The following is a 57671-nucleotide window of genomic DNA, read 5'->3' as shown; positions in this document are numbered from 1 at the left end:
GCTCGAACGGCCGTTAGAATGGGCGGCTTGTCTCTACCCCAAGACTTGCCAGCCTCCCGGCCGGCCCGAGGAATGCTCATGGATTTCCGCTTTACCGACGACCAACTGTCGATCCAGTCCATCGCCCGTGACTTCGCCCAGAAGCGCATCGCCCCTGTCGCCGCCGAACACGACGCGAAGGGCGAGTTCCCGCTGGAGAACATCCAGGAAATGGGTCAGCTGGGCCTGATGGGCATCGAAGTGCCCGAGGAGTACGGCGGTGCGGGCATGGACCCGGTGGCCTACGTGCTGGCCATGGTCGAGATCGCCGCGGCCGATGCCGCCACGTCGACGATCATGTCGGTCAACAATTCGCTGTTCTGCAACGGCATCCTGAAGAACGGCACCGAAGAGCAGAAGCAGAAGTACGTTCGTGCGATTGCCTCGGGCGAGGCCATCGGCGCCTATGCGCTCACCGAGCCGCAGTCCGGCTCCGATGCTTCGAACATGCACACGCGTGCCGTGAAGAACGACGCGGGTGACTGGGTGATCAACGGCAAGAAGAGCTGGATCACGTCCGGCCCGGTTGCCCGCTATATCGTCCTGTTCGCGGTCACCACGCCGGGGATGGGCGCGCGCGGGGTGTCGGCCTTCATCATCGACACGAAGCGTCCGGGCTTCCTGGCCGGCAAGACCGAGCCGAAGCTCGGCATCCGCGCCTCGGCCACCTGCGAAATCGAATTCCACGACTACGTGTGCCCGGCGGACGACATGCTCGGCGCCGAAGGCAAGGGCTTCGGCATCGCCATGGGCGTGCTGGACGCTGGCCGCATCGGCATCGCGTCTCAGGCGATCGGGCTCGCCCGCGCCGCGTACGAAGCGACGCTGACCTGGTCGCGCGATCGCAAGGCCTTTGGCCACCCGATCGGCACGTTCCAGATGACCCAGTCCAAGATCGCCGATATGAAGTGCAAGCTGGACTCGGCCCTGCTGCTGACCCTGCGCGCCGCGTGGGTGAAGGGCCAGGTCGAAAAGACCGGCGGTCGTTTCGGTACCGAAGCTTCGATGGCCAAGCTGGTCGCCTCGGAAGCGGCGATGTGGATCACCCACCAGGCGGTGCAGATCCACGGTGGCATGGGTTACTCGAAGGAAATGCCGCTGGAGCGTTACTTCCGCGATGCGAAGATCACTGAGATCTATGAGGGGACGAGCGAGATCCAGCGACTGGTGATTGCGCGTGCGGAGACGGGGTTGCGCTGAGGCGCAGTTCTTTTCCCTGGATCTTTGAATACGAAAACCCCGGCATTGCCGGGGTTTTTTTTGGGCTAAGCGGTAGCGAAGGCGAGTTCACGGGCTTCCGGCATGAGTGCTTCGAGGCTGGGACCGTCACCCGTTATCAGCGTCAGCGCATAGGGCGCCATTTCGGGCATGTCGCTCAAGTTGATGCAGTTATCTTCCATGGCGGCAACCCTTGCGATCAATGCCGGGAGCAACCGCTCAATGTGGTCGAAGGGGCCGCCGGCGAGCTCACGTTCCCGGGCTTCAGCCATCAGGCGTCCGAGGAAATGGCCACCAGGTCCAAGCCTCATCCAGAGGGCGTCCGGAGGGGTTTCGGGGATGTCGCTGTAATCGATGGGGCGGTCTTCGAGCGCGGCAAGCTCGGCGATCTGCTCGGCCGTCGGTTGAGCATCAGGTTCGAGCGTGCACGTGACGATTGGTCCAGTATCCAAGGGATTCATTATGGTTGGCCTTTCGGGCTGAGATGAGGCGGATGTTCTGGCCACGCCAGGTGAAAACAACAAACAGTAAACTGCCAGCGCCCAAGGCGACGATACGAATACGCTCTTCGACACAGTGGTCGGGGCGCGGCATTTCGACATAGTGAGGGTCGTTGAAGATGAGGCGGGCCGTTTCGAAGGAGACGCCGTGTTTCGATAGGTTTGAACGTGCTTTCGCGGCATGCCACTCGAAGTTCAGGGTCATGACTGACCCCGCACGAACATGGAACTACGTTCAACGGGTGGTTGGGAATGGAAGGATTCTGAGTTTTCGTCCATGGAGAGATCCGTGTTTCCGGATCACCAAGGGTTGATTCAGTCGCTCCTGCGTTCTGTCGGGTGGGAGAGGGGAGTGAGGTGGGTGGTTTCTTTCGGTGTGTGCGACGAGTTGGGGCGGAGAGCATCGCCGATGAATCGGCTCCTACATGGAACATAAAAAAAGCCCGGCTTTCGCCGGGCTTTTTCGTTCGCGATGTTGCTTCTCTTACGTGCCGCGATGCGGTTCCGAATCGAAGGCTCTTACATCGCCCACATTCGGTGCATGCGGCTGGAGGTTGGTCGGGCCACCGTCGTGCGGGCCGTGACCATCACCACCGCCGTGCGGATCGTTGTCGTCGTCGTGACCGACGTGCGGCATCGTCTTGGAGACTTCGTCCAGCTTGTCGCCCAGCATGCGGCGGACGCTGACGTAGAACACCGGGATCAGCAGCAGGCCGAGGAAGGTGGCGAAGAGCATGCCGCCGATGACGCCCGTGCCGATCGCGTGGCGGGAGTTCGCACCCGCGCCGGTCGAGATCGCCAGCGGGAACACGCCGAGGATGAAGGCCAGCGAGGTCATCAGGATGGGGCGGAGTCGCAGGCGGGATGCCTCGACCACGCCTTCGCGAAGCGTCTTGCCTTCCTGCTGCTTCTCCACCGCGAACTCGACGATCAGGATGGCGTTCTTCGCCGCCAGGCCGATCACCGTGATCATGCCGATCTTGAAGTAGATGTCGTTCGGCAGGCCGCGGAGCATCGAGAAGACGACGGTACCGAGGATGCCCAGCGGCACCACCAGCAGCACGGCAACCGGGATCGACCAGCTTTCGTACAGGGCGGCAAGGCAGAGGAACACGATGACGATGGACAGTGCCAGCAACATCGTCGACGAGTTACCGGAGAGGATTTCCTGGTACGACTGACCTGTCCAGTCGTAACCGAAGCCCTTCGGCAGCTTGTCGTTGACGATGCCTTCGACGACACCCATGGCCTGGCCGGTGGAGTAACCCGGCGCTTCGTTACCGACGATTTCCACCGCCGAGTAGCCGTTGTAACGGTTGAGCGTCGGTGCCGCCATCGTCCACTTCGAGTGGACCACGGTGGACAGCGGGATCATCGAGCTGTCGGTCGCCGTGGATGCACTGGCCACCGAACTGCCCGTGGTGCTCGACGTGCTGCTGGACGAGGCCGAGGCCAGCGTGCTGGGCGTGAAGATGTGGGCGAACGCGTCCGTACCCATGCGGTAGGGGGCGTCGGCCTGCAGCATCACGCGCTTCACGCGGCCACCGTACTGGAAGTCGTTGATGTACACCGGAGCCAGCGTGAGCTGGATCGCGGTATAGATATCGCTGACATTCAGGCCCATGGTCTGTGCCTGGGTGCGATCCACGCTCAGCTGCAGCAGCGGTGCGTCTTCCAGGGTGTTCGGACGAATACCGACCAGGGCCTTGTTCTGCGCCGAGGCGCCGAGCAGGGCATTGCGGGCCTGGGTCAGTTCGTCACGCGACTGGCCGGCACGCGCCTGCAGGTACATGTCGATACCGCCGAACTGCGACAGGCCGCGGATCGTGGGCAGGTTGACCACGAAGATCGTGGCGTTGCGCACGGCCTGCATCTTGCCGTTCATCTGCTGGATGATCTGGGTGGCCGTGAGGTCACGGGTATCCCAGTCCTTCAGCTTGATGAAGTTCATGCCGACGTTTTCACCCGAGCCCACGAAGCTGAAGCCGGAGATCTGGAACACGCCGGCGACCGAGGGGTCTTTCAGGATGATGGCACGCATGTCCGTCATCACTTTTTCGGTGCGGGCGATGCTCGAACCGGGCGGCAGCTGCACGATGGCCAGCGCGTAGCCCTGGTCTTCGTCGGGGACGAAGCTGGTCGGCAACCTGGCGAACAGGAAACCGCAGAGCACGGCGATCAGCACGAACACGATCATCCAGCGCGGGGCATGACGAATCGCGCTGCCGATGTGACCGGAATAGGTGTGCTGGACCTTGTCGAACACCTGGTTGAACTTGCGGTAGACGATGTTCTTCCGCTCGCCGTGGGTCGGCTTGAGGATCGTCGCGCAAAGGGCCGGCGTGAACGACAGGGCGAGGAAGGCCGAGAAGCCCATCGACACCGCGATCGTCAGTGCGAACTGCTTGTAGATGATGCCCGAGGCACCCGGCTGCAGGGCCGAGGGCACGAACACCGCCGCCAGCACCACGGTGATGGCCACGATGGCGCCGGTGATCTGGCCCATGGCCTTGCGCGTGGCGGCGGCAGGCGGCAAGCCTTCCTCCGACATGATGCGTTCGACGTTCTCGATCACCACGATCGCGTCATCGACCACGATACCGATGGCCAGCACCATGCCGAACAGGGTGAGCTGGTTGACGGTGAAGCCGAGCGGCGACAGACCGAGGAAGGTGCCGAGCAAGGCCACCGGGATGACCAGGGTCGGGATGATCGTGGCGCGGAAGTTCTGAAGGAACAGCAGCATCACCAGGAAGACGAGGATGATCGCCTCGACCAGGGTATGCACCACTTCCGTGATGGAGATCGTCACGAACTGGGTCGTGTCGTACGGAGCGAACCAGGTGACACCGTCCGGGAAGCTCTTGGCCAGGTCGGTCATCTTGGCGCGTACGGCGTTGGCGACGTCCAGCGCGTTCGCGCCGGGCAGCAGCTGCACACCGAAGGAACCGGTGGGCGTGCCACTCCACTGGGCATTGAAGCCGTAGGTCTGGGGGCCGAGTTCGACGCGCGCGACATCTTTCAGGCGAACGACGGTGCCGTCGTTGTTCGCGCGGATGATGATGTTCGAGAACTCTTCCGGCGTGGTGAAGCGGCCTTCCGCCGACACCGTGGCGCTGAAGCCCTGCCCGTTGACGGCCGGATCCGTACCGATCGAGCCGGCGGCGAACTGGACGTTCTGCGTGCTGAGCGCGTTACTGAGCGCGGTCGCCGAGAGGCCGTAGCCACGCAGCTTGTCCGGATTCAGCCAGACGCGCATGCCGTACTCGGAACCCAGCTGACGCGTGCTGCCCACGCCCGGGATACGGGCGACCTGGTCGAGCACCTGCGAGGAGACGATGTCGGTCAGGCGGTTGCCGTCGATGGCCGGATTGGACGAGATCAACGCCACGAACATCAGGAAGTCGGGGTTGGACTTGGCCACCACGACGCCCTGCTGGGTGACTTCCGAAGGCAGGCGAGGCGTCGCGAGCGACACCTTGTTCTGCACCTGGACCTGGGCGATGTCCGGATCGGTACCGGTCTCGAACGTCAGCGTGACGGTTGCTGTGCCGCTGGAGCTGGAGGCGGAGCTGAAATAGAGCAGGTGATCGATACCGGTCAGCTGCTGCTCGATCACCTGGGTCACGGTCTTTTCGGTCGTGTCCGCGCTCGCACCCGGGTAGGTCGCCGTGACGACGACCTGCGGCGGTGCGATGTTCGGATACGACTCGATACCCATGTTCAACAGGGAGATCGTGCCGCAAAGGCTGATCAGGATCGCCACGACCCACGCGAAAATGGGGCGGTCGATGAAGAAAGTCGGCATGACGAAACTCCGTTACTGCTTGCCGGCGGGGGCGGCCGAAGAGGCTGCCTTTGCCGGAGCGGGGGCGCCAGGGGCACCGGCGTCCTGCGTGGCCTTTGCCGGGGATGCGTTCACCGGGCCGTTTTCCTTCGCTTTGGCGAGGCCGTCGATGATGATCTTGTCGCCCGGCTTCAGGCCGCCGGTGACGATCCAGTTCGCACCGTTGATGCGGTCGGTGACGATCGGGCGACGGACGGCCGCGGACTGCACGGTCTTCTCCTCACCCGTCTGCGGATCCTTGGTCTTGCCTTCGCCGACGACGAGCACATAGGCGCTGCCCGGGTCGCGCAGCACGGCGGCCTGGGGCACCAGGTACACGTTGTGCAGGTTGCCCAGGTTGGCCTTGACCGTCACGAACTGGCCCGGCAGCAGGCGAATGTCGGGATTGGCGAGCTGCGCGCGCAGGTTCACCGTACCCGTTTGCGGGTTCACCGTGGCCGAGGAGAAGTCGAGCATGCCCTTCTCGTTGTAGTCGGAGCCATCCGGCAGCTGGATGCTGACCGTGGACTTGTCGGTGGCCGAGAGCGTGGCGTCGCCCGACGCGGCGGCGCGGCGCATGGTGTCGAGATCGGACACCGACATGCTGAAGTTCACGTAGACCTGGTCGATCTGGTCGACCTGGGTCAGCAGGGTGGTGTCACCCTGGCCGACGAGCGCGCCTTCGGTCACCTGCTGCTGGCCGGCACGGCCATCGATCGGCGAGACGACGTCGGTGAAGCCCAGGTTGATCCGGGCCGACTGGACGTTGGCTTCGGCCTGCTTGACGGCGGCGTCGGCCGTACGCTGGGCGGCCTCGGCGGTGTCCAGGTCCTGCCGTGACACGTAGTTCTTGCCGATCAGGCCGCGATTGCGGTCGGCCGTGGCCTTGTTGTTGGCTGCCGTCGCGCGCGCCGAGGCGAGCAGGGCGAGCTGCGAGTTGAGCTCGGCCGTAAGCGGCTGCGGGTCGATCTGGAAGAGCTTCTGCCCCGCCTTCACGTCCGTGCCTTCCGCGTAGACGCGCTTGAGCAGGATGCCGGGCACGCGGGCACGTACATCGGCCGTGCGCAGGGCGGAGATGCGTCCGACCTGATCCTGGATCAGGGGAACGGTCTGCGGCTGGGCGTCAATGACGCCTACCGGGGCCGGTGGTGGCGCCGGCGGTGCTTCCTGCTTGTGGCAGGCGGCGAGTGCCGCGGCGAGACCGATGGCCAGCAGGGGTGTGCGCAGGGGCAGGGGATTCATGAGAACTCCGTTCCTTTTCCAAGTTTCTTGTTCGTGAGTGCCGACGCATCCGGAAGGATGTCGTACGCATGCATAAATACAGTTACCGCGTGTCGCGCCCAGTCGTCCTGTGCCTTTCGTCCCCTCGCGTGCATGCCGAAGAGGCGACGGTCCCCTTCGAGCCCGTGAAGCATGGACAGGAAGAGCTCCGCGGCGACCTCGGGGTCCTCGCGGCGCATCATTCCGTCGTCCATGGCCTCGGCCATGCAACCAGCCAGCCGGGTCGCCACGGTGTCGATCGCGGTCCGGAAGAACGTGCGCGCCGCGGCCGGAAACCGCGGTGCTTCCGCGATCAGCATCCGGCCCAGCGCCACGTGCGCCTGGTCCATCACGTAGGTCTGGTGCGCCCTGGCCAGTGCGATGAGCGTGGTACTCAGGCCGCGACTTTCCGGGGTGAGGGTGGCATGCAGGGGTAAGACAAGTTGTTCGACGGCGGCGTGGAACAGGGTGTCCTTGTTTTCAAAGTGCGCATACACAGTTTGCTTGGACACGCCCGCCTCGCGTGCCACGGCACCCATGCTGACGCGATAACCGTCACGCAGGAATAACGCACAAGCTGCCTGGAGCACCCGTTGCTGACGATCGGAAGTCGGCCGGGGATCCAGGTTCGTCATTTTGTATACCTGCTGGACTATACCGTCCAGTTTAGAATCTCCCTCGGACCAGCGTCAACGGGCATGGGCAACATTCGCGTGCGAATTGTTGCGTTGCACTCGCGGCCGGGTGGGGAGCATGCACGCTTCACCTCGTGAGAGGTTGCGCAATATGTCGCGCCGCACTGAAAAACTGGCAACGAGCGGTGCGCGTTGGTGTGGCTACATGCCATGTGTGAGAGCTATGCTTTGACGGTTTTCCTCTCTCTCCCCACATCGATATCCGCCCATGAATGCGATTCGCGCCGCAGCAGACGGCCAGTTTCACGCCGTTGTTTTCGATGAACTGAAGAAGATCGGCTACCCCGCAGAGCGCCTCAACGAGGCGCGCTTTTTTATCGAAGCCTTTTTCGAGCGCATCGCGCCGGCCGATTACGCGCTGCACGCGCCCGATCGCTGGGCCGCGCTGATCGCCGACCTGCTCACGTTTGCCCGTGAGCGCCAGGCGGGCAAAGCCAAGGTCCGCGTCTACAACCCAGGCGTGTCCGGCAGCCGTGCCGTGATCGAGGTCGTCACCGACGACATGCCCTTCCTGGTGGACACCGTCTCGATGGTGGCCGCCGCCCATGCCGACATCCAGGTGATCATCCACCCGGTCGTGCCGGTGGTCCGGTCCGCCGCTGGCGTGCTGGAGACGATGGGCACGGGCGAACACACCGAATCGGTCATGCGCTTCGAGATCGATCGTCTGGACGACACCGAGCTGGATACGGTCAAGGCCAATCTCGAAACGGCCCTCTCGGACGTGCGCGAGACCGTGGACGACTGGCGCGCCATGCGGGCCAAGATGAACGAAGTGGCGGACGATCTCGGCAAGCGCTCCCTGCCTTACACGGCGGACGAAGTGCGTGAAGCCACCGATTTCCTCCGCTGGGTCGCGGATGACCACTTCACCTTCATGGGTTACCGCGAATACGAAGTGGCGCACGGCGAAGGCGACGACGTCCTGCGCACGGTCGAAGGCTCGGGCCTCGGCATCCTGCGCGCCGCGGAGCGTTCGCTCGCGCCGCGCTCGCTGCGTACCCTGGTTGCCAGCGAGCTGCCACGCTCGGGCTCTACCGACGCCATCATCCTGACCAAGACCAATGCCCGCTCGCCGATCCATCGCGCGGGCTACATGGATTACATCGGTGTCCTGAAGTTCGACGAGAAGGGCCGCCCGGTTGCCGAGCAGCGCTTCCTCGGTCTGTTCTCGTCCAACGCGTACATGGCCCATCCGCAGCATGTGCCCCTGGTTCGCGACAAGTGCGAGGCGGTGATGACCCGCTCCGGCCTGAAGCGCGATTCGCATTCGGGCAAGGCGCTGCGTCACATCCTCGACACGCTGCCGCGCGACGAGCTCTTCCAGTGCAGCACCGACGAGCTCTACGCCCTGGCCATCGGCCTGCTCGAGCTCGCCCAGCGCACGCGCACGCGCCTGTTCATTCGCCGTGACAGCTACGGCCGCTTCTTCTCCTGCCTGGTCTTCATTCCGCGCGACCGTTTCAACACGGCCGTGCGCGAGCGCGTGGAAGGCGTGCTGCGTGAAGCCTTCCATGGCGAGCACGTGGATTCCGCGGTGTTGATGGGTGAGGCCGCGCTGGTTCGCCTGCACGTCGTGGTGCGTCCCCGCATCGGCGACCACCCGGTCTACGATGCCGCAATCATGGAAGCGCAGATCGCCTCCATCGCGCGCAACTGGAACGACGAACTGCGCGATCGCCTGATCGAAATCGCCGGCGAGCAGCAGGGCATCATCCTGGCCAACCGCTACGGCAAGGCGCTCCCCGCCGGTTACGTGGATGAAGTGGCGCCACATGTGGCCGCCGCCGACGTGCGCGCGCTGGCCGGCCTCGATGGTCCCGACGCGATCAGCATGTCGTTCTACCATCCGCAGAACCGTCCGGAAGAACTCCGCTTCAAGGTCTATCGCTCCGGCTCGGACATCGCCCTGTCCGAAGTGCTGCCGCAGCTGGAGAACCTTGGATTGCGCGTGCTCACCGAGCACATGTACGAAGTGAAGGTCGCTGACAGTGCGCTGTTCATCCAGGACTTCGAAGTCCAGCCGGTCGACCGTCTCGCCTTCGACGTCGAGCAGGTCGGTTCGATCTTCGAGGATGCCTTCGAGCAGATCTGGCGTGGCAATGCCGAAAACGACGGCTTCAACCGCCTCGTCCTCGGTGCCAAGCTCGGCTGGCGCCAGGTGGCCATCCTGCGCAGCTACACCAAGTACCTGCTGCAGACCGGTGTCGCCTTCTCGCAGGCGTACATGGAAGACGCGCTCAACCATTACCCGGCCATCGCCGGCCTCATCGTCGAGCTGTTCAACGCACGCTTCGATCCACGTCGCGAAAACCTGGACACGGCCGAGCGCGAACGTGCCGAAAGCCTGCTCTCGCACGAGATGCACGCGCTCATCGGTCCGGAAACGCTGGCGGCGCAGCCGGGTCTCATCGGTAACCTCGTCTCCTCGCTCGGCCGTCCGCGCGCCGAGCAGGCGGCCGCCGTGGAGGAAGCCCTCAACGCGCTGCTGGATAACGTTTCCAGCCTCGACGAAGACCGCATCCTGCGCAGCTTCATCGCGCTGATCCACGCGACCCTGCGTACCAACTTCTTCCAGCTGTGGGACGGTGCGTATCGTCCGTATCTCAGCTTCAAGTTCGATTCGCACCAGGTGCCCGAGCTGGCCAAGCCGGTGCCGTTCCGCGAAATCTTCGTCTACGCCCCACGCGTGGAAGGCATCCACCTGCGCTTCGGTTCCGTCGCGCGTGGCGGCCTGCGCTGGTCCGATCGCCGCGAAGACTTCCGTACGGAAGTCCTCGGTCTGGTCAAGGCGCAGATGGTGAAGAACACGGTCATTGTGCCGGTCGGTTCCAAGGGCGGCTTCTTCGTGAAGCGTCCGCCGGTGGGCGGCGATCGCGATGCGCAGCTGGCCGAGGGTATCGCCTGCTACCGCATGTTCATCAACGGCCTGCTCGACATCACCGACAACCTCGTCGAGGGCAAGGTGGTGCCGCCGCACGACGTGATCCGTCACGACAACGACGACCCGTACCTGGTGGTCGCCGCGGACAAGGGCACGGCCACGTTCTCCGATATCGCCAATGCGATCTCGACGGAGCACGGATTCTGGCTCGACGACGCCTTCGCTTCCGGCGGCTCCAACGGCTACGACCACAAGGGCATGGGCATCACGGCCAAGGGCGCGTGGGAATCGGTCAAGCGGCACTTCCGCGCCATGGGTCGCGATTGCCAGACCGAAGACTTCACCGTGGTCGGCGTCGGTGACATGTCGGGCGACGTGTTCGGCAACGGCATGCTGCTGTCTGAGAAGATCCGCTTGTTCGCCGCGTTCGATCACCGTCACATCTTCCTCGATCCGAATCCGGATTCGGCGAAGTCCTTCGTCGAGCGCCAGCGCATGTTCGCCCTGCCGCGTTCCTCGTGGGACGATTACGACAAGTCGCTGATTTCGGCCGGCGGCGGCGTTTATCCGCGCAGCGCGAAGTCGGTTCCGGTGTCGCCGGAGATCAAGGCCGTGCTGGGCATCCGCAGCGAGGCGACGCACATGGCGCCGACCGATCTGCTCTCGGCGATCCTGAAGGCTCCGGTAGACCTGCTCTGGAACGGCGGCATCGGTACCTACGTCAAGGCCACGAGCGAGACGCATGCCGATGTCGGCGATCGCGCCAACAACGCCTTGCGTGTGAATGGCAACGAGCTGCGCTGCAAGGTGGTGGGCGAGGGCGGCAACCTGGGCATGACCCAGAAGGGTCGCATCGAGGCCGGCCAGGCCGGCGTGCTGCTCAACACCGACTTCATCGACAACTCCGCTGGCGTGGACACCTCCGATCACGAGGTGAACATCAAGATCCTGCTCAACGACGCCGTGCAGCGTGGCGAGCTGACCTTCGAAGGCCGCAACAAGCAGCTCGCCGAGATGACCGACGAAGTCGGCCGCCTCGTGCTGTGGGACAACTATCGGCAGAACCAGGCCATCACCGTGATGGAGCACCAGTCGGTGCGGCGCCTGGGTTCGATGGCGCATTTCATCAGCACGCTGGAAGCCGAAGGCATGCTCGACCGCGCCGTCGAGTCGCTGCCTTCCGCGGCTGAGCTCAGCGAGCGCAAGCTCCGCGGCCAGGGCCTGACGCGTCCGGAACTGTCCGTGTTGCTCTCGTACGACAAGATCCGCCTGTTCCAGCAATTGCTGGATTCGGATGTGCCGGAAGATCCGTACCTCTCGCGCGAGCTGGTGCGTTACTTCCCCGTGCCGTTGCACGAGAAGTACGCCGAGCACATGCAGCGCCATCGCCTGAAGCGCGAGATCATCGCTACCGCGGTGACCAACTCGACGATCAACCGCATGGGCGCCACCTTCATGATGCGCATGCAGGAAGACACGGGCCACGGCCCGGCGTCCATCGCCAAGGCGTATACGGCGGCGCGCGAGATCCTCGATGCCCGCGAGCTGTGGGCCGAGATCGAAGCGCTCGACGGCACGGTGGCCGAGAACACCCAGATCGACGCGATCCTGCAGATCTGGTCGTTGCTGCGCCACCTGACCCGCTGGCTGCTCAATCGCCCGGGCGGCACGCTGGATATCGCTGCCAATGTCGACCGCTACGCCAGTGAAGTCACGGTGCTGCGCCAGGCTTTGCCGGATGCCCTCACCGATACCGGTCGTGGCGATTTCGCCTCCAGCCAGGAAAAGTGGGAAGGTCTGGGTGTGCCCGAGTCGCTCGCTGTCCGCCTCGCACGGGTCTCGGTATTGCGCGCGGCGCTCGACATGGTCGAAGTGTCGAAGCAGAGCGGCAAGGACATCGCTACGGTCGCGAAGGTGTTCTACGAGCTGGCCGAAGCCCTCGACCTCGAGTGGCTGCGTGACCAGATCGAAGCGCTCAACGTGGAAGGTGCATGGCACGCGCAGGCCCGCGGTTCGCTGCTGGACGAGCTCAACGCCCAGCATCGTGCCCTGGCCCTGCAGGTGATCTCGGTCGCCGGCGATCGTACCGATGTCAGCCCGGTCCAGGCCTGGCTGCAGCGCGACGACGCCACGCTCAAGTACACCCGCGCCATGCTTGCGGAAATCCTCACCCAGAACGCGGACTACCCGATCGCCTCGGTCGCCGTCCGTCGCCTGGCCCAGCTGGCGCAGATCCCGGTCTGATCCGCCTGGCACCGAAGCGGCTCCCACGCTCAGTGTGGGAGCCGCTTCAGCGGCGATGGGTGCTAGCGCACCCGTTGCACCCTAGCCGCCGTCCATCCCGAAGGACTAAGCTCCCCGCTGGTCCTTCAAGCCGACATCCATGCGCCTAGCCTTTGTCGCCAGCGAAACCGACGTCGCCCAACGTGCGCGCACCGCCCTGGTGAAGCGTTACGGCAGTGTGGAACCCGGAGACGCCGAGATCATCGTGTCACTCGGCGGCGACGGCTTCATGCTGCGCACGCTGCATACCTATCGAACGCTCGGCGTGCCGTTTTACGGCATGAAGCTCGGCCGCCTCGGTTTTCTCATGAATCAGCACGAGCTCGACGCGCTGGCCGAGCGCATCGAACGCGCCCACCCGGCCGTCCTGCATCCGCTGGAGATGCATAGCACCTGCTGCGACGGTGCCGAGCACCGCGCCCTGGCATTCAACGAAGTGGCCATGCTGCGCCAGAGCAACCAGGCCGCGCACATGCGCGTCAGCCTCAATGGCGAGGTCAAGCTCGACGAGCTGGTCTGCGACGGCATCCTGGTCAGCACGCCGGCCGGGTCCACGGCCTACAACCTCTCGGCCCATGGCCCCATCCTCCCGCTCGATGCGAACGTGCTGGCGCTGACGCCGATCAGTCCGTTCCGCCCGCGCCGCTGGCGCGGCGCCATCCTCCCGCACGCCACGCGGGTGGGCTTCGAGACCAAGGACCCGAACAAGCGGCCGATCAGCGCCACGGCCGACTTCCACGAGGTCCGCGACGTACGCAAGGTCGAGGTGAAGCAATCCCGCCGCAACGCGGTTCGCCTGCTCTTCGATCCCGAGCACAACCTCCAGCAACGCATCCTGGACGAGCAGTTCGCCCTATGAACGCCCCCGACAATACGTCCGCCACCCCCACCGCCCACGCCGACGCCTCGGTAAACGACAACCGCCTGGTCGTCGCGATCTCGTCGCGCGCGCTATTCAACATGGAAGACGGTCACGAGCTTTTTGAACGCGACGGCCTCGATGCCTACCGCGCGTACCAGATCGAGCGCGAAAACGAACTGCTGACGCCGGGCGTGGCCTTCCCGCTGGTGCAGAAACTGCTTGGCCTCAACGCGCTGTCCGGTGACGTTCCGCCCGTTGAAGTCATCCTGCTGTCACGCAACTCGGGCGACACGGGGCTGCGTATCTTCAACGCGATCCAGCATTACAAACTGAACATCTCACGCGCGGCCTTCACCAGCGGTGCGCCCACGTCGGATTACATCGCGCCATTCCGGGCGGACCTGTTCCTTTCCGCGAATGCCGAGGATGTGGGTCGCGCACTTCGCGCCGGCGTCGCCGCGGCAACGATCCTGCCTTCGACCGCGCCACAACGGTCCAGCGAACAGTTGCGCATCGCCTTCGACGGGGATGCCGTCATTTTTGGCGACGAAGGCGAGCGTGTGTCGAAAGAGCAAGGCCTCGACGCGTTCCATCGCAGCGAGTCCGAACTCTGGGCGGAGCCTCTCTCGGGCGGTCCGTTCCGAGGGTTCCTGTCGGCCTTGCACCGCCTGCAGGCGGCCTTCCCGGCGGAGACGTCTCCCATCCGTACGGCCCTGGTGACTGCGCGCTCGGCGCCCGCCCATAAGCGGGTCATCCTCACGCTTCGCCGCTGGGGCGTCCGAATCGACGAGGCACTGTTCCTCGGTGGCCGGGACAAAGGGCCGTTCCTGGACGCCTTCGGCGCCGACATTTTCTTCGATGATTCCCCGGCCAATGTGGAGTCGGCGAGGAAGCATGTAGCGACGGGACATGTACCGCACGGGGTTTCCAACAGCTAGCGTCGTTGTGATATCCTCTCGTTGACGCTACAGCCGGTGGTCTTTGGCCAGCGTCGCCTGCCACTCAGTGGTTCCGCCCGGCGCGGAGGCAACAGGTCCCGGACTACGAAGCCCCGCTTGCGGGGCTTTCGTTTTTTTACGGAGGCGGTTTCGGCTTCGTCCCCCTCAGTATGTGGCCGATCAGCGCTTTGAACCCGATGCTTCCACGAGCTGGCGAGGACTTGCCCACGTCTAGTTCGTATGCACTTTGGATAACGACCAGGATGGCGTGACCACCTTGGCGGTTCCATCGTTTCACATTGAAGAACACGCCGTAGCGCACGGGTATGCCTTCGGCCGGCTGTATGTCCAGAGTGACGAAATTCTCGTTGCGAGCGAACGCACAACGACGGTGTTCGAGCGTTCTCGCAATGTCGGGCAGACAGTGTGAAAGCGCATACCGCCGTCGATCGAACGAGCGCGCCTCTCGATCGTCTTCATACCGGTCGTACGGGCAGCAGTCCTCTCCCGTGCGTCGGGTGAAGCAATGCATCCCGAAGCCCACGTGGATGGCGATGTTCGTCACAGGTCGGAGCCCCTGAGCCGGTAGTGTCAGCCCGTATCGAAACGGATGAAGGTGGTGGAGCGGGTATGTTTGGCCGACTTTGTCTTTATGCGGCTTCCATCGCATGAGACCGGCATTCCAGTGGACACCCAAGCGAGCTTCCTGCAAATCAGCATGACAATCTCAGATGGTTTCAGCTGACTGAGGAAGAATCATGAGAAAAGCGACCGGTTGTAGGCCCGCTGCTGGGCCCTAGACGATATTCGTCCACCGCCACCAGTCGGTCTTCTTCTCTTCGCGCACGAAGGTGAACAAGCCAGCCCCCAGGATCAACACGATGCCGACCAGCATCGGCCAGTCCAGATGGTCGTGGAAGATGAGGTAGCCGAACAGGATGGCCCAGAGCATCTGGCTGTACTGCGTCGGCGCCACGCGCGCCGCGGGAGCGTTCTGGGTGGCCAGCATCAGCAACACCGCGCCGGCGGCGGCGAGCAGGCCGTAGCCGAGCACCAGGAACCACTGGTGGGCGTTCGGCCAGACAAAGTGCGGCAGCATCATGATGAAGCCGGCCAGCATCGGGCCGACCACGCCTGCACCGTACAAGGTGATGCGCTTTTCCGTGGCGCCGGCCATGCGCAGCGCGATGATCGACAAGGCCCCGGTGATCCCGCAGATGATCGCGGCCACGTGCCCGGTGCCGAGATGGCGGAATCCGGGACGCAGCACCACCAGCACGCCGAGGAAGCCCACGACCACCGCCGACCAGCGCCGCCAGCCCACGTGTTCGCGCAGGAAGATGACCGACAGGATGGTGACGAAGATCGGCAGCAGGAAGATCAGCGAGAACGCCTCTGCCATCGGCAGGGCGGTAAAGGCCATCACGGCGGTGATATTGCCGATGGCCCCGGCCATGGCGCGCAACAGCCACAGGCCCGGCATTTTCGACATCACGATCTCGCTCCAGCGGTCGCCGGGCTTCTTCAGGAACGGGAAGGCCGCCATGGCCAGCACCGCTCCGAAGAACACTGCCTCGTACGGCGGCAGGGAGCCCTCGAGGGACTTCACGAAGGCATCGCTCCACGCGTAGGCCGCGTAGCAGGCAAAGCCGAGAAGGACGCCTTTGAACATGACGGAGATCCGGAAGGCGGGGGCGCCCCATTATGCAAACGTTTGCATCCGAGTGCCCGGGTCCCGGTCACGGCGTTGGGCCGGGGTTTCGGTTCCAGAGTCATCCGGCGCGCCTCGCACGGCCTGCCGAGCCGCCTGATGTTGCGGGACGCCATGACCGCGACCGGGCCCGGAGCTACAATCGTGGGCTTTCCAGTAGCCGACTTACGAGTATCCGCATGGCTCAGCGCCTCGATCCCCTCGATCTCTACGACGTCCGTTCCCTGCTCACCGACGAGGAGCGGATGGTCCAGGACACCGTCGGCCGCTTCGTCGACGAGAAGGTGCTGCCGATGATCGGCGATGCCTTCGACCAGGCACGTTTCCCGGCCGAGTTGGTTCCCGAGATCGCCGCGCTGGGTCTGCTTGGCGCCACGCTGCCCGAGGAATACGGCTGCGCCGGCATGAATGCCGTCAGCTATGGCCTGATCTGCCAGGAACTGGAGCGCGGCGATTCCGGCCTGCGCAGCTTCGCTTCCGTGCAGAGCTCGCTGTGCATGTACCCGATCTTCGCCTATGGCTCGGAAGAGCAGAAGCGTGAGTACCTGCCGCGCATGGCCGCCGGCGAGGTGATCGGTTGCTTCGGCCTGACCGAACCGCACGGTGGTTCCGATCCCGCGAACATGAAAACCGTGGCGCGCAAGGATGGCGGCGACTGGGTGATCAATGGCGCCAAGATGTGGATCACCAACGGCAACCTCGCGCACATCGCCATCGTCTGGGCGCAGACCGATGACGGTATCCAGGGCTTCGTCGTGCCCACCGATACCAAGGGCTTCGCGGCACAGGTCGTGCACAAGAAGATGAGCCTGCGCGCGTCGGTCACCTCGGGGCTGTTCTTCGACGAGGTTCGCGTGCCCGATAGCGCCCGTCTGCCGAACGTAAAGGGTCTCAAGGGCCCGCTCGGCTGCCTCAACCAGGCGCGCTACGGCATCACCTGGGGTCCGATCGGCGCCGCGCAGGCCTGCCTGAAAGAAGTGCTCGATTACTCGGAGCAGCGCATCCTGTTCGGCCGTCCGCTGGCGGCCAACCAGGCCGTGCAGATCCGCCTGGCCGACATGGCCCGTCGTATCACCACGGCGCAGCTGCTCTCGTTGCAGCTCGGTCGCCTGAAGGACGCCGGTCGCCTGCAGCCGACCCAGGTGTCGCTGGCCAAGTGGAACAACGTGCGCATGGCGCTGGACATCGCACGCGACTGCCGCGACATCCTCGGCGGCGCCGGCATCACCACCGAACACTCGGCGATTCGCCACGCACTGAACCTCGAATCGGTCATTACCTACGAAGGCACGGAGACCGTGCATCAGTTGGTCGTCGGCCGCGAACTCACCGGCATCAACGCGTTCTGAGACGGAACCTCCCATGCTCACCGTGTACGGCCTGCGCTCGTCGGGCAACTGTTACAAGCTGCAACTGCTGCTGGAACTGACGGGCACGCCGTACCGCTGGGTGGATACGGACAGCGCCAACGGCGCGACGCGCACGCCCGAATTCCTCGCCCTGAACCCGAACGGCAAGGTGCCGTTGCTGGTGCTCGAGGATGGGCGTCGCCTTGCCGAATCGAATGCCATCCTGTGCTTTCTCGCCGAAGGCACGCCGTATCTGCCGACCGATCCCTGGGAGCGTGCACGCACGCTGCAGTGGATGTTCTTCGAACAGTACAGCCATGAGCCGTATGTCGCCGTCGCGCGTTTTGTCTGCCGGTGGTTGCCGGCGGATCACGCTCGCCGCACTGAACTTCCTGGCCTGTTGGAGCGGGGCGCGAAAGCCCTCGACGTGATGGAAGATCATCTCGGCCGCGAGGCGTTCTTCAGCGGCGGGCGTTTTGGCGTGGCCGATATCGCCTTGTTCGCCTATACCGATTGCGCTGCCGACGGCGGCTTCGACATGACCCGCTGGCCCTGCATTGTCGCGTGGCTGGCTCGCGTGCGTGCACAGCCGCGCTTTTCCGCGATGGTCGCCTGATCCCCCCTTTTCGAGTTCTTCGCCATGTCCGTCCCGCATCCCATTCCCGCCCGTCACAAGGGCTTCAATCGCGCCGAGATCGTCGACCAGAACTTCGTCGAGTTCGTGCAGTTCTGGCAGGGTGATGTCAGCCGCGCGCCGGGCGACGACGAGGCGGTGCTGCCGGGCAGCGCATTGGACGCACGTGGCTTCCGCGAGTTGCTCGAATCGCAGTTGATCAGCCGTCATCTCGATCTGATGGCGCGCGTGCTGCGCGTGCAGAACAAGGTCTTCTACACGATCGGTTCGTCGGGTCACGAAGGCAATGCGATGGTGGCGCGCCTGACGCGTCACACCGATCCCGCCTTCCTGCACTACCGTAGCGGCGGCTTCATGGCCGAGCGCTTCCGCAAGCTGCCGGGCATGGATCCGGTGATGGACTCCGCGCTCTCGTTCGCCGCCAGTAAGGACGATCCGGCCTCCGGTGGCCGCCACAAGGTGTGGGGCAGTAAGCCGTTGTGGGTGCTACCGCAGACGTCGACGATTGCCTCGCACCTGCCCAAGGCGCTCGGCACGGCCGTGGCCATCGAGCAGGCGCGTCGCATCGCGCACACCTTGCCGATTCCCGACGACTCGATCGCGATCTGCTCCTTCGGTGACGCGTCGTCCAACCACGCCACCGCGCAGACGGCGTTCAACGCGGCGGCCTGGACGGCGTATCAGAAACTGCCCGCGCCCGTGCTCTTCGTCTGCGAAGACAATGGCATCGGCATCTCGGTGAAGACCCCCGGCGGCTGGGTGGCGAACAACTTCCGCCATCGCCCGGATCTCGATTACTTCTACGCGGACGGTCTCGATCTCGCCGGTGGCTACGCCGATGTGCAGAAAGCGGTGGAGCATTGCCGCCGCACGCGCCGGCCGACCTTCCTGCACCTGGGCACGACACGCGTCATGGGTCACGCCGGTACCGACTTCGAGATCGAATGGCGTTCGATCGAGGAACTCGTGGCTCTGGAAGCCACCGATCCTCTGCTGCGCAGCGCGGCCATCGCACTGGCCTCCGGTCTGTACGATCGCGACAGCCTGCTCAATCTCTACAACGACACGCGCAAGCGCTGTTTCGAGGCCGCCGAGGAAGCCGACCGGCGTCCCCGCATCACCACGCTTGCCGATGTCATGGCACCGCTGGCTCCCTATACGCCGGCCGCCGTTCGTGCCGAGGCCGAACGTCCGGCGAATGCTGTCGAGCGCGAGCGCGTCTTTGGTGGCGCCGACAAGCTTCCGGAAAAGCAGCCGCCGCGTCATCTGGCCATCCAGATCGGCCAGGCGCTGCACGACCTGATGGCGAAGTATCCGGAGAGCCTGCTGTTCGGTGAGGACGTTGCGCAGAAGGGCGGCGTGTACACGGTGACGAAGGGCCTGCACAAGGCATTCCGCAATGCGCGCGTGTTCAATACCCTGCTCGACGAAACGATGATCCTCGGTCTCGCCCAGGGTTACGCCAACATGGGCATGTTGCCGCTGCCCGAGATCCAGTACCTGGCGTACTTCCACAACGCTTGCGACCAGATTCGCGGCGAGGCGGCGTCGCTGCAGTTCTTCTCCAACGATCAGTACCGCAACCCCATGCTCATGCGCGTCGCCTCGCTTGGCTACCAGCGCGGGTTCGGTGGTCACTTCCACAACGACAATTCCATTGCCGCGCTGCGCGACATTCCCGGTCTTGTCGTCGGCTGCCCTAGCCGTGGCGATGACGCGGCCACCATGCTGCGTACGCTGTCGGCACTGGCGAAGGTGGATGGACGTGTCACGGCGTTCTTCGAGCCGATCGCGCTGTACATGACCAAGGATCTGTACGAGCCGGGCGATGGGCAATGGCAGTTCGCGTATCCCGTCGAGGGCGAGGCCATGCCGCTGGGCGAGGGGCGGGTCTACAACGAAGCGGCCGATGACCTCGTCATTTTCACCTTCGGTAACGGCGTGCCGATGAGCTTGCGCGCCGCGCGACGCATCGAGGCCGCCCAGGGCTGGAAGGTCCGCGTCGTCGACCTGCGCTGGCTGGTTCCGCTCAACGACGGCTTCATCGCGGCGCAGGCGGCCGGGGCCAGGCGCATCATGGTCGTCGACGAGGGCCGGAAGAGTGCGGGCGTCGGCGAGGGCGTGATCACGGCGATCGTCGAGGGTGGGCTGGGGCATCTGCCGCTGCGGCGTGTCGTCGGCGCCGATACCTTTACCCCGTTGGCAGGCGCAGCTTTCCTGGTACTGCCGGGCGATGACGACATCGTCGAAGCCGCCGCCGCGCTCGTGTAGGAGCCGATTCTGTGGGAGCCGATTCATCGGCGAATAGGAAATGTGGGAGCCGATTCATCGGCGAAAAGCCAACAGGGCGGTGACGCCGCAGCCCCCATCGCCGATGAATCGGCTCCTACAGAGAAATAGGGTTATCGCAGCTTGGTCTCGGTCCGCCGGACCAGCGCCGGTCCGGCGGGGCCTGAGCAGACGACCTGGTTGCGTCCGCTCAGCTTTGCCGCGTACATCGCCGAATCCGCGCGCTCGGTGAGGGACTGCACGGTATCCGCCGCCGAGCGCATCGCGACGCCGATCGACACCGTGAGCAGGTCGTCGGCTTGCGCCTGACCCGTGTGGACGTCCAGACGATGCACCCGGCGGCAAAGACGTGTGGCGACCTGCACGGCGTTTTCCTTATCGACACCTTGCAACAAGGCGATGAACTCTTCGCCGCCGAAGCGTCCAAGCAGGTCGGTCGGGCGCAGCTCGTCGCGTAATGCCGCCGCTACCGCGACCAGGGCACGATCGCCGGTGGCATGGCCGTAGCAATCGTTGAGCGATTTGAAGTGGTCGAGATCGAGAAAGAGCAGGGCGATAGGACGCGACATGCCTTGCTCGAGCACCTGCAAGGCGGCCTCCGTCCACGCGCGACGGTTGAGCACGCCGGTGAGGGGGTCGCTATCGGCAAGCTGGCGAGCCCGGTCGCGGTCGTGCCGAATCGTCAGGGCCCGGTCCGACAAGCCAATAGACAAGACGACCGCCTCGAACGCGCCTACGCCGATCGCGGCATCGGGAAGCCATGGCGCCCCGGCCAGCATGCCTTGCTGCTGGGCACCGCACAGCGCGGTAAGAACCAGCAGGGGCGTCCAGCCGACCAGGAAGAACCAGGCATGACGTGACCCGCGCACGGCGGCGACGGCGCCCGTCACCAGGAGCAGCAAGGCGCCCAGCAGCAGGAGGGGTTGTTGCAGTAGCTGCGAGGTGTCGACAAGCACGCCGATGCCGGTGGCGCGCAGCACCGTCAGCAAGGGCATGCCGATGGCGAGGGCAAGAACGGGTATCCGCAGCAGGGGTACGTAGTCGTCGATCTTGGCGAAGCGAAGCATGAAGAGCGCGGCGAACGACACGGAGAGCGTCGTGGCCGTCGCACCGAGGACATCCGCGAGTCCGGCGAGGGACTGGATTTCCAGCGGATGAAAGACATAGCCGGACTTGAGGCCCTGGATCAGCGCGTAGCAGAGCAGGTAGGCCACGTACCAGCCGAAGGTCATGTCGCGCAGGATCAGCGCGAAGCAGAGGGCCATCAGGGCCATCGTCATCATGACGGCGAAGCAGGCCGTGGCGAAGACCACCCAGCCGCCGTCCTCACGCAGGTAATCGCGCCACGGCTCCACTGTCATGGTCACCGCGCCAGGCGGCATCGTGGTTGGATCGAAGCGGAGCAGCAGGGGGCGCGATGCCGGTACCGATGCCGGAATCTCGAAGATCAGCCGTCCGTGCCCATGCAGTGCGGGACCGAAGTCCTCGAGGGAGGTGCTGGCGATCGGACCCTGTTCGTTGTACAGCGTCACACTTCCCAGGCCCGGCGTGCGGATGCTCAGTACGCGGTTGCCGCTGGTCCAGGGCGGCAGGCTGCGCAGGACGACCCAGGTCCCGGAAGGGGTGCTGGGGAAGACCTGCATGCGTGACGGGTCGAAGCTTGCGACTGGGCGGCTCTCCGCCTCGTGTAGTACATCACCGGGGGTGATACCCGGTTGGACGTCGCGCGAGCTGCCGGAAAGCGTATCGGCCGACGCGGTCGCGGCCAGGAAAAGGCAACAGCACAGCATCGCCTTCACCAGGCGAGGAATGATTCCGTACTTTCCCTTGTCCGAAAAACCCATGCCGAGTCCCAAGACAAAACGCGCTGCGTGTCCACGTGGACATGCCGCATGGATCCGGATGCGTTTCGATGGAAACCCCGTCTCCCCCTTTCCCGCGGTCGCTCACGCTGCCGCAGGTAGACGGAGTATGTCGCTTCGGTCGTTCGTGCGGGGTGAAGGCGCCGGCTGGATCAGGCCGGCGTGGGTGCCACGACCCCGCCGAAGCGCTCCAGCAGCTGCATCTGGGCATCCCGGACCGGCTGGCCGGCGGCCGGCTGGGTCAGCACGTAGGTGCCGTCGGGCTGTTGCAACCAGGCCGAGTGGTTGTCGGTGAGATAGGCGTCCAGTTCCTTGCGGACGCGCAGGCGAAGCTTCTTGCCCTCGATGGGGAAGCAGGTTTCGACGCGGCGCTCAAGATTGCGCTCCATCAGGTCGGCGCTGGCAAGGAACAGGTCGGGTTCGCCGTCGTTGTGGAACCAGTACACGCGGCTGTGCTCGAGGAACCGGCCCACCACCGAACGCACGCGGATGTTCTGCGAAACGCCCGGGATACCCGAGCGCAGGCAGCACATGCCACGCACGATGAGTTCGATCTTCACCCCGGCCTGGCTGGCGCGGTACAGCGCCCGGATGACCTTGGCGTCCGTGATCGCGTTGATCTTGCAGATGATCTCGGCCTTCTTGCCCGCGGCGGCGTTCGCCGCTTCGCGTGCAATGAGGTCGAGCAAGCCCTTTTTAAGGGTGAACGGCGCATAGAGCATGCGCTTCATCTTCAGCGCCTTGCCCATGCCGGTGAGCAGGCGGAAGAGGCGGTGGACGTCGTCGCACAACGCTTCGTCCGACGTGAGCAGGCTGTAGTCGGTGTAGAGGCGCGCGTTACCCGAATGGTAGTTACCTGTCCCCAGGTGTGCGTAGCTGACCAGCTTGCCGTTCTCGCGACGCTGCACGAGCATCAGCTTGGCGTGGGTCTTCACGCCGACCACGCCGTAGGTGATGACCGCGCCCGCCTGCTGCAGGCGAGACGCCAGGCTGAGGTTGGACTCCTCGTCGAATCGCGCGCGCAACTCGACCACGGCGGTGACTTCCTTGCCCGAGCGCGCGGCCTCGACCAGGGCGTCGACAATCTCCGAATTCGCACCGCTGCGATACAGCGTCTGCTTGATCGTCAGCACCTGGGGATCCTTCGCCGCCTGGCGCAGGAAGTCGACCACGGGCGAGAACGATTCGAACGGGTGATAGAGCAGGACGTCCTGCTTGCCGATGACGGAGAACATGTCTTCCGCTTCGGCCAGTGCCTTGGGCAGGGCAGGCACGAAGGTGGGGAACTGCAGGCGCGCGTATTGCGGCTGCAGGGTCATCTCGAACAGCCGCGCCAGGTTGACCGGGCCGTTTACCTCGTAAAGCGCCGCCGGTTCCAGCGCGTACTGCTTCATCAGGTAATCGACGAGCGGCTTGGGGCAGTTGTCGGCCACCTCCAGTCGGACGGCGTCGCCGTAGCGGCGCGAGAACAGCTCGCCGCGCAGGGTGCGCGCCAGGTCCTCGACGTCCTCGGGATCGATCGTCAGATCGGCGTTGCGGGTCAGGCGGAACTGATACGAGCCGAGCACGCGCATGCCGGGGAACAGGTCGTCCGCGTGTGCATGGATGATCGACGAGAGCAGCACGTAGTTGTCGCCACCTTCGCAGATCTCGTCCGGCATGCGGATGAGGCGCGGCAGGATGCGTGGTGCGGGGACGATGGCCAGGCCGGAATCGCGACCGAAGGCGTCGGTGCCTTCGAGCTTGACGATGAAGTTCAGGCTCTTGTTGACCAGTCGCGGAAACGGATGCGTGGGGTCGAGGCCGATGGGTGTAATCAGCGGTGCCACTTCATGACGGAAATAGCGGCGCACCCACAGCTTCTGCTTGTGCGACCACTGGTTGCGCCGGACGATGCGGATGCCTTCATCGGCCAGGGCGGGCAGGATCTTCTCGTTGAGGATGGCGTACTGCCGCTCGATCTGCCGGTGGGCGATCTCGGCGATCTCGGCCAGCGCACGGCGCGGCGGAATGCCATCGGCACCGATCATTTCGTGATCGAACGCGATCTGCTGCTTGAGGCCGGCAACGCGGATCTCGAAGAATTCATCCATGTTGGACGAGAAGATCAACAGGAACTTGAGCCGTTCGATCAACGGCTTCGATTCGTCCAGGGCCTGGTCGAGCACCCGGATGTTGAACTGCAACTGCGACAGCTCCCGGTGGATGTAGAGGCTGCTGTCGCTGAGGTCGATCGCCGGCAACTCCGGAGGCGGTGCCTGGGGCGGCTTCGCGGCGGGTGCCTTCGACGGGGCGGTCGACTCGGTGGGGGGCGTCATCGTATCCAGGGCGTCGTCCTCATCGCAGGTTGCGACGCTCATGGTACGCCGCCGGGTGAGCATATGACCGCGTTTTGACACGGCCGTGACATACCCGGCGGGCGCAGCTCTACATGTGGGAGCCGAATGTGGGAGCCGAATGTGGGAGCCGATTCATCGGCGATCCCGCGGCAGCGGGCCAGCGCGTCGCGAGCACCCACCGCCGATGCATTCGGCTCGCGAGCACCCATCGCCGATAAATCGGCTCCTACACGACGAGGGGTTCGGGTTCGAGGGTGACGCCGAACTTCGCTTCTACGCCGGCAATCACTTTCTGCGCGAAGGCCCACAGCTGGGGGCCTGTGGCCTTGCCGTGATTGACCAGCACGAGCGCATGGCGGTTCGAAATACCTGCGTCGCCATCTCGCTCGCCCTTGAAGCCCGCGGCCTCGATGAGCCAGCCGGCGGAAATCTTCGCGGTGCCGCCGGTATGCGGCCATACGGGAAGCCCGGGATGAGCAAGGGCCAGCGCATCGGCTTTGATCGCGCCGATGATGGGGTTCTTGAAGAAGCTGCCGGCATTGCCGATGACAGCCGGATCGGGCAGCTTGCGCGAGCGGAGGCGGACCACGGCCTCGGCCACGTGGTACGGCGTGGCCCGTTCCACGCCCATCTTCGTCACTTCCTCGCGGATGCCTGCGTAATCGAGCGAGAGAGGGCGCTCGCGCGGGAGCGCGAAGGTCACGGCCACGACGATCCAGCGACCGGGTTGTTGCTTGAACGTCGAATCGCGATACGAGAATGCGCAGGCGGCCTTGTCGAGCACGACGAACTCGCCCTTGTGCGTGTCCCAGGCCTCGACGGTGTCGATGAACTCGGCCACCTCGACGCCATAGGCACCGATGTTCTGGATAGGCGAGGCGCCCACCGTCCCCGGGATGAGGATCAGGTTCTCGAGTCCGGCGTAGCCCTGGCCGAGCGACCAGCGCACGAAGTCGTCCCAGCGTTCGCCGGCGGCCACGCGGATCAGCACGCGGTCATCGCGCTGGAAGGTCTCCACGCCACGATTGGCCATGGCCAGCACGGTGCCGTCGACATCCCCGCCGATGAGCATGTTGCTGCCCTCGCCGAGCACCAGCACCTTGCCGCCGCGAATGGCGGGGTAGGCGAGGATCTCCGGTAGCTTCGTCGGATCGCGCACTTCGACCAGCAGCTTTGCGCGTGCATTCACGCGCAAGGTGTTGCGGCTGCCGAGCGGCGCGTCGCTGGTGAGGGTGAACCCACCCATGTCGATCGGCGCGTTGTTGATCATGCGACGACCCCGCGACGACGGATCTCGGACACCGCCTCGGCGATGAGCTTGGGACCGCGGTAAACCAGTCCCGAATACACCTGGACCAGCGACGCGCCTGCCTCGATCTTTTCCGCTGCGGTGTCGCCGTCGAGAATGCCGCCGACACCGATGATCGGCAGCTTGCCGCCGAGACGCGTGGCCATGCCACGCAACACGGCGGTGGATTTGCCGAACAAGGGACGCCCGGAGAGTCCACCGGTTTCGTGTGCGTTCGGATCGCCTGCGACGAGGTCGCGGTCGATCGTCGTATTCGTGCAGATCACGCCGTCGATACCCGAGGCCAGGAGCACCTCGGCGATGGCGTCGAGCTCGGTCTCGGTGAGGTCCGGCGCGATCTTCAACAGCATCGGTTTGCGCTGGCCGTGCTGGCTGGCCAACCTTTCCTGTGCGTCGCGCAGCGTTCCGATGAACCGGCGCAGCGTCTCTTCTTCCTGCAGGTCACGCAGGCCCTGCGTGTTCGGCGAGGAAATGTTCACCGTGACATACGTGGCCAACGGGTAGGCGCGCTCGAGACAGAACAGGTAGTCGTCGATCGCGCGCTCGTTGGGCGTGTCCTTGTTCTTGCCGATGTTGATGCCGAGCACGCCGCGGAACGCGGCTTTCTCCACGTTGCGCACCAGTGCGTCGATGCCACCGTTGTTGAAGCCGAGACGATTGATCACCGCTTCGTGGTTCGGCAGGCGAAACATGCGTGGCTTGTCGTTACCCAACTGCGGTCGCGGCGTCACCGTCCCGATCTCGACGAAGCCAAAACCGAGCGCGGCGAGGCCATCGAGGTGCTCGCCGTTCTTGTCGAGCCCGGCCGCAAGGCCGACGGGATTCGGGAAATCGATGCCGAACGCGCGCACCGGCAACGGCGCCGGCGGCGTGGCGATGAACCGGGACAAGCCGCTCCGTTGGGCCACGTCCGAGGCATACAGCGTCAGGCCGTGAGCGGTCTCGGCGTCGAGGGCGAACAGAAGGGGGCGGAGCAACTCGTACATGGCGTGATCGTCAGGGCGTGGGATGGCCCGCGAACACGCGGGTGTCGTAATCGAAGTCGATCGTGCCATCGTCTTGCGTCGCGTCGAACAGCGAGCGCAGCGCGAACAGCAGCGGTTCGTGATTGGGGTGGCCTGGCTTGGGCATGTACGACGACGACATCGTCCGGCCGAGCAGCGCGTCGTAGTCGAGCTTTTGTCCGTGAGGGAACGAGGCCATGCCGCGATAGCCGTGGCCGTACCAGCGGGCCATCGTCTCGTCGTCCGCGTAGCGTTCGGCCACACTGACATAGTCGATGCCGTATTCATGGAGCAGGCGCTCGTAGCCTTCGAGGAAGGGCGTGCCTTTCAATCGTCGTGTATTCCAGAAGATCACGGCGAGGCCGCGCGGGCTGAGTACACGCGCGAATTCACGCTTCACGGCGTCGTGGTCGAACCAGTGGAAGGCTTGTGCGACCGTGACCAGGTCGACGCTGCCATCGGTCAGTCCCGTGGCTTCGGCCGAACCGTCGATCGCCTGGAAGCGACCTTCGCCACCCAGCCACTGCACGGCCGCCGCACGCATCGCGGCGTTCGGCTCGACGGCGGTCACGCGGTGACCGCCGTCGAGGAACAGTTTGCTGGAGATACCGGTACCGGCGCCCACGTCGGCGACGGTCCAGGCCGGCGTTACGCCGAGGCCGTGAAGCCAGCCGACCAACGCCTGCGGGTAATCCGGCCGGTAGCGGACGTAGTCCTCTACGCGGTCGGAGAAACGATCCGTGGAGCGCAAATCGGTCATGGCCTCACCCGTTCGTCAGAAATCGAACTTGATGCCCTGGGCCAGCGGCAACGCGTCCGAGTAGTTGATGGTGTTGGTCTGGCGGCGCATGTAGACCTTCCACGCGTCCGAGCCGGACTCGCGACCGCCGCCGGTTTCCTTCTCGCCGCCGAACGCGCCACCGATCTCCGCACCGGAGGTACCGATGTTGACGTTGGCGATGCCGCAATCCGAACCGGCCGCCGACAGATACTGCTCGGCCGCCTTGAGGTCCTGCGTGAAGATCGCGGACGAAAGGCCCTGCGGCACCGCGTTCTGCTGCTCGATGGCTTCGTCGAGCGTGTCGAACGGCATCACGTAGAGGATCGGGGCGAAGGTCTCGGTCTGCACGACGGTGTCGGTGTTCTTCAGGCCGGTGACGATCGTCGGCAGGACGAAGTTGCCCTTGCGATCGGTCAGCGCCTTGCCGCCCGTGCGCACGGTGCCGCCGGCGGCCTTGGCCTGCTCGATGGCGGCAAGGAACGCCGTGACGGCTTCGGGGCTGTTCAGCGGGCCCATCAGCGTGGTCGACAGGGTCGGGTCGCCGATCTTCTGCTCGACCTGGCCGTACGCCTTGATCAGCGTATCGACCACGGCGTCATGGATGGACGAGTGCACGAGCACGCGGCGCGTGCTCGTGCAGCGCTGGCCGGCCGTACCGACCGCGCCGAACACGATCGCCGGGATGGCCAGCTTCAGGTCGGCCGATTTGTCCAGGATGATGGCGTTGTTGCCGCCCAGCTCGAGCAGGCTGCGACCCATGCGGCGCGACACGCGCTCGCCGACCATGCGGCCGACCTTGGTCGAGCCGGTGAAGCTGATCAGCGGAATGCGCTTGTCGTCCACGAAGGTCTGGGCCAGCTCGGTGCCGGCATCGTTGAAGAGGAAGAACAGGTCCGGGAAACCGGCGTCCTTCAGGGCTTCGTTACAGATCTTCATGGTGGCGATGGCCGAGAGCGGGGTCTTCGGCGACGGCTTCCACAGGCAGATATCACCGCAGATGGTTGCCAGGAAGGCATTCCAGGCCCACACGGCCACCGGGAAGTTGAACGCGCTGACGATGCCGACCAGGCCAACCGGGTGCCACTGCTCGTACATGCGGTGGCCCGGGCGCTCCGAATGCATGGTGTAGCCGTAGAGCATGCGGCTCTGGCCCACGGCGAAATCGGCGATGTCGATCATCTCCTGCACTTCACCGTCGCCTTCCGGCTTGATCTTGCCCATTTCCAGGGCGACCAGGGAGCCGAGGGCGTCTTTGTGCTTGCGCAGGGCCTCACCGCACAGGCGCACGGCTTCGCCGCGGCGCGGAGCCGGGGTGGTGCGCCATACGGCGAAGGCTTCCTGCGCGCGCTGGACGATCGTCTCGTAGTCGGTGGCGCTGGTGGCCTGCACGGTGGCGATGACCTCGCCCGTGGCCGGATTGACCGGGCTCAGGGCCCCGGCGCCGCTGCCGCTCGCCCATTCGCCACGGCCAAGGTAGGTGCCGGATTCGGTCGTATTCAGGCCGAGCGCTGCGAGGATCTTGGCGGACATGAAGCTCTCCAGGGAGACAGGTAAAACGGGGATTCTAGCAAACGCACCCTTCACACTCTGTTGTGCGACGCGGGACGGATGTCTTTGCGATGTCTTTGCCGGGGGACGTTACGAAGACCATGCAGTCACTGGCGCAAGTCCATGCTGGATTTGTGTTTCTTCACAAGGCTGGTAGCGCCCATGTCCCGGATCTATGAGATTCCCTATCACCCCGATGACAGTCACTCCTGGCCCGTGAGCCTGAACGGCCAGGTGATTTCGCGCTTCGACAGCCGTTTCGAGGCCTTGCGCTCGGCGGTGAACCGGGCCTCCGCGGATGGTGGGGATGCCAGCATCGGGATCGAGGGAGCCGATGGCATCTGGCGTCCCTTCGGAAGCGACGCGAAGCGGCCGGCGCGCGTGCCACCCATGCCGGGCCGGAAGCTCAGGGCCGTCCGTTAGGTCAACGCGCCCGCACTCGAATTACCATGGGCCGACCTTCCCCAAGCCGGCCCTCCCATGCTCCCCGATATCACCGAGATCCGCGGCGCCTGTCATTGCGGCTCCGTCCGCTTCATCGTGACCTTGTCCGACGGTCTGCGCACCGCGCGGCGCTGCAACTGCTCGTATTGCCGCATGCGCGGCGCGGTCGCGGTTTCGGCCGAGCTCGATGGAATCACGATCGAGCAGGGCCGGGACGTGCTCACCGAGTACCAGTTCAATACGGGAACCGCCAAGCATTATTTTTGCTCGACGTGCGGCATTTACACCTTCCACCAGCGTCGGTCGAATAACGCGCAGTTCGGCGTGAACGTGGCCTGTCTCGACGGCATCAGTCCGTTCGACTTCGCCGACGTGCCTGTGATGAACGGTGCCAATCATCCGGCAGACGGCGGACCGAAGGCAGGCGCGCAGGTCGGGGTGTTGCGGTATGAAGCGATCGATACCTGATTCGCCGCCACACGCAAGGGTTTCTGTGTGATGGCCCCCTCCGGTATCCTCACGCCCTTGGCCCCGTAGCTCAGCTGGATAGAGCGTCCCCCTCCTAAGGGGAAGGTCGCCCGTTCGAATCGGGCCGGGGTCACCATCCAGGGCTTTCCTGCAAGGCAATCGGCCGCGATGCGGGTTACCCTCCAACGGTCATCCAACCCGCGGAGCCCCCATGATCCGAACCTTCGACGCCATCATCGTGGGGGCCGGGCAGGCTGGGCCGGCGCTGGCCGGACGCTTGACCGGGCTGGGCAAGACGGTCGCCATCATCGAGCGGCATCTGGTGGGCGGTACCTGCGTCAATACCGGTTGCAAGCCGACCAAGACCCTTGTGGCCAGTGCCAGCGTCGCCCGGTACGCCCAGCGTGGCGCCGACTACGGCGTCGGCGTGGGCCAGATCACCATCGACATGCCGGTCGTGGCCGCGCGGGCGCAGAAGGTGATCCTCGATTCGCGCAAGGGCAACGAGGACTGGCTGGCGTCGATGCCGGGGCTGACACTGATTCGCGGGCATGCACGGTTTACAGGACCGCGGCGCATCGAAGTGGACGGCGAGACCCTCGAGGCACCTCAGGTCTTTCTTAACGTGGGTGGTCGGGCCTCCATCCCCGATTTCCCGGGTGTCGACCAGGTCGACTACCTCACCAACAGCACGATCATTCCGTTGCAGATCGTGCCCGAACACCTCGTGGTCGTAGGCGGCAGCTACATCGGCCTCGAATTCGCGCAGATGTACCGGCGCTTCGGCGCCGAGGTGACCATCGTGGAGAAGAACACCCGCCTGGTCAGCCGTGAAGACGAAGACGTCTCGGCCGAGATCCGCGCCTTTCTCGAAGCGGAAGGCATCGCGGTACGGACGGATGCCTGCTGCATCACACTGGCGAAGCACGGTAGCGGCGTAAAGGTCGGCGTCGACTGCACCGAGGGCGCACCGGAAGTGGTCGGCACGCATGTGTTGCTTGCTGTCGGTCGTCGTCCCAATACTGACGACCTGGGTCTGGATGCTGCCGGTATCGAGATCGACGACAAGGGCTACATCAAGGTCGACGATCACCTGAAGACGACGGCCGACGGCGTCTGGGCCATGGGCGATTGCAACGGCAAGGGCGCTTTTACGCATACGGCGTGGAACGACTACGAAATCGTCGCGGCCAACTTGCTCGATGGCGAGGACCGTAAGGTCAGCGATCGCATTCTCGGCTACGCGCTTTACGTGGATCCGCCGCTGGGCCGTGTCGGCATGACCGAGACGCAGGCACGCAAGTCCGGTCGACCGCTACTGATCTCTAAGCGCCTGATGACTCGCGTCGGGCGCGCGGTGGAGAAGGCGGAAACCTGGGGCTTCATGAAAATCGTGGCGGATGCCGAAACAAAGAAGATCCTCGGCGCGGCGATTCTCGGCACCGGCGGCGATGAAGCGATCCACGGCATCCTGGACATGATGAATGCGGACGCGTCGATCGGCACCTTGCAATGGGCCGTCCCGATTCACCCGACAGTGTCGGAGTTGATCCCGACGGTAGTCGGCGATCTGAAGCCAGCTTCCTGAATCAGTCCTCGCGACGCACCTTGAGTTCGCCGTCGCCAAGCATGACTCGCAGGCGGTCGCCGACGGCGATATCGCCGGCATGCCTGACCACGGCATCCCGCTGATCGAAGACGATGGCGTAGCCGCGCTCCAACGTGGCCAGCGGGCTCACGGCGTGCAACGTGCGGGCTTGCTCGGTAAGGCGAAGGCGATCGCGTTCCAGGCGGCGCGACATGGCCGTCGCCATGCGCTGGCGCAGCTGGGCGATGCGCTGAGTCGAAGGCACCAGGCGGCCTTTGGGATGTTGCGCGGCGAGACGGGCCTGTAAGCGGTCGAGGCGTGCACGACGCAAGGCATTCGCCTGGCTGGCAGATGTGAGCAGTCGCCGGCGCAGGCCCTCGAGGCGCTGCGCATCGCGCGCCAGTCGCGCCTGGGGGCGCTGGGCGTTGAGACGTGCCTGCCAGTGATCGGCTCGCTGGGCGGCGGCCTGCAGGCGACGGGCCATCAAGGTGGCCATGCGCTGGCGGAGACGGTCGAGCCGGCGCGCGAGATCGGCGCCATCGGGCACCAGCAGTTCCGCGGCGGCGGACGGTGTTGCCGCGCGCAAGTCGGCGACGAAGTCGGCGATGGTGAAATCCACCTCATGGCCCACGGCGGAGACGACCGGGACGGTGCTGGCGTGGATCGCCCGTGCGACGGATTCGTCGTTGAAGGCCCAGAGATCTTCGAGCGAACCGCCGCCGCGGGTAAGGAGGATCACGTCATAGCGACCACTGGCCGATGCACGACGCAGCATGGACGCAATCGCCGGTGGCGCCTCGCGACCCTGTACGGGCACCGGCAGCACGTCCACTTCGGCCAGGCCAAACCGCCGACCGAGCACACTCAGCACGTCGCGGATGGCCGCGCCGGTGGGAGAGGTGATGACACCGATACGACGTGGAAAGGCCGGCAACTCGCGCTTGCGATCCTGATCGAACAATCCTTCCGCGCCCAGCCGCGCCTTGAGCTGTTCGAACTCGCGCTGCAGGGCACCTTCACCGGCAGGTTCCATATGGTCGGCGACCAGCTGGAACTCACCGCGCGCTTCGTACAGGCCGACTTTGGCGCGCATGAGCACATGCATGCCGTCGGTGGGACGAAAGCGTAGCCGCGACGCCGCCATGCGGAACATCGCGCAACGCACCTGCGCGCTGGCATCCTTCAGGGTGAAGTAGATATGCCCCGACGCCGGCCGCGAAACGTTGGACAGCTCGCCTTCGATCCACACGCCCATCGGCAGGGCGTCCTCCAGCAGATCGCGCACCAGTCGGTTCAGACCGGACGGCGTGAAGATCTCGGGAGTCGGGCGGTTGTCGAAGTCGGACATGGACCGGAGAGGTTATCACGCTGCCCAACGCTTACATACGGAAGACGCCAAAGCGGCCTTGCTCGATCGGTGCGTTCATCGACGCCGAGATGGCCAACCCCAGGACGCGACGTGTGTCGGCGGGATCGATGATGCCGTCGTCCCACAGGCGCGCACTGGCGTAGTACGGATGGCCCTGGCGTTCGTACTGGTCGCGCACGGGTGCCTTGAAAGCCTCTTCATCCTCGGCGCTCCAGCTGCCGCCGCCGGCTTCGATACCGTCGCGTCGCACGGTGGCGAGCACGGACGCCGCCTGTTCGCCGCCCATCACGCTGATGCGCGCGTTCGGCCACATCCACAGGAAGCGTGCGCCATAGGCGCGGCCACACATGGCGTAGTTACCGGCGCCGAAGCTTCCGCCAATGACCACGGTGAACTTGGGTACGTGCGAACAGGCCACCGCGGTGACCATCTTCGCACCATCCTTGGCGATGCCTGCGTTTTCGTACTTGCGACCGACCATGAAACCGGTGATGTTCTGCAGGAACACCAGCGGCACGTTGCGCTGGTTGCAAAGCTCGATGAAATGCGCGCCCTTCTGCGCGGATTCGCCGAACAGGATGCCATTGTTGGCCACGATACCCACGGGGTAGCCGTGGATGTGCGCGAAGCCGGTGACCAGGGTCTTGCCGTAGCGCGCCTTGAACTCGTGGAACTCGGAGTCGTCGACGACGCGCGCGATGACTTCACGGATATCGAAGGGACGGCGCGTGTCCTCGGGGATCACGCCGTAGAGTTCCTCGGCGGAAAAGCGCGGCTCCAGGGGAGGACGCACGGCAAGCGGCATTTTCTTGATGCGGTTGAGCGAACCGACGATGTCGCGGGCGATCGCCAGCGCGTGGGTATCGTTCTCGGCGAAATGATCGGCCACGCCCGAGATGGAGGTGTGCACATCCGCACCACCGAGGGCTTCCGCGTCGACGACTTCGCCGGTGGCGGCTTTGACCAGCGGCGGACCGCCAAGGAAGATCGTGCCCTGTTCGCGCACGATGATGGTTTCGTCGCTCATCGCCGGGACGTAGGCACCGCCCGCGGTGCACGAACCCATCACCACGGCGATCTGCGCGATGCCCTGCGCGCTCATGCGTGCCTGGTTGTAGAAGATCCGGCCGAAGTGCTCGCGATCGGGGAAGACTTCGTCCTGCAGCGGCAGGAACGCGCCGCCGGAATCCACCAGGTAGACGCAGGGCAGGCGATTTTCCATCGCGACTTCCTGCGCCCGCAGGTGTTTTTTCACCGTCATGGGGAAGTACGTGCCGCCCTTCACCGTTGCATCGTTGGCCAGCACCACGACTTCCTGGCCCATGACCCGGCCGATGCCGGCGATCACGCCGGCTGCGGGCGCGGCGTCGTCATACATGCCATGCGCCGCGAGCGGCGCGATTTCAAGGAAGGGCGAGCCTGGATCGAGCAGGGCGCGGATGCGTTCGCGCGGCAGGAGCTTGCCGCGGGCCACGTGCTTCTCGCGTGCCTTGGCACCGCCGCCTTCGGCCGTGCGCCTGAGTGTTTCGCGCAGGTCGTCGGTGAGCGCCCGCAGCTTCAGGCTGGCAGCCTGGAAGTCGGCGGAGCGGGGGTCGATCTGCGAGTCGAGAATAGGCATGGGGGCGTTCGCGCGGGGACGAAACGACCATGATAGCGGGGCGGGCGGGTGCGCAAACGCTGCGGCGCGCCAAATTGCTACGTGTGGGAGCCGATTTATGTGGGAGCCGATTCATCGGCGAATGGGTGCTCGCCGCAGCTTGGCCCGCTGCCGCGGGATCGCCGATGAATCGGCTCCCACACAGAGCAACAAAAAAACGGCCACCCGAAGGTGGCCGTTTTCAGACTACAGAACGAAGCCGAGGCTTAGTTCTTCTTGTCGTCCTTTGCGCTCTTGGCGTTGGACGCAGCGTCCTTGGCCTGATCAGCCGACTTGTCGGCCTGGTCCGCAGCGTTGGCAGCGGCGTCCTTGGCGGCTTCCGGCGTACCGCCGGCGGTCGAGGCGGAAGCAGCAGCCTGGGCCTGGCCTGCGGCGTCCTTGGCCTGGTCGGCGGACTGCTGAGCCTGGTCGGCAGCCTGCGTGGTCGCGGCGTTCTGCGACTGGTCCGCGGCCTGCTGTGCCTTGTCAGCCTGCTGCTGTGCATCTGCAGCCGACTTCTGGGCGTCCTGCGCGGAATCCGTCGCGCCGTTGCTGCAAGCTGCCAGAAGCGCGACGAGCGCAGAGGCGAGAAGGGTACGCGTCAAATTCATGGTGTTTCTCCTTAGCCGTGGAATGCCGTTAGGCGGGCGTATTAATAGCCGAGTTGTTATTACTTAGCTACAGATCGAAAGGGTCTGCTTCAGGGCGGGTTAAAGCCCATGGAAAGCGCGTGATCGTTATGGAAACAACGCCCACCCGGTTTATCGACGCCAGGTTCACACCAGTTCAATGGCGATCGCCGTAGCCTCGCCGCCGCCAATACAAAGCGCTGCGACACCCCTTTTTGCCCCACGGGCTGTCAACGCATTGAGAAGAGTCACCACGATACGTGCACCGCTGGCGCCGATCGGATGGCCCAGGGCGCATGCGCCACCGTTGACGTTGATCTTGTCGTGCGGCACGCCGAGCTCGCGCATGACGGCCATCGGCACGACAGCAAAGGCCTCGTTGATTTCAAACAGATCCACGTCGTCGGCTTTCCAGCCGGCTTTTTCGAGGACTTTCGAAATGGCGCCGACCGGTGCGGTAGTGAACCACTCCGGTTCCTGCGAATGCGTGGCGTGCGCAACGATACGCGCCAGTGCGGTAATACCACGTGCCTTCGCATCGTCGGCATCGAGCAGGACGAGCGCGGCGGCACCGTCGGAGATGCTCGACGAACTGGCTGCCGTAATCGTGCCGTTTTCCTTGCGGAACGCCGCACGCAGGGTCGGGATCTTCGCGGTGTCGGAACGGCCCGGCTGTTCGTCTTCGGCGAAGTCCTGCGGACCCTTGCGGCCCTGGACGGTCACCGGAACGATCTCGTTGGCGAACGCGTTGGCTTTCTGCGCAGCCTGCGCACGCTCCACCGACGCGATGGCGTAAGCATCCTGTTCTTCGCGCGTAAAGGTGTACTTGTCCGCACACTTTTCGCCGAACACGCCCATCGACAAACCGTCGTACGGATTGGTCAGGCCGTCCCAGGCCATGTGGTCGACCAGCTGGCCGTCGCCATAGCGAATACCGGTGCGTGCGTTGACCATGTGCGGTGCATTGGTCATCGATTCCATGCCGCCGGCGACGACGACGCGTGCCGAGCCGACCTTGATCAGGTCATGGGCGAGCATCAGCGCCTTCATGCCCGAGCCGCAGACCTTGTTGATGGTGGTGCAGCCGGCCGAGACGGGCAGGCCGGCTTCGAGCGACGCCTGGCGAGCCGGCGCCTGGCCGAGGTTGGCGGGCAGCACGCAGCCCATGATCACTTCGCTGACGTCGGCCGGCGCAATGCCGGACTGCTCGAGAGCGGCGCGGATGGCAACGGCACCGAGCTTCGGCGTGGGGACGCCGGTGAACTGGCCGAGGAAGGAACCGATAGCGGTGCGCTTGGCGCCCGCGATGACGATCTCAGACATGGGAACTCCGTGGGACTCGCATGGCCGCCCGTGGGGGCGGAAAACCGGTCGAGTATCGCAGTGGGGGGCGGGGTGGGGCAATCTGCGCCGCCGCATCCCTGTGCGCTGCTGCACGTCTTCCTCGGGTGTGCTATGCGAGTATTCGCACCAGGGCGCCGCCGGGGGAGACCGGCCGCAAGACAGTGATGTCGAAATGAAGGGGTTGAACAAGTGATGGAAAGCAAGATTCCGCGTCAGCGGGAGTTGGCGATGGCCGTGTGCCTGAGCCTGGGGCTGGCCGCCTGTGGCGGCGGTGGCGGCGGTACCAAGAGCAGTGGGGGTGGCGTCGCCATCGCGCCCGTCAAGCCGCCGGTCACGCCGACGCAGCCCACCCAGCCCGATCCGCCGCTCGACACCCAGCTCTCGCTGACCGGCGCCAACGTGGCCCAGGCCGCCGGCTTCACCGGCAAGGGCGTCGCCATCGGCATCATCGACAGTGGTGTCACCTCGACGCATCCGGCGCTCGCCGGTCGCGTCACCGCCAATCTCACCTACGTCGATCCCAGCACGAACAACACGGGTGTCGACGATGTCGTCGGCCACGGCACGGCGGTCGCGCAGATTGCAGCAGGACGCGCTTTCGGCAAATTCGCCGGCGGTGTCGCCCCCGACGCGACCATCATTTCGGCCCGCATCATCAACGACAAGGCGCCGACCGACGACGGCTCCGGCCAGGGCAACCAGGCCACGAATTCCGACCCACTCGGCAAGGTCAACAGCGATGTGGTCGCTGCCGGCGCGAAAGTCATCAACAATTCCTGGGGCGGGGTGTACTGGAGCGCCACCGATAGCGCTGCCAACCAGAGCTTCCAGGGTGCGTACGCGCCGTTCACGGCCAACCATCTGTTCGTCTTTGCCGCCGGAAACGACAGCCGTGCCAATCCGTCCGATATCGCGGCCCTGCCTGCGAGAGCCGCGGGTATCGAACAAGGCTGGCTCGTCGTCGTCGCACTGGACAGCAACAACCCCACGCAGATCGCCTCGTATTCCAATCAATGCGGCATCGCGATGAATTACTGCCTGGCCGCACCGGGCGAGGTGATCACCGCGTCGGCCACGTCGACCACCGCGAACACGTCCTATCAAGTCTGGACGGGAACCTCGCTGGCCGCACCCGAGGTGTCGGGCGCCGCCGCGGTGGTCATGCAGGCCTTCCCGTCGCTGAGCGTGAACTCGGTTCGGCAGATCATTCTCGGTACGGCGGACGATCTCGGCGTCGCAGGCCCCGATACGGTCTATGGCTACGGCGCCTTGAATGTCGGGCGCGCCATTCGTGGCCCGGCGACGTTCGACTGGGGCGACTTCCAGGCGGCGACGTCCGCCGGCCAGGACATGGCCTTCGTCAACGACATCAAGGGCGCGAACGGCCTCGTCGTCACCGGCAACGGCAAGCTGACTCTGTCGGGCAACAACACGTACGCCGGCGGTACCACGGTGAACGATTTCGCCACGGTGGAGGCGATGAACGCGATTCCGGGCAGTGCCTACACCAATGGTTCGGGCACCTTGATCGCGCATGGCAATATCGCCGGCGGCGTCATCAACAACGGACAACTGGCCACGCTGGATGTGTCGACCCACGTGGGCGGCGATTTCTCCCAGGCGGCCAATGGCCGGCTGTCGCAGAAGCTGGGCGCCCCGCTCATCGTCAGCGGCAAGGCGTATCTCGGTGGTGACTTCTACGTCGCGGGTGCCGTGCCGGGCTATACGGTGACATCGCACCAGCAGGTACTCACGGCGAACGCGATCTCCGGCACGTTCGCCACGCTGACCCAGGGCCCCGGTGTCTTCCTCAGCTCGACGCTGCAGTACCTACCGCAGGAAGTCTGGCTCAACACCACCTCGCTCAGCATCACCCAGGTGGCGACGACGAGCATGTCGCAGTCGGTGGCCGCGGTGAATTCGGCGCAGCGCCTGGACGGTGCCTTCGCGCAGATCACGGCCAGCCTGGCCAACGGTTCGCCCACGGCGGCATCGGTGGATCCGCGCACGCTGATCGCGGCGGGAAGCATCCAGCAGTCCTCGACACAGAAGGTGGCACAGGCGTCGCTGGAATCGCTTTCCGGCCAGCTGTATGCGGCGAGCACGGCAGTGACGCTTGCGGGTATCGAAGCGGGCAATGAAGCGCTGATCAACCATCTCGACCAGCAGGGCCCGACGGGCGCCTGGACACAGTCGCTCGGTTCGCAGGGCGGCCTCAGCCGCGCGGGCTTCGGCAACGTGAACTTCAACCTCGACGGTGGCGTGGTCGGCAACGACGTCAAGCTCGGCAGCAACGGTCTCGCCGGTGTGGCGGTCAGCCAGATGCGCAGTACGGGGCAGCTGTCCGGCAGCCTGGATCGGCAGACCAATCGTGCGACGGAAGGCATGCTGTACGCCGGTTCGCGCGGCGCCAACTGGTACGGCGTGGGCCGCTTCGGCTTCGGCAGCTTCCGTGGCGATACGCAGCGCCTGCTGCGTCTGGGTGACCAGGGTACGTTCGCGGGTGCGGACAACAACGGTCGCTACAACGTGGCCTATGGCGAGTTCGGCTATCGCGCCAACGTCGGCGCCTTCACGCTTACGCCATACGTGAACACCGAGTTCGCCAGCATCCGTCGCGCGGGATTCCAGGAAGCCGGCGGCGATGGCTTCGGCCTGGCCGCGGATGGCCAGACGACTTCCCGCTGGCAGGCCGGTTTTGGTCTGCGTGCCGGAAGCACGTGGCTGACCTCGTACGGCAAGCTGCGTGTCGACGCCAAGCTCGGTTGGCAGAACGCCTTTGCGACGAAGGGCGAAGTGTTCTCGGCGCGCTACAACGGCATCGCGCAGTGGGCACCGGTCGACGGCATCGGCCTGTCGCGTCGCGCGGGTACCGCAGGCTTCACGATGGCCATGGACCTGAGCGAACGCTCACAGTTCGCCATGGACGTGGATCAGCGCTTCGCCGATCGCGATCACTCGCACTCGGCAAGCCTGAGCTATCGCCTGGCCTGGTGACAAAAAAAAGGCCGCCCCACCTTCGCGTGGGAGCGGCCGATGTCGCAAAACGAAAGCTGTGCTCGTTATGACTTGCCGTGGAACAGCTCGCGTCCGATAAGCATGCGACGAATTTCGTTGGTACCTGCACCGATTTCGTAGAGCTTCGCATCGCGCAACAGGCGCCCCGCGGGGAACTCGTTGATGTAACCGTTACCGCCGAGCGACTGGATCGCCTCGAGAGCGACCTTGACCGCATTGGTCGAGGCATTGAGCAGGCAGGCCGCCGGATCGATGCGCGACTTCACGCCGTTGTCGAATTGCTGAGCCACCATATACGCGAAGCCGCGTGAAGATTGCAGTGCGGTGTACATGTCGGCCACCTTGGCCTGCATCATGCCGAACGTGCCGATCGGCGCGTTGAACTGCTTGCGCTCGCGCACGTACGGCAGCACGAGGTCCACGGCGGCCTGCATGATGCCGATCGGGCCGCCGGAGAGCACCAGGCGCTCGGTGTCCAGACCACCCATGAGCACGCGGACGCCTTCGTTCACCTCGCCGACGATGTTCTCGGCGGGAATTTCACAGTTGTCGAAGACCAGCTCGCAGGTGTTCGAGCCGCGCATGCCGAGCTTGTCGAGCTTCTGCGCGGTGGAGAAGCCCTTCATGCCCTTTTCGATGATGAAGGCGGTCATGCAGCGGCTGCCGGCGGGACGTGGCGCGGTGCGCATGTAGACCAGCAGGACGTCGGCGTCGGGACCGTTGGTGATCCACATCTTCGTGCCGTTGGCGACCCAGACGTCGCCGACGAGCTCGGCGCGGCAGCTCATCGAGCCGACCACGTCGGAACCGGCACCGGGCTCGCTCATCGCCAGCGCGCCCACCCACTCACCGCTGGTGAGCTTGGGCAGGTACTTGCGGCGCTGCTCGTCGTTGCCGTTGTGGTAGATGTTCTGCACGCACAGGTTGGAGTGCGCACCGTAGGAGAGGCCGACCGAGGCCGAGGCGCGGGAAATCTCCTCCATCGCGATCATGTGGGCGAGGAAGCCGAGGCCGGAGCCGCCGAATTCCTCGGGCACGGTCACGCCGAGCAGGCCCATCTCGCCGAACTTCAGCCAGAGGTCTTCCGGGAAGACGTTTTCGCGATCGATGCGATCGGCGCGTGGGGCGATTTCCTTCTCGGCGAAGGCGTGGACGCTTTCGCGCAGGAGGTCGAGGTCTTCACCGAGGGAAAACGGGCGCATACGTGCAACTCCGGGGGGATACGGGGAAAAAGCTTCCCATCGTAACGCGCCGGGGACGCCAATCCACGGCGCGACGCAGCAATCAGGCCTCCGGCATGGCTGCGATGCGGTCGTGGACTCGAACCAGGAGGAGGCACTGGCGGTCCACCAGCCGCACGGCCTCGGGGGCCGCCGTGACACGCAGCGAGGTGCCAACGAGGAAGGCCGAGGTGCTCAGTAGCGGGGCGGGCGAACCGGCCCGTACGTGCTCGGCGAGGGCGTCCAGGCCATGGGTGATCCGCCGGGCGAGCGCCTCAACGGCGGCGGCATCGTCCGCGGCCAGGGCCTGGCGGTGGGCACCCAGGGTGGACAGGTGCGCCAGACCGGCCTGGAGGGCGGTGAGCAGGCGCAGTGCGCGCTCGCCACGTTCCCTTGGGTGACCTGGTTCGGCAAGCAATTCGGTCACGTTGCCGGCAACGGCGGCCTGCGCGGCGTGCGCGTCGCGGCGGGCGACGCGGTAGGACAGATCGTCGGCCTTCCCGGTCCGGTATTGCGCCGCTATGCGCTCGAGGTAGCGCCCGTAGGCAAGCAGGGCGTCGGCCACCACGTCGTCGAGACGGCGTACACGCCAGTCCGGGAGGACAAAGCGGATCCCCCCGGCGGCGACGAGGGCGCCCAGCAAGGTGTCGAGCAGTCGCGGGCCGATGGCGTCGTAGCCCGCACCGACGCGGTCGAAGCAAAGCAGGACGAACAGCGTGATGACGGCGGTCGCCAGGGCGTAGCGACGGAAGCGGAAGGCGAAGAAACCGGCGCCGGTGGCGACCAGGACCGGCAGGCGCCAGTCGCCGCCGGGCATCAGGCGAAGCATGGCCCAGCCCGCCACGAGGCCTGCGGTGGTACCCACCACCCGTTGGACGAGGCGACGGCGCGTGCTGCCGTAGCTCGGCTGGCAGACGAAAAGCGTGGTCAGCAGGATCCAGTAGCCGTGCGTGGGATGCAGCGCGAGCATGAGCAGGTAGCCGCCGAGCATGCCGGCGGCCAGACGCACGGCATGACGAAAATGCATGGAGCGCCGGTTGAGCCGGATGCGCACGCGGGCGGCGGCGTCCTTCAGCGACGACGGCTCGTTGCCTTGCAGCGACGTGTCCATATCCTGCGGCAGACTGCCTTCATCCTCGATCGCGGCCTGCAGGTGTTCCATATTGTCCATCAAGGCGGAGAGGGCGTCGCCGATGGCTTGATCGGGTGGGTCGCTGCGCCGGCGGTATGCCATGGCCTCGCGCAGGTCGTCCAGGGCGCCTCGTGGCAGGGCGATGGAGCTCAGCGGTGCGATGCGCCGTATGGCGTCGGCACGCTCCCGGCACGCGATCGCCTGCAGGCGAAGCAGGCGCCCGAAACGGAACATGAGGTCGCTGTGGTACAGCGCGTCGGCGAGTTCGTCGTAGGGATAGTGCGAGGAGCTGATGCGCTCATGGATGTCCTGCGCGACGAAGAACATGGCCAGCCTTGCCGCGCTGCGTCCTCGCGGTTGTCGTCGGCCGATGCGGTCGATCAGCGCGGTGCGTGCGTCGGTCAGGGCTTCGACGGTGCGCAGGTTGCGCTTCGAAAATTCGACGTCGAGGGCGTCACGGTCGAGGCCGTGCACGGGTTCGAAGAGCGCAGCCTTGGCTTCGATGAGCACAGCGAGCGATTCGAACAGGCGTGCCAGCGAATGACGTACTGCACGCTGCGGGGCGAGCGCGCTCCAGATCAACGAAAGCAATCCGTACCACGCCGCACCGGCAAGGATGGCCAGCGTGCCCTCGTTATCGGTGCCTGCCGCGGCCGCATCGGAGGCGATCATGGTGTAGACCGAGAGGATCAGCGTGGCGGTGGCGATGGTCGCATAGCGACCGCTGGCCGCGCCGAGCATCACGAGGATGAAGGTTCCCAGCGGCAGCGCGACGGCGAAGAAGATGGGTTGGCCGATCAGGGCTTTCACGCCGGCAGCGGCCGCGGCGAAGCAGAGGAGGGTGACGACGAGCCCGCGCAACCGTCCGCGCCAGGCATCGTCGGTCTCGGCCAGCGCACAGGCGATGGCGCCGAGGAGCGCGGGGACGATGGCGCTGGCGGGGCCGACGGTCGTGCACCATGCCGTGATGCCCGCTAACGCGAGGAAAGTGCGAAGGACATCGGCGAAGCGGTCGGATTCGGCGAGATGACGTAAGGAGGGCATGGCCTTACTTTACCGTGCAGCGCGTATGGCGTCCCGGATCTAAAGCCCTCGCGCGGCCTGGAGACGGCCGAATTCCCGCGCTACCGTGCGCGGCGCGATCTTTGTACCTTCCCAGTAAAACAACTTCTCGATCCACTCCGCAGCTGCCACATCACCGAGAAGAAAGGCGCGCAGGTAATACCTCGCCGCTTCGTTGTAACTCTGTCGGATTCCCCATCCCCGGTAGTAAGACACGGCAAGGTCCGAACAGGCGGAAGCGATGTTTTCGTCGGCGGCGAGGCGGAGTAGCCTGTTGCCCTCCTTCAGGTTCCGTCGCACATACGTGCCGTGCAGGAGCCAGGTCGCGATCGCGTATATCGACATTCCGTCACCGTCATCCGCAGCCGCTCTCAGCAAGGAGTAGGCGGCAGCCTCGTTGCCCTCGCGCTGCATGAGGCGAAGGGCCCGCTGATAGCGAGGGTCGACACCGGGCGCGCTCGCATACGCGCTATCCATTGTCAGCAAAGCCCGCCGTTGACCGCCAGGACCTGCCGCGTGATGTACGCCGCCTCCGGACTGATCAGGAAGCGCACGGCCGCGGCGACTTCTTCCGGCGTGCCCGTACGCTCCATCGGGATGACCTTGAGGATTTGCTCCACCGGTACGTCCGGGTCGAGCATGTCCGTATCGATCAGGCCAGGTGCCACGCAGTTCACCGTGATCTTGCGCTTGGCCAGTTCCACGGCAAGTGCTTTCGCCGCACCGATGACACCGGCCTTCGACGCGCTGTAATTGACCTGCCCGCGGTTGCCGATGATGCCGGAGACCGAGGTGATGCAGACGATGCGGCCGGGCTTGCGGCGACGAATCATCGGCATCACCAGCGGGTGCAGCACGTTGTAGAAGCCGTCGAGGTTGGTCCGCAGCACCTGATCCCAATCCTCGGACGTCAGGCCGGGGAAGGCCCCGTCACGCGTGAGACCCGCGTTGCAGACCACACCGTAGTAGGCGCCGTGCTCACCGACATCGGCTTCCAGTGCCGCCGCCGACGCTGCGCGGTCGGCAATATCGAATTGCATGACGCGCGCCGCACGGCCCTTGGCGATGATCTCGGCGACGACGGCGTCGGCTTCCTCGCGCCGCGAGCGGCAGTGCACGACGATGTCGTAGCCGGCATCGGCGAGGTTCAGCGCGATGGCGCGGCCGATACCGCGGCTGGAGCCGGTGATGAGGACGGTGTCGTTCATGGCGCGGTTCCCTTGGAATCGAGAGTGTTGCGTGGATCGAGAAAGGGGGTCGGATCCGGCGGGCTGAACACCGTCAGGCGCGCCTCGGCGTGCACGCCCGCGGTATCGACGCGACAGCTGAAGGCGGCCATGCCATCGTCGTCATGGAAGGTTCGCACGGCTTCGATGACGAGCCTCGCCCCGATCGCGAAGACATCGGCGTCCACACGATAGCTGCGCGTGCCCAGCAGGAAGCCGGGGCGGATCGTCCCACCGGCGGCGAGCACCTGGCAGCCGTTCCAGGCGGCGATCGTCTGCGCCATCAACTCGATGCCGGCCCAGCCAGGCAAACCGTCGGCCTCGATGAATGCGTCGCCTTTGCGGATGACGCGCTCGCAGACGATGCGTTCGGCGTCCCATTCCACCACCCGGTCCAGCAGGATCATGCGTCCCGCGTGTGTGAGCAATTGTTCGACAGGCCACAGGGTCATGGTGCGTTCGCCAGGATCAGGCTCGCGTTATTGCCGCCGAACGCGAAGGAGTTGCTCATCAGGTGACGTCGACCTGGCGACAGGCGGCTGTCGCGGTCGGTGAAGGCCAGTGGCGGAAGCGACGGGTCGACTTCACCATCCCACACGTGTGGCGGCAGGCGCCGCTGACGATCGGTAAGGGCGAGCCAGCAGAACGCCGCCTCGAGCGCGCCGGCGGCGCCGAGCGTATGGCCGGTGAGCGCCTTGGTCGAGGAGCACGGTACGGGACGACCGAAGGTCGCAGCGATGGCGCGGCTTTCCATGGCGTCGTTGTGTTCGGTGGCGGTGCCGTGCAGGTTCACGTAGTCGATCATGCCCGCATCCAGGCCCGCGGACGACAGGGCCCGTGCCATGGCATCGGTGGCACCGCGACCTTCCGGTTCCGGGGAGGACATGTGGTAGGCGTCGGAACTCGCGCCGCCGCCGAGAAACGCCACAGGCGCGTTCTCGCGCGTCATCAGGAACACGGCGGCGGCCTCACCGATGTTGATACCGTCTCGCAGGCGTGAAAACGGTCGGCAGCGCGCTGCCGCCGTGGCTTCCAGCGCGTGGAAACCGTTCGTCGCCAGGCGGCACAGGGTATCGGCACCGCCGCAGATCACGGCGTCGCATAGTCCGGCCTTGAGCAGGCGTTGGGCGCTGAGCAGGGCGCGGGCACCGGACGTGCAGGCAGTGGATATGCCGTAGGCCGGGCCGGCGACGCCCAACCACTCGGCGAGAAAGGCCGCCGGTGCACCCAGCTCCTGGTCGGTATACCGATAGTCCTCCGGCCACGCCCCCGTCCGGCCACGCGTCGCGATGCTACACGTCGCTTCCTCGATGCCGGTGGTGCTGGTGCCGATGACAATACCGACGCGCTCGGCGCCGAAGCCTGCGATCGCGTTGCGGAGGTCCGCCTCGATCTCTTGCGCGGCGAGCAGCAGCAGGCGGTTGTTGCGCGTGTCTCGGTGCGAGAGTTCTGCGGGAAGCTGGGGCAGCGTGGCGGAGGCTCGGCCGACGGGAAGCGTCTGTCCCGGCACCCAGCCGTCCAGATCGCCTATGCCGTGATCGGCGGCGTGGAACAGCGCTTCTGCCACCGGCTGCTTGCCCGCACCGAGCGAGCACACGACACCAAGGGCGTTCAGGTAGGTCGTCATCCGATCAGCCCGGCTTGCGCGCGGCAACGTTTACCAGGGTCTCCTCGCGCTTGCCCACGGGCGGCGCGGCCTTGATGCCCCAGCGTTCCAGCAGGCCGAAATCTTTTGCCCGGCTCCACCAGAGATAGGGCAAGGACACCTGAGCATCCGTGAAGACGAACCCGCGGGCGCGCAGCATCGCGACATACTCGTCGGCCGTCTTCTGCACGTGCATCGGGTGGCGGAAGAACCAGCGGATCACCCAGCTGTCGATGTACGCCTTGGTGGACTCGGCGAACAGCAGCAGCCCGCCCGGCTTGAGCACGCGCCAGAACTCGTCGAGCGCGCGTTCCTGCTCGACCAGGTGATGGAAGGTCTGGTGACAGAAGACCGTGTCGACGCTGGCGTCGGCAAGGTCGATGCGTGCGCAGTCACTCGTGAACAGCTCCACGTCGATGCCTTCACGCGCGGTCTCTTCACGGGACAGGTCGATACTGTGTGGATCCGCATCCAGACCGAGCATGCGCGTGGGGGCGAACACGTCACGCAGATACCGGAACGAGCGACCCTGGCCACAGCCGACATCGAGCAGCGTGCCACCCTGCGGCACGGGTTCGCCGGCCAGGCGCTTGAGGTCATTGATGGCCACCCGCAGTACGTGGTGCTGCCAGGTATGGGTGCGCAGGAAGACGAAACCGATCCGGGTTTCCTCGACATAAGTGGCGCTGGCGTACTTCATCGGTGAGGCGTCCATGGCGATCAGGGTGACGAATGACGCGCCAGATGGCGCTCGATGTCGTCGATGAAAACGGAAGGGGAGACCAGCTGCATCTCGCCGTCGGCGAGCTTGACCGCGACCTGGATGGTGCTGGCCCGGGTCAGTCGCTCGCCGCTGGCGGCGTCGCTGAGGGTGTAGTGAATTTTCAGGCGGTTCTGCCATTCGACCAGTTCGGCGCGCACGACCAGGGCCTGGCCGAAGCGCGCGGCTCGCGCGTAGCGCAGCTGCAGGTCGATGATCGGCCACGCATAACCCGTGTCCTTCATGCGTACATAGCCGTGGCCGAGCGCATCGAGCAAGGCACAACGCGCGATCTCGAGATACTTCACATAGTGGCCGTGCCAGACGACCTCCATCGAATCGACATCGAAGAAGGGAACGGTCAGCTCGGTATCGACGGCGAATACACCGTTAGCGCGCATCGGGGGCTCCGTTCGTACCGTGCCAGTACGCGTGGAAATTGAACCATTGCAGCGGCGCAGCGAGGCAATGCTGGGCGAGCCACGCGGCATAACGGGTGACGGCGCCGGCAATGGCGGCATCGCGTGTCGAACGCTCCCACGTGGAAGCGTCGTCGAATCGGCGCAGGTGGATCGTGTAACGGCCTGCGCGCTTGAGGCAACAGACCAGGTTGACCGGGCATCGCAGCATGGCGGCCATCAACCAGGGGCCTTGCGGAAAGGCGGCCGGCGCGCCGAGGAAATCGGCGTTCACGCGGCGACCGCCATGTTCGGGGACGCGGTCGCCGGCGATGGCGACCCATTCCCCGCGCTCCAGGCGTTGCGACAAGTCCATCATCGCGGCGGTATCGAGGTCGCCGACATGCATCAGGCGCAGGCGACGGTCGCCCGATTCGCCGAGCAGGCGGTTGAAGTGCGCCGCGTTCGGCAGGTGCATGAGCACGTTCAGCGCGACGCCTTCGCCGATCTCGGCCATGGCCCGGCACACGTCCAGGTTGCCCAGGTGGGTGCAGACCAGCAGCTGCCCGCGGCCGCCCGAACGGAGGGCATCGCGCACCCCGTCGGGATCGTCCATGTCGACCGAGGACAGGCACAGCTTGCCCCGCCAGACGTCGAAACGATCGAGCATGCATTCGCCGAAGGCGAGGTACTGGGCAAGCACGGGACCCGTGCGCGGAAAGAGGTCGGCGCGTCCGCTCCAGGCCGCCAGTCGCTGCTGGTAGTCGGCGACGATGCGCCGCGTGCCGCGACCGGTCACGAAGAAGTACAGCACGATGAGATAGATCACCGGCGCGACCGGTCGACGCCCGAGCAGGCGCACGGCGATCGAGGTGAGCTTCATGCCGAGAAAGCTCCCGCGCTCCCTTTTGGCGGCCCAGTGTGTGGCGGCGGCATCAGGCATGGGCGCCTTCCAGGCGCAGGTGCGCGGAAGAGTAGTGTGCGTCGCCGGTGCGGTAGGCGAAATGCAGGCGTTCGCGAACGGCGTCGTAACGCAACGTCAGCTCGATACGATCCCCCGGACGGAGCAGGCGCTGGAATTTCAGCGCGTCGATGCCACGGCACGTCGTCGGAGTACCGAGTCGCGGCGCCGCGAAGGCGAGCGCCCAGCCGATCTGGACCACGCCCGGGAGTACCGGCGCATCCGGAAAGTGCTCGGCGAAGCAGGCCAGGTCCAGCGGCAGCTCGAGCTCGATGACATGCGTGTCGCCGTCCAGGCGTTCACCGAGCACCCGTGGCAGGGTCGGCAAGGCGGCCTGCAGTAGCGCATCCGCTCGGGCGACGTCCGGCAGGACATCGACGAAGCGCCAGACCATCGGCGTCGACAAGGCATCGTCGCCGGCGGCCTGCTGGCCCAGTTCGTTGATGACGCCGGCACGGCCGTGGCGTAGCAGGGCGGTGCGTCCCGCGTGAGCCAGCTCCACGACCATGCCCGGCCCCAGCTTGCCGGCGTAGCCACCCGCTGCATCCGCGACCCAGGGATGCGAGAGCAGGCGTTGGGCCGCGCCGTCCATCGGTGCCTTGTTGATCCGGCGACGCAGGCGCTGCCGCAACATCCACTCGCCCAGGAAAAGGACGCCCATCACCGAATACGCCAGGATGCCGTTGTAGAAGGTCCACCACGACAGCGGCCCCCACTTGGCGAGAAGGCCGGAGGCGGTGCCGTTGAGGAAGAAGAACGCCACCCATACCCAGGTGACCTTGCGCGTGTAGCGCACGGCCACCGGCGGCAGGTCGGGTTCGGTGACGCGGGCGATGCGCTCGATCATCGGCGGCCCGAACTTCAGGCTGAGCCCGAACGCGGCCAGCAACAGCGCGCAGATCAGGCTGGGATACCAGCGCAGCAGGTCGTCCTCACCCCCGAAGGCCAGCACCGCGCAGTAGACCAGGGTGACACCGAGCATCCAGCGACCGCCGGGCTGGTGCCACAGGGCAGGCGCGCGCACCAGCCACAAGCCGCCGAGAATCAGCCCGAAGATCGGCGTGGACACATGATCCATGCCGAAATAGACGATGAAGGGATAGAGCACCCCGACCAGCAGGAGGACGAGGCTGCTCAGCTTGCGCATGGGGCCCGGTTCGCTTCGACGTAGTGGGCGAGGCTCGACACCGTTTCGAAATGACGCCGCGCGTCACGCGAATCCGAGGCGATTTTCAGGCCGTAACGCTGTTGCAGCGCGAGGGCGAGTTCCAGCGCATCGACCGAGTCCAGACCGAGCCCCTGGCCGAACAAGGGTTGGTCCACGGTGATGTCGTCCACTTTCAGGTGGTCGAGGGCGAGGGTTTCGATGATGAGTCCGGCGATATCCCGTTCGAGGTCGTTCATGCCTTGAGTTCCCTGGCGTAGAGGTGATGGAGATGTTCGTTGAGGCGACGCGAGGCTATCGGCCCGGGAGCGTGTTCGCTGAAGGCCGCCACCGGAATATCGTCGCCGACGCGGATATGCACATGCACGCGGCGGCGCGGCACCCTGTACCAGGGCTCGGCCTTGGTCAGCGTGGTCGGTACCACCGAGATGAACACCGGAGTCACGATGCGGGCACCGCGCACCGCGATGGCAGCGGCACCGCGGTGAAAAACGGGATCCTTGCCGGGCGTGGTGCGCGTGCCTTCGGGAAAGATGATCAGCGTCTGGCCGTCGCGGAGCACATCGGCGGCGCGGTCGAGCATCTCGGCGCTACCGTCGTTGCTGATGTAACCGGCCGCGCTGACAGGACCACGCATGCACGGGTTCTTCCACAGGCTGTGCTTGACCACGCAATTGGCTTCCGGCACGTGGCCGAGCAGGTAGACCACATCGATCAGGGAAGGGTGATTGGCGACGATCATCTGGCCGGGCAGGCCAAGGCGTTCCACGCCATCGAAGCGAAAGGCGACCGTGCCCGTCCGGTACATGAACTGCGAGTGCAGCCAGAACGCGCGGCCTACCGTTCGCCGCGCGCGCCGCCGGCGCACGGCCTCCGGTCCGGGCCAGGCGAGGACGAAGGGCAGCACGGCCACGCGGAGCACGATGCCACCGAGGCCGAACAGGGCGAAACTCAGGGCGGTGCAGAGGAAGCGCCAGGCCCAGAAATCGCCTCGGCGGGTCACGGTACCGGCTGCCATGTCCATCGTCGTGTCTTCCACGGGTGGTCGAGGGGCGCGCCGTCGTGCAGTGCGCGAACGAAACGCAGGGCATGCGGGCCCTCTGCCGACGGTTCACCTTCCGTATTACCACGAAGCGACAGCCGCCAGCGCGGACCCTCAGCCGATCCGTCGGCGTGTGAGACGCGCAGGGCGACAGCGTAGGAAAACGGTACGTCGTCGATCCAGCCGTCATAGGCTGATGCGGGGCGTTCCTCGGCGATCACGACGACCACGGCCGGGGCGCCATCGCCCAGCAGGGCCGCGGCCTCGACGATGGCATGCTCGAAGGTATCGGCCTCACCGGCGATCGCCACGGACTCGCCTCGCTGGCCGCGCAGGATCGACCACTGCCCGGCGATCGCGTTGTGCACGGACAGTCCGAACTGCGTGGGCGACAGTGGCGCCTCGCGGCCGATCTCGTCGAGCATGGCGAAGGTGCGCGTGGTCTCGCCGTGTCGCGAGGCGAAGACGAAAGGAAGTTGCTCGTCGTCCGCGCACATCGGCCACGCCGTATGCATCACGATACGTGCGAGGCGACTGAGGCGACGGCGCTGCATCGGCGCGACGAAGTCGCAGGAGGGCTGCTCACCGTCGTCGTCCAGAGGGCGAGGCGACGCCGACCACGCAGCCCAGTCGGAGGGATCGTCGACGCCGGGCGCCCACGCTCGCCAGCGCTCGATAGTCAGCTCGATCATGCATCTGCCCCGGCGTAACGGCGGAAAACCAGGGCGGCGCAGCTGCCGCCGAAGCCGAAGGTGTTCGACATCACGCTGTCGACGGGCAAGGCCAGTTCACCGTCGATCAAGGGCGCATCGGCGAAGGCGGCATCGCGCGTGAGCGGTGTCGCGCCGCCGAGCAGTACGCCGTGCTCCATCATGGCGATCGACGCGATGGCGTCGAGGGCGCCGGCGGCGGCTGGAGCGTGACCGGTCAGGCCCTTGATCGAGGACATCGGTGGCACGGCGTGGCCGCGTTCGCCGAAGACCTGGCTCAGCGCCTGCCACTCGGCGAGATCGCCGTGCACGGTGGCGCAGGCGTGCGTGTTGACGTAGTCGGGCAGCACGCCGGCGAGGTCGATGGCCTCGCGCATCGCGTCGGCCATGCCGGCAGCCTCGGGGCTGACCATCCCGTCCGGGTCCGAGGCCGCACCGTAGCCCACGAGTTCGGCCAGGATGCGCGCGCCGCGCGCACGTGCATGGTCGAGTGATTCCAGCACCAGCACGCCAGCACCACCGCCGAGGACGATGCCATCGCGATCGGCGTCGTAAGGGCAGGCCACCCGCTCGCCGGCCACGCTCGTCGTCGACAGCGCGTTCATCACGTCGAAGCACATCGCGGCCTTGTCGTGCAGTTCTTCGGCGCCACCGCAGACGACGATCTCCTGCCGCCCGAGCTGGATGAGTTCCATCGCCTGGCCGATCGCATGCGTCGCGCTCGTGCACGCCGAGCTGACCGTGAAGCCGCGTCCGCCGAAGCCGAAGGCGTGGGTGAGCGTGGCGGCCACTGCGCTACCCATGCTTCGCGGCACGATGAAAGGCGAAAGGCGCGAGATGCCGCGCGCATGGAACATGTCCAGGCCCGCTTCGTATTCGGAAAGGGCGGCCGACGCGCCCATCACGATGCCGACGTCGCGCTCGCGAATCCGGGCGTCGTCCAGCCCCGCTTCGTCGAGCGCTTCGCGAGTGGCGTGCCAGGCGTATTCCGCGGCCTGCGGCAGATACCGACGCAGCTTGCGATGGGGCGGCTCGAGGTCGCCGGTATCGGCAGGCGCGCCGACGCGGCAGCGCATACCCAGGGCGGCGAAATCGGGCATGTCGCGAAAGCCCGCGCGGCGCTCGCGCAGGCCATCGAACAAGGCATGACGGTCCGGGCCCAGACAGGACACGGCACCCATGCCGGTGACGACGACCCGCTTCATCAGCCGCAGGCCTTGAAGATCAGCGACGTATTGATGCCGCCGAAGGCGAAGTTGTTGTTCATCACGTAACCGGTGCGGATCTCGCGGCCCTCGCCGGTGAGATAATCCAGCGGGGCACATTCGGGGTCAGGCGCATCCAGGTTGATTGTCGGCGCAAACCAGCCGCCACGCATCATCTCGATCGCCCACCAGGCTTCCATCGCGCCGCAGGCGCCGAGGGTGTGGCCGACGTAGCTTTTCATCGAGCTGATCGGCACGCCGGTGCCGAGCACGTCCGCCGTGGCATGGCTTTCCGCCACATCACCGCGATCGGTCGCGGTGCCGTGCGCACTCACGTAGCCGATCGCCGCGGGCGGCAGGTCGGCATCGGCGAGCGCCATGCGCATGGCCGCAGCCATCGTCTCCCGTGTGGGTTGCGTAATGTGCTGACCGTCGGAGTTGGTGCCGAAGCCGGCGATCTCCGCGTAGATGCGTGCGCCGCGTGCGACGGCGTGTTCGTATTCTTCGAGGACCAGCGTGGTGGCACCTTCGCCGACGACGAGTCCGTCGCGCTTCGCATCGAACGGGCGCGGCGTCACCTGTGGCGTATCGTTACGCGTGCTCGTCGCGAATAACGTGTCGAACACGGCGGCTCCGGGGCCGGACAGCTCTTCGGCACCGCCGCAGAGCATCATCGTCTGCTTGCCGTTCTGGATCGCTTCGTAGCCATAGCCGATGGCCTGGCTGCCGGACGTGCAGGCGCTCGACGTGGTGATGATGCGACCCTTCAGGCCGAAGAACACGCCGACGTTCACGGCCGTGGTGTGGGCCATCATCTGGATGTAGCTGGTCGCGGTGACGCCTTGCATGGAGCCGGTCTCGAGCATGCGCCCAATGGTCTTCGCCGGCTCGATGCTGCCGCCGGACGAGCCATAGGCCACACCCATGCGGCCATCGGTGATGTCGGGGTTGCCAAGCAGACCGGCATCGTCGAGCGCACGCTCGCTGGCGGCGACAGCAAGCTGGGCCACGCGGCCCATCGAGCGCACGTGTTTCCTGGACCAGTTCGACGGCAAGCTGAAATCGTCGACGGGGCAGCCGAGTCGTCCGTTCAGCGCGTCGAAGTAATCCCATTCGTGCATACGGCGCACGGCGTTGCGGAACTGTCGCAGGCGCGCCTGGATGGTGGTCCAGTCGTGGCCGAGCGGGGTGATGCCGCCGATGCCTGTAACGACGACGCGTTTCATCGCGCGACCTCCGGTGTCGTGTGCTGCGTTGTTCATGCGGTTCGATTCTTCGGTGCGGGGGCGCTTACCGGCGCAAGCAGCGCGGTGAAGCCGATCCCGAGGAGCAGGGTGAGGCCAAAGTGTCTCAGGGCCGGCATCGTGCTGAGCGCGAGCAGGCCGAAGGAAAGCAGGGCGGTGACCGCCGAGAGCAGGACGCCGGCGTACGCCGCGCCCGGCAGGTGGGCGACATGTGGTTCGCCCTCACGCAGGAAGACCGCGTAGTTGGCGCCGACGCCGAGGACGAGCATCAAGGCCATGACGTGGAACAGGGTGAGGGGTTCACCGAGATAGCCCAGTGCAGCCACGCTGAGCACGATGCCGAGGGCGGGCGGCAACAGGACGCGCCACGCGGCGCGCACCCCGTAGCGCCACAGGAAGGCCAGTCCGACGAGCGCCAGTGCGCCGCCGAGCCAGACGTCGGCATAGCCGCGATAACGCCCGAACAGGGCGGTGATGCTGGCCGGCTTGTCGACCAGCGAAACGCCCGGCAGGCCATCGGCCGCCGCGCGAAGCAGGTTTGCGTCGTCCTGGCCCTGCGGCACGACGATGCTGCCGACGCCATGCTCGCCGCCGCTCATCCACAGATAGCGAAACGGCGTGTAAGCGGGCATGGCCAGCCAGTCGTCGAGCGTGAATGCCCGGCCGGGCCAGGCCGCGACGAAGCCGGCGCTCCCGTCCGCGCGGAAGCCGGCCTGGCCCAGCCATGCGGTCATGCGCTCGCGCGGCGTGAACAGTGGCGCGAGCGCGGCGATGTTCGATGCCTGCCGACGCGCCGACGGCAGCATCGCGGTGAGCCCGGTCCAGCCGCCGAGCTTGCCATCGGCGACCCAGGCCTGCAGCCGGTCGGTCAGCGCCTCCTCGCGCTGGAGGACTTCCTCGGCGCTGGCGCCTTCGACCAGCCAGAACTGACTGCCACCGCCGAAGCCGGCGACGTCGCGAATGGTCGCTGTCTGCGTTTCCAGCGCCTTCGGCGGCGAGATGAGCAGATGGATATCGTCGTCGTGGCCCAGACGCAGCCAGCCCGGTATGGCGACCACGCAAAGCATGGCCACGCCGAGCAGTGCGCGTCGCCCCGAGGCAATGCGTTGCCAGCCGAGGGCGAGCCGGACGAGGCCCGGGGCGAGCGGCGTCCGCGCAGGCTTCTGTGCCAGTGCCGGCAGCAGCCAGAACACGCTGGCGCAGGCCACGGCCATGCCGGTGATGGCGAACACGGCCATCTGGCGCAGGAACGGGAAAGGTACGACCGCGAGCAGTGAATAGCCCAGAAGGGACGTTGCCAGCGCAAGCAGCAGGGCCGGACGTACCTGGCGTACGCCGCGCTCGGCGTTCCACTGGCGGCCGGCGTTGGCGCGCGCGCACAGGTACTGGATCGAATAATCCACCGCTTCGCCGAGCAGCGCCGCGCCGAACACCAGGGTCAACAGGTGCAGTTGGCCGAAGACCAGCACGGTGGCGGCGATCGCGCCGATCACACCGAGCGCCGTGGAGACGAAGGCGATCAGTAACGGTCGCAGCGAGCGGAATACCAGGAGCAACAGCAGCGCGATACCTACGGTGGAAGCGATGCCGACCACATGCGTATCGTGCTCGGCCCCGGCGCGAGCCGAGGCGGCGTAGAAGATCGCCCCGGTGCGCAGCAGCGCCGTACCCGGGTGCTTTGCCGCCATCGCGCCTTCCGCCCGCTCCAGTGCCGCCAGCGCACGGCGCTGCACGACGTCGTCGTACGACGAACCCCTGAGCGTGGCGATGACGAGCACGTAGGTGCCGTCGTCGCGGCGTACGGTAAGCAGGTCGTCCTCTGGCACGAGGGCCGAGCGGTTCCACGGCTGGCGATCGAGCCAGTGCTGCATCCAGCCGAAGGGATCGTCGGTGAGCTTCGCGCCGACATTGGCGCCGAAAGGTTGGTTGAGACGGCGTTTGAGCGCATCGACGGGGTCGAAGCCGGGTGTCGTCAACGCGGCGCGGTCTTCCGGCGTCAGCAGGTGGAAGCGAAACGGCAGGAAGGGCGTGACCAGCTGGTCGAGATCGAACGGCGGCAGCTCCGCGATCACCGAGGCGAACGCAGGGTCCGGGCTGAGCGCGGCGCCGAGTTCGCGTGCGGCGTCCTTGGCCGTGTCGTCGTCCTTGTCGTGGACGAGCAGCACCATGCGATCGCCGCTGGCCCTGGCCAGTCGCTCGACGGCGTCCTCGGCAAGCGGATGGCGCTCCGTCGCGGGCAGCAGGGTGAGCACATCGGTTTGCAGTGGCGACGTGCCACGACCGAACAACAGCCACGCGCACAACAGGCAGGCGACCAGCGACGCGAATGCGAACAGGCCGGCGCGCTGCGAGGTCGAGAGCGACTTCATGGAATGCCGAGCACCTTGGCTTCGACCAGGGTGAGTGAGCCGGCATCGCGCGTGTTGGCGAAGACGATGAGCGTCCGCTCTCCACTGGCGAGATTCACTTCGATCGACTGCAGGAAATCGTCGCCCTTGAGCGTGATGCCTGCGAGCACCTTTGCCACGCGGGACTGGCGCGGCACGAAGTGCAGCGTCCAGTGCCCGGGCGTGCCTTCGGCGCTGATGGTGAACTGGCGCGCGGCATCGTCGGACTTGCCGGCGAGCAAGGACTGCAGCATCCCGGACACCTGGCTGACGCCACGATTGCCGTCACGAACGCGCTCCAGCTTGCCCTGTGCGTTCAGCCGCGAGGTGTCGCCCGAGGTGAAGACCAGCGTGTCCTCGAACGGATCGCGTGTGTGCCAGACCATGCCGTGGCCAATGACGAACAACAGGTCGCCATGGCTGATTTGCGGCGCGGCAAGTGCGGGATTGTCACGACTCTGGGTGAATTCGGCGCGCACCTGCGGATGCTTCGCCAGGTGACCGAGCACGTCGTCGGTGAGGGTCGGCGATTGCGCATGGACGGCGAACGCGCAGAGCAGGGCGAAGAAGGCGATCAGACGGCGCATCAAGGTGCCCTGTTCTGGAGCTTGCGAAAGAGAAGGCCCGGCGCACGCGGCAACATGCCGAGTAGCAGGCGAGTATGCATCACGGTGATCCGCGCGTTATCGCGCCACATGCGGAAGTGCGACAGGCCGTCTTCCGGATAGATCACCCGGGTCGGCAGGTTGCGCACCGGCACGCCCCGCCAGAACAGGCGGACGGCGATCTCGGTGTCGAAGTCCATCCGGGTCGGCAAGGGCTTGCGTGCGATCTCGGCGCGCGTGGCGTCCAGCGGATAGAGCCGGTAGCCACACATCGAATCCTGGATAGCGAACGACAGGGTCTCGGCCCAGACGCAAACGTGCGTGAGATAGCGCCCGTAAAGACGGGCACGAGGCACGGAGTCATCGTAGATCGGGCGTCCGCAGACCATGGCATCCGGCGCGGCTTTCGCCTCGGCCAGGAAGCGAGGTACATCAGCGGTGTCGTGCTGTCCGTCGGCGTCGATCTGCAGCACGTGGCTGTAACCGGCGTCGAAGGCGGCCATGAAGCCGGCGCTCAAGGCCGCACCCTTGCCGCCGTTGGCGACAAGGCGGATCAGGTGGAGGTCGTCGCGGCCATTGACGAGGGTGTCGAGGATGGCGCGGGTCTCGGCGTTGGATCCATCGTCCACGATCAGGACCGGCAAGCCATGACCGGCGAGCGCGTTGGCGGTCGCGGCAATGGTTCGCCCGTGGTTGTAGATCGGAACGACCGCGCAGGGCGCGAAGGGTCGCGCCGCGGTGTCGCGCGGTCCGGGACTGCCGGCCATCGGTCCGCTCAGCGGGCGACGAGGGTCTGCACGGTGGCGACCACGTCGCCCACGGTGCGCACGCTCTTGAAGTCTTCGGGCTTGATCCGGGTGCCGGTCATGTCCTGCACCTGGATCGCCAGATCGATGGCGTCGATACTGTCCAGCTCCAGGTCGGTGAACAGGTTGGCCTCGGGAGTGACCTTCGCCGGGTCGATTTCGAAGGTCTCGTGCAGCACGGACCGCAGACGCTCGAGTACGTCGTCGAAGGTGAAGGTTTCGGCTGGCATCGCGCTCATAAGCTGGCTAAGTCCATTTCATCCCCGGCGGGCGCGG

Annotated in this window: 47 protein-coding genes and 1 tRNA gene; 12 read left to right on the top strand and 36 right to left on the bottom strand. The window is 65.7% G+C overall.

Going from position 1 to position 57671, the window contains the following annotated elements; genetic code table 11:
- Window positions 1-18 precede the first annotated feature (18 nt).
- Complete coding sequence (locus BJI69_RS01355) at window positions 19-1239, top strand: acyl-CoA dehydrogenase family protein (RefSeq protein ID WP_342016334.1); 1221 nt, start codon at window positions 19-21, stop codon at window positions 1237-1239.
- Window positions 1240-1304: 65 nt separating this feature from the next.
- On the opposite strand, the gene BJI69_RS01350 is transcribed toward BJI69_RS01355, so the two are convergent.
- From BJI69_RS01350 to BJI69_RS01330, 5 genes are all read right to left on the bottom strand, one after another.
- On the bottom strand, window positions 1305-1718 hold the full coding sequence (locus BJI69_RS01350; protein WP_046966478.1) for a hypothetical protein: 414 nt from the start codon (window positions 1716-1718) through the stop codon (window positions 1305-1307).
- Window positions 1669-1962, bottom strand: coding sequence for a BrnT family toxin (locus BJI69_RS01345; RefSeq protein WP_071924841.1), 294 nt, complete (start codon window positions 1960-1962; stop codon window positions 1669-1671). The genes BJI69_RS01350 and BJI69_RS01345 overlap by 50 nt, the downstream gene beginning before the upstream one ends.
- Before the next feature lie 279 nt (window positions 1963-2241).
- Entirely contained in the window at window positions 2242-5565 is a 3324-nt protein-coding gene (locus BJI69_RS01340) for an efflux RND transporter permease subunit (RefSeq protein ID WP_078022958.1), read from the bottom strand.
- A 12-nt stretch (window positions 5566-5577) separates the two neighbouring features.
- Window positions 5578-6825 (bottom strand): efflux RND transporter periplasmic adaptor subunit, encoded by a 1248-nt coding sequence (locus tag BJI69_RS01335; RefSeq protein WP_046966477.1) that lies wholly within the window; start codon window positions 6823-6825, stop codon window positions 5578-5580.
- A complete protein-coding gene (locus tag BJI69_RS01330) occupies window positions 6822-7478 on the bottom strand; it encodes a TetR/AcrR family transcriptional regulator (RefSeq protein ID WP_052767049.1) in 657 nt (218 codons plus the stop codon). Before BJI69_RS01330 ends, BJI69_RS01335 begins: the two co-directional genes overlap by 4 nt.
- A 268-nt stretch (window positions 7479-7746) precedes the next feature.
- Here BJI69_RS01330 and BJI69_RS01325 point away from each other — a divergent pair, with 268 nt between their 5' ends.
- The 3 genes from BJI69_RS01325 to BJI69_RS01315 all read left to right on the top strand — a co-directional run bounded on the left by BJI69_RS01325 (window position 7747) and on the right by BJI69_RS01315 (window position 14505).
- The gene (locus BJI69_RS01325) at window positions 7747-12666 is read left to right on the top strand and encodes an NAD-glutamate dehydrogenase (RefSeq protein WP_046966475.1); all 4920 of its coding nucleotides are present in this window, start codon (window positions 7747-7749) and stop codon (window positions 12664-12666) included.
- Between the two features lie 139 nt (window positions 12667-12805).
- A complete protein-coding gene (locus tag BJI69_RS01320; RefSeq protein WP_071924840.1) occupies window positions 12806-13564 on the top strand; it encodes an NAD kinase in 759 nt (252 codons plus the stop codon).
- On the top strand, window positions 13561-14505 hold the full coding sequence (locus BJI69_RS01315) for a 5'-nucleotidase (protein ID WP_071924839.1): 945 nt from the start codon (window positions 13561-13563) through the stop codon (window positions 14503-14505). Before BJI69_RS01320 ends, BJI69_RS01315 begins: the two co-directional genes overlap by 4 nt.
- 136 nt (window positions 14506-14641) lie before the next feature.
- On the opposite strand, the gene BJI69_RS22185 is transcribed toward BJI69_RS01315, so the two are convergent.
- Complete coding sequence (locus BJI69_RS22185) at window positions 14642-15070, bottom strand: hypothetical protein (RefSeq protein WP_125902955.1); 429 nt, start codon at window positions 15068-15070, stop codon at window positions 14642-14644.
- A gap of 231 nt (window positions 15071-15301) precedes the next feature.
- Window positions 15302-16177 (bottom strand): DMT family transporter, encoded by an 876-nt coding sequence (locus tag BJI69_RS01310; protein ID WP_071924838.1) that lies wholly within the window; start codon window positions 16175-16177, stop codon window positions 15302-15304.
- 218 nt (window positions 16178-16395) lie between these two features.
- On the opposite strand from BJI69_RS01310, the gene BJI69_RS01305 reads away from it, so the two are divergent.
- Genes BJI69_RS01305 through BJI69_RS01295 form a run of 3 tightly spaced genes read left to right on the top strand, consistent with a single transcriptional unit; the run spans window position 16396 to window position 20470 of the window.
- Window positions 16396-17565: an acyl-CoA dehydrogenase family protein gene (locus tag BJI69_RS01305; RefSeq protein ID WP_046977981.1), complete on the top strand. Its 1170-nt coding sequence runs from the start codon at window positions 16396-16398 to the stop codon at window positions 17563-17565.
- Between the two features lie 13 nt (window positions 17566-17578).
- A complete protein-coding gene (locus BJI69_RS01300) occupies window positions 17579-18181 on the top strand; it encodes a glutathione S-transferase family protein (protein ID WP_046977982.1) in 603 nt (200 codons plus the stop codon).
- A 24-nt stretch (window positions 18182-18205) separates the two neighbouring features.
- A complete protein-coding gene (locus BJI69_RS01295) occupies window positions 18206-20470 on the top strand; it encodes a thiamine pyrophosphate-dependent enzyme (RefSeq protein ID WP_046977983.1) in 2265 nt (754 codons plus the stop codon).
- Window positions 20471-20601: 131 nt separating this feature from the next.
- Here BJI69_RS01295 and BJI69_RS01290 read toward each other — a convergent pair whose 3' ends face one another.
- The 6 genes from BJI69_RS01290 to amaB form a co-directional block, all read right to left on the bottom strand.
- Window positions 20602-22332 carry a sensor domain-containing diguanylate cyclase gene (locus BJI69_RS01290; protein WP_071924837.1) on the bottom strand — a complete coding sequence of 577 codons (1731 nt, stop codon included), beginning with the start codon at window positions 22330-22332 and terminating at the stop codon, window positions 20602-20604.
- A 170-nt stretch (window positions 22333-22502) separates the two neighbouring features.
- Entirely contained in the window at window positions 22503-24668 is a 2166-nt protein-coding gene (ppk1, locus tag BJI69_RS01285; protein WP_046977985.1) for a polyphosphate kinase 1, read from the bottom strand.
- A gap of 247 nt (window positions 24669-24915) precedes the next feature.
- The gene (gene murB, locus BJI69_RS01280; RefSeq protein ID WP_071925066.1) at window positions 24916-25935 is read right to left on the bottom strand and encodes a UDP-N-acetylmuramate dehydrogenase; all 1020 of its coding nucleotides are present in this window, start codon (window positions 25933-25935) and stop codon (window positions 24916-24918) included.
- A gap of 20 nt (window positions 25936-25955) precedes the next feature.
- On the bottom strand, window positions 25956-26984 hold the full coding sequence (locus BJI69_RS01275) for a quinone-dependent dihydroorotate dehydrogenase (RefSeq protein ID WP_046969644.1): 1029 nt from the start codon (window positions 26982-26984) through the stop codon (window positions 25956-25958).
- A gap of 10 nt (window positions 26985-26994) precedes the next feature.
- Window positions 26995-27762 carry a class I SAM-dependent methyltransferase gene (locus tag BJI69_RS01270; protein WP_046969643.1) on the bottom strand — a complete coding sequence of 256 codons (768 nt, stop codon included), beginning with the start codon at window positions 27760-27762 and terminating at the stop codon, window positions 26995-26997.
- Between the two features lie 15 nt (window positions 27763-27777).
- Window positions 27778-29313 carry an L-piperidine-6-carboxylate dehydrogenase gene (gene amaB / locus BJI69_RS01265; RefSeq protein WP_046969642.1) on the bottom strand — a complete coding sequence of 512 codons (1536 nt, stop codon included), beginning with the start codon at window positions 29311-29313 and terminating at the stop codon, window positions 27778-27780.
- Between the two features lie 180 nt (window positions 29314-29493).
- Here amaB and BJI69_RS01260 point away from each other — a divergent pair, with 180 nt between their 5' ends.
- The 4 genes from BJI69_RS01260 (at window position 29494) to BJI69_RS01245 (ending at window position 31831) form a co-directional block, all read left to right on the top strand.
- Window positions 29494-29754 (top strand): hypothetical protein, encoded by a 261-nt coding sequence (locus tag BJI69_RS01260; protein ID WP_046969641.1) that lies wholly within the window; start codon window positions 29494-29496, stop codon window positions 29752-29754.
- A gap of 57 nt (window positions 29755-29811) precedes the next feature.
- Window positions 29812-30243 (top strand): GFA family protein, encoded by a 432-nt coding sequence (locus BJI69_RS01255; protein ID WP_046969640.1) that lies wholly within the window; start codon window positions 29812-29814, stop codon window positions 30241-30243.
- 59 nt (window positions 30244-30302) lie between these two features.
- Window positions 30303-30379 (top strand) — tRNA-Arg (locus BJI69_RS01250).
- Window positions 30380-30454: 75 nt separating this feature from the next.
- Window positions 30455-31831: an FAD-containing oxidoreductase gene (locus tag BJI69_RS01245; protein WP_046969639.1), complete on the top strand. Its 1377-nt coding sequence runs from the start codon at window positions 30455-30457 to the stop codon at window positions 31829-31831.
- A 1-nt stretch (window position 31832) separates the two neighbouring features.
- Here the strand turns inward: BJI69_RS01245 and xseA are convergent, their stop codons facing one another.
- From xseA to BJI69_RS01225, 4 genes are all read right to left on the bottom strand, one after another.
- Complete coding sequence (gene xseA / locus BJI69_RS01240; protein WP_046969638.1) at window positions 31833-33179, bottom strand: exodeoxyribonuclease VII large subunit; 1347 nt, start codon at window positions 33177-33179, stop codon at window positions 31833-31835.
- 31 nt (window positions 33180-33210) lie between these two features.
- Window positions 33211-34818 carry a carboxyl transferase domain-containing protein gene (locus tag BJI69_RS01235; RefSeq protein ID WP_046969637.1) on the bottom strand — a complete coding sequence of 536 codons (1608 nt, stop codon included), beginning with the start codon at window positions 34816-34818 and terminating at the stop codon, window positions 33211-33213.
- A 245-nt stretch (window positions 34819-35063) separates the two neighbouring features.
- Window positions 35064-35447, bottom strand: a complete 384-nt coding sequence (locus tag BJI69_RS01230) for a hypothetical protein (protein ID WP_046966295.1) — start codon at window positions 35445-35447, stop codon at window positions 35064-35066.
- 165 nt (window positions 35448-35612) lie between these two features.
- Entirely contained in the window at window positions 35613-36788 is a 1176-nt protein-coding gene (locus BJI69_RS01225; RefSeq protein WP_046966294.1) for a thiolase family protein, read from the bottom strand.
- A gap of 213 nt (window positions 36789-37001) precedes the next feature.
- Here BJI69_RS01225 and BJI69_RS01220 point away from each other — a divergent pair, with 213 nt between their 5' ends.
- Window positions 37002-39806, top strand: coding sequence for an autotransporter serine protease (locus BJI69_RS01220; RefSeq protein WP_046966293.1), 2805 nt, complete (start codon window positions 37002-37004; stop codon window positions 39804-39806).
- Window positions 39807-39871: 65 nt separating this feature from the next.
- Here the strand turns inward: BJI69_RS01220 and BJI69_RS01215 are convergent, their stop codons facing one another.
- The 19 genes from BJI69_RS01215 to BJI69_RS01125 all read right to left on the bottom strand — a co-directional run bounded on the left by BJI69_RS01215 (window position 39872) and on the right by BJI69_RS01125 (window position 57634).
- On the bottom strand, window positions 39872-41029 hold the full coding sequence (locus tag BJI69_RS01215; protein WP_046966292.1) for an isovaleryl-CoA dehydrogenase: 1158 nt from the start codon (window positions 41027-41029) through the stop codon (window positions 39872-39874).
- An 82-nt stretch (window positions 41030-41111) separates the two neighbouring features.
- Window positions 41112-43223, bottom strand: coding sequence for a YccS family putative transporter (gene yccS, locus BJI69_RS01210; protein WP_046966291.1), 2112 nt, complete (start codon window positions 43221-43223; stop codon window positions 41112-41114).
- Window positions 43224-43262: 39 nt separating this feature from the next.
- Window positions 43263-43718 carry a tetratricopeptide repeat protein gene (locus BJI69_RS01205; RefSeq protein ID WP_046966290.1) on the bottom strand — a complete coding sequence of 152 codons (456 nt, stop codon included), beginning with the start codon at window positions 43716-43718 and terminating at the stop codon, window positions 43263-43265.
- 2 nt (window positions 43719-43720) lie between these two features.
- Window positions 43721-44449 carry a 3-oxoacyl-ACP reductase FabG gene (fabG, locus tag BJI69_RS01200; protein WP_046966289.1) on the bottom strand — a complete coding sequence of 243 codons (729 nt, stop codon included), beginning with the start codon at window positions 44447-44449 and terminating at the stop codon, window positions 43721-43723.
- Window positions 44446-44919: a hotdog family protein gene (locus BJI69_RS01195; protein WP_046966288.1), complete on the bottom strand. Its 474-nt coding sequence runs from the start codon at window positions 44917-44919 to the stop codon at window positions 44446-44448. The genes fabG and BJI69_RS01195 overlap by 4 nt, the downstream gene beginning before the upstream one ends.
- Window positions 44916-46094: a beta-ketoacyl-[acyl-carrier-protein] synthase family protein gene (locus BJI69_RS01190; RefSeq protein ID WP_046966287.1), complete on the bottom strand. Its 1179-nt coding sequence runs from the start codon at window positions 46092-46094 to the stop codon at window positions 44916-44918. Before BJI69_RS01190 ends, BJI69_RS01195 begins: the two co-directional genes overlap by 4 nt.
- A gap of 4 nt (window positions 46095-46098) precedes the next feature.
- On the bottom strand, window positions 46099-46812 hold the full coding sequence (locus tag BJI69_RS01185) for a class I SAM-dependent methyltransferase (protein ID WP_078022955.1): 714 nt from the start codon (window positions 46810-46812) through the stop codon (window positions 46099-46101).
- 20 nt (window positions 46813-46832) lie between these two features.
- Window positions 46833-47273 (bottom strand): acyl-CoA thioesterase, encoded by a 441-nt coding sequence (locus BJI69_RS01180; RefSeq protein ID WP_046966285.1) that lies wholly within the window; start codon window positions 47271-47273, stop codon window positions 46833-46835.
- A complete protein-coding gene (locus BJI69_RS01175; RefSeq protein WP_046966284.1) occupies window positions 47263-48213 on the bottom strand; it encodes a lysophospholipid acyltransferase family protein in 951 nt (316 codons plus the stop codon). Before BJI69_RS01175 ends, BJI69_RS01180 begins: the two co-directional genes overlap by 11 nt.
- Window positions 48206-49378 (bottom strand): ApeI family dehydratase, encoded by a 1173-nt coding sequence (locus BJI69_RS22795; RefSeq protein ID WP_071924836.1) that lies wholly within the window; start codon window positions 49376-49378, stop codon window positions 48206-48208. Before BJI69_RS22795 ends, BJI69_RS01175 begins: the two co-directional genes overlap by 8 nt.
- Complete coding sequence (locus BJI69_RS01165) at window positions 49366-49635, bottom strand: phosphopantetheine-binding protein (RefSeq protein WP_046966283.1); 270 nt, start codon at window positions 49633-49635, stop codon at window positions 49366-49368. The genes BJI69_RS22795 and BJI69_RS01165 overlap by 13 nt, the downstream gene beginning before the upstream one ends.
- Window positions 49632-50414, bottom strand: coding sequence for a lysophospholipid acyltransferase family protein (locus tag BJI69_RS01160; RefSeq protein ID WP_244465200.1), 783 nt, complete (start codon window positions 50412-50414; stop codon window positions 49632-49634). The genes BJI69_RS01165 and BJI69_RS01160 overlap by 4 nt, the downstream gene beginning before the upstream one ends.
- A complete protein-coding gene (locus BJI69_RS01155) occupies window positions 50396-51130 on the bottom strand; it encodes a beta-ketoacyl synthase chain length factor (protein WP_046966281.1) in 735 nt (244 codons plus the stop codon). The genes BJI69_RS01160 and BJI69_RS01155 overlap by 19 nt, the downstream gene beginning before the upstream one ends.
- Window positions 51127-52353, bottom strand: a complete 1227-nt coding sequence (locus tag BJI69_RS01150) for a beta-ketoacyl-[acyl-carrier-protein] synthase family protein (RefSeq protein ID WP_046966280.1) — start codon at window positions 52351-52353, stop codon at window positions 51127-51129. The genes BJI69_RS01155 and BJI69_RS01150 overlap by 4 nt, the downstream gene beginning before the upstream one ends.
- Entirely contained in the window at window positions 52353-53579 is a 1227-nt protein-coding gene (locus BJI69_RS01145; RefSeq protein WP_046966296.1) for a beta-ketoacyl-ACP synthase, read from the bottom strand. Before BJI69_RS01145 ends, BJI69_RS01150 begins: the two co-directional genes overlap by 1 nt.
- 32 nt (window positions 53580-53611) lie before the next feature.
- The gene (locus tag BJI69_RS01140) at window positions 53612-55966 is read right to left on the bottom strand and encodes an MMPL family transporter (protein WP_046966279.1); all 2355 of its coding nucleotides are present in this window, start codon (window positions 55964-55966) and stop codon (window positions 53612-53614) included.
- Entirely contained in the window at window positions 55963-56571 is a 609-nt protein-coding gene (locus BJI69_RS01135; protein WP_046966278.1) for a LolA family protein, read from the bottom strand. Before BJI69_RS01135 ends, BJI69_RS01140 begins: the two co-directional genes overlap by 4 nt.
- On the bottom strand, window positions 56571-57356 hold the full coding sequence (locus BJI69_RS01130) for a glycosyltransferase family 2 protein (RefSeq protein ID WP_046966277.1): 786 nt from the start codon (window positions 57354-57356) through the stop codon (window positions 56571-56573). The genes BJI69_RS01135 and BJI69_RS01130 overlap by 1 nt, the downstream gene beginning before the upstream one ends.
- Window positions 57357-57364: 8 nt before the next feature.
- Entirely contained in the window at window positions 57365-57634 is a 270-nt protein-coding gene (locus tag BJI69_RS01125; protein ID WP_046966276.1) for an acyl carrier protein, read from the bottom strand.
- Window positions 57635-57671 lie beyond the last annotated feature (37 nt).

The sequence above is a fragment of the Luteibacter rhizovicinus DSM 16549 genome, from assembly GCF_001887595.1.
GTDB lineage: Bacteria > Pseudomonadota > Gammaproteobacteria > Xanthomonadales > Rhodanobacteraceae > Luteibacter > Luteibacter rhizovicinus.
Note: the sequence above shows the minus strand (reverse complement) of the source record. Positions and strands in the feature narration are given on the sequence as shown.

What these genes read in the sequence shown, in the direction of transcription:
- BJI69_RS01355 (WP_342016334.1), top strand. Translation starts at nt 19, where the DNA reads ATGGGCGGCTTGTCTCTACCCCAAGACTTGCCAGCCTCCCGGCCGGCC.
- BJI69_RS01350 (WP_046966478.1), bottom strand. Translation starts at nt 1,718, where the DNA reads ATGAATCCCTTGGATACTGGACCAATCGTCACGTGCACGCTCGAACCT.
- BJI69_RS01345 (WP_071924841.1), bottom strand. Translation starts at nt 1,962, where the DNA reads ATGACCCTGAACTTCGAGTGGCATGCCGCGAAAGCACGTTCAAACCTA.
- BJI69_RS01340 (WP_078022958.1), bottom strand. Translation starts at nt 5,565, where the DNA reads ATGCCGACTTTCTTCATCGACCGCCCCATTTTCGCGTGGGTCGTGGCG.
- BJI69_RS01335 (WP_046966477.1), bottom strand. Translation starts at nt 6,825, where the DNA reads ATGAATCCCCTGCCCCTGCGCACACCCCTGCTGGCCATCGGTCTCGCC.
- BJI69_RS01330 (WP_052767049.1), bottom strand. Translation starts at nt 7,478, where the DNA reads ATGACGAACCTGGATCCCCGGCCGACTTCCGATCGTCAGCAACGGGTG.
- BJI69_RS01325 (WP_046966475.1), top strand. Translation starts at nt 7,747, where the DNA reads ATGAATGCGATTCGCGCCGCAGCAGACGGCCAGTTTCACGCCGTTGTT.
- BJI69_RS01320 (WP_071924840.1), top strand. Translation starts at nt 12,806, where the DNA reads ATGCGCCTAGCCTTTGTCGCCAGCGAAACCGACGTCGCCCAACGTGCG.
- BJI69_RS01315 (WP_071924839.1), top strand. Translation starts at nt 13,561, where the DNA reads ATGAACGCCCCCGACAATACGTCCGCCACCCCCACCGCCCACGCCGAC.
- BJI69_RS01310 (WP_071924838.1), bottom strand. Translation starts at nt 16,177, where the DNA reads ATGTTCAAAGGCGTCCTTCTCGGCTTTGCCTGCTACGCGGCCTACGCG.
- BJI69_RS01305 (WP_046977981.1), top strand. Translation starts at nt 16,396, where the DNA reads ATGGCTCAGCGCCTCGATCCCCTCGATCTCTACGACGTCCGTTCCCTG.
- BJI69_RS01300 (WP_046977982.1), top strand. Translation starts at nt 17,579, where the DNA reads ATGCTCACCGTGTACGGCCTGCGCTCGTCGGGCAACTGTTACAAGCTG.
- BJI69_RS01295 (WP_046977983.1), top strand. Translation starts at nt 18,206, where the DNA reads ATGTCCGTCCCGCATCCCATTCCCGCCCGTCACAAGGGCTTCAATCGC.
- BJI69_RS01290 (WP_071924837.1), bottom strand. Translation starts at nt 22,332, where the DNA reads ATGGGTTTTTCGGACAAGGGAAAGTACGGAATCATTCCTCGCCTGGTG.
- ppk1 (WP_046977985.1), bottom strand. Translation starts at nt 24,668, where the DNA reads ATGACGCCCCCCACCGAGTCGACCGCCCCGTCGAAGGCACCCGCCGCG.
- murB (WP_071925066.1), bottom strand. Translation starts at nt 25,935, where the DNA reads ATGGGTGGGTTCACCCTCACCAGCGACGCGCCGCTCGGCAGCCGCAAC.
- BJI69_RS01275 (WP_046969644.1), bottom strand. Translation starts at nt 26,984, where the DNA reads ATGTACGAGTTGCTCCGCCCCCTTCTGTTCGCCCTCGACGCCGAGACC.
- BJI69_RS01270 (WP_046969643.1), bottom strand. Translation starts at nt 27,762, where the DNA reads ATGACCGATTTGCGCTCCACGGATCGTTTCTCCGACCGCGTAGAGGAC.
- amaB (WP_046969642.1), bottom strand. Translation starts at nt 29,313, where the DNA reads ATGTCCGCCAAGATCCTCGCAGCGCTCGGCCTGAATACGACCGAATCC.
- BJI69_RS01260 (WP_046969641.1), top strand. Translation starts at nt 29,494, where the DNA reads ATGTCCCGGATCTATGAGATTCCCTATCACCCCGATGACAGTCACTCC.
- BJI69_RS01255 (WP_046969640.1), top strand. Translation starts at nt 29,812, where the DNA reads ATGCTCCCCGATATCACCGAGATCCGCGGCGCCTGTCATTGCGGCTCC.
- BJI69_RS01245 (WP_046969639.1), top strand. Translation starts at nt 30,455, where the DNA reads ATGATCCGAACCTTCGACGCCATCATCGTGGGGGCCGGGCAGGCTGGG.
- xseA (WP_046969638.1), bottom strand. Translation starts at nt 33,179, where the DNA reads ATGTCCGACTTCGACAACCGCCCGACTCCCGAGATCTTCACGCCGTCC.
- BJI69_RS01235 (WP_046969637.1), bottom strand. Translation starts at nt 34,818, where the DNA reads ATGCCTATTCTCGACTCGCAGATCGACCCCCGCTCCGCCGACTTCCAG.
- BJI69_RS01230 (WP_046966295.1), bottom strand. Translation starts at nt 35,447, where the DNA reads ATGAATTTGACGCGTACCCTTCTCGCCTCTGCGCTCGTCGCGCTTCTG.
- BJI69_RS01225 (WP_046966294.1), bottom strand. Translation starts at nt 36,788, where the DNA reads ATGTCTGAGATCGTCATCGCGGGCGCCAAGCGCACCGCTATCGGTTCC.
- BJI69_RS01220 (WP_046966293.1), top strand. Translation starts at nt 37,002, where the DNA reads ATGGAAAGCAAGATTCCGCGTCAGCGGGAGTTGGCGATGGCCGTGTGC.
- BJI69_RS01215 (WP_046966292.1), bottom strand. Translation starts at nt 41,029, where the DNA reads ATGCGCCCGTTTTCCCTCGGTGAAGACCTCGACCTCCTGCGCGAAAGC.
- yccS (WP_046966291.1), bottom strand. Translation starts at nt 43,223, where the DNA reads ATGCCCTCCTTACGTCATCTCGCCGAATCCGACCGCTTCGCCGATGTC.
- BJI69_RS01205 (WP_046966290.1), bottom strand. Translation starts at nt 43,718, where the DNA reads ATGGATAGCGCGTATGCGAGCGCGCCCGGTGTCGACCCTCGCTATCAG.
- fabG (WP_046966289.1), bottom strand. Translation starts at nt 44,449, where the DNA reads ATGAACGACACCGTCCTCATCACCGGCTCCAGCCGCGGTATCGGCCGC.
- BJI69_RS01195 (WP_046966288.1), bottom strand. Translation starts at nt 44,919, where the DNA reads ATGACCCTGTGGCCTGTCGAACAATTGCTCACACACGCGGGACGCATG.
- BJI69_RS01190 (WP_046966287.1), bottom strand. Translation starts at nt 46,094, where the DNA reads ATGACGACCTACCTGAACGCCCTTGGTGTCGTGTGCTCGCTCGGTGCG.
- BJI69_RS01185 (WP_078022955.1), bottom strand. Translation starts at nt 46,812, where the DNA reads ATGAAGTACGCCAGCGCCACTTATGTCGAGGAAACCCGGATCGGTTTC.
- BJI69_RS01180 (WP_046966285.1), bottom strand. Translation starts at nt 47,273, where the DNA reads ATGCGCGCTAACGGTGTATTCGCCGTCGATACCGAGCTGACCGTTCCC.
- BJI69_RS01175 (WP_046966284.1), bottom strand. Translation starts at nt 48,213, where the DNA reads ATGCCTGATGCCGCCGCCACACACTGGGCCGCCAAAAGGGAGCGCGGG.
- BJI69_RS22795 (WP_071924836.1), bottom strand. Translation starts at nt 49,378, where the DNA reads ATGCGCAAGCTGAGCAGCCTCGTCCTCCTGCTGGTCGGGGTGCTCTAT.
- BJI69_RS01165 (WP_046966283.1), bottom strand. Translation starts at nt 49,635, where the DNA reads ATGAACGACCTCGAACGGGATATCGCCGGACTCATCATCGAAACCCTC.
- BJI69_RS01160 (WP_244465200.1), bottom strand. Translation starts at nt 50,414, where the DNA reads ATGGCAGCCGGTACCGTGACCCGCCGAGGCGATTTCTGGGCCTGGCGC.
- BJI69_RS01155 (WP_046966281.1), bottom strand. Translation starts at nt 51,130, where the DNA reads ATGATCGAGCTGACTATCGAGCGCTGGCGAGCGTGGGCGCCCGGCGTC.
- BJI69_RS01150 (WP_046966280.1), bottom strand. Translation starts at nt 52,353, where the DNA reads ATGAAGCGGGTCGTCGTCACCGGCATGGGTGCCGTGTCCTGTCTGGGC.
- BJI69_RS01145 (WP_046966296.1), bottom strand. Translation starts at nt 53,579, where the DNA reads ATGAAACGCGTCGTCGTTACAGGCATCGGCGGCATCACCCCGCTCGGC.
- BJI69_RS01140 (WP_046966279.1), bottom strand. Translation starts at nt 55,966, where the DNA reads ATGAAGTCGCTCTCGACCTCGCAGCGCGCCGGCCTGTTCGCATTCGCG.
- BJI69_RS01135 (WP_046966278.1), bottom strand. Translation starts at nt 56,571, where the DNA reads ATGCGCCGTCTGATCGCCTTCTTCGCCCTGCTCTGCGCGTTCGCCGTC.
- BJI69_RS01130 (WP_046966277.1), bottom strand. Translation starts at nt 57,356, where the DNA reads ATGGCCGGCAGTCCCGGACCGCGCGACACCGCGGCGCGACCCTTCGCG.
- BJI69_RS01125 (WP_046966276.1), bottom strand. Translation starts at nt 57,634, where the DNA reads ATGAGCGCGATGCCAGCCGAAACCTTCACCTTCGACGACGTACTCGAG.